Origin of the sequence: Salinibacter sp. 10B (assembly GCF_002954405.1) — a bacterium.
Lineage (GTDB): Bacteria > Bacteroidota > Rhodothermia > Rhodothermales > Salinibacteraceae > Salinibacter.
The window spans coordinates 3,315,472-3,373,142 of the sequence record NZ_MQWC01000004.1; the positions used below are offsets into that span (position 1 = coordinate 3,315,472).

A 57,671-nucleotide genomic window follows, 5' to 3' on the forward strand; every position below is an offset into this window, starting at 1 on the left:
CCGACGACCAGCAGGCTGCCTACGACGAGGTCTATGACCGTCTCGCACGCGGGGAGCGGTACACCGGCCTGCGGGGATACGCCGGCACAGGAAAAACGTATCTCGTGAGCCGTCTCGTCGAGCAACTCGTGGAGGAGGAATGCGCGGTTACGGTGTGTGCGCCCACCCACAAGGCCGTGCAGGTACTAACCGAGGAGCTTGGGGAGGCGCCCGTCCAGATGCAGACGCTTCACTCCTTCCTGGGCCTCCGCCTGCAACCCACGGAGGATGGGGAGTACGAGCTGGTGGCCGAGGAGACGCAGGACTACGCCGCCGGGGTTGTGATTGTCGACGAGGCGTCGATGATTGGACGGGAGGAATGGGCCCACATTGAAGACTCACCGTTTTGGCTACAGTGGCTCTTCGTGGGCGATCCTGCACAGTTGCCGCCCGTCAACGAGGAGCCGTCGCCGGCCCTCGACGTGCCCGGGCCCACGCTGGAAACGATTCACCGCCAGGCGGCCGACAACCCCATTCTAGAGCTTGCCACCCAGATCCGAACGGGAGAGAAGGGCCGGTTCAGCAGCACGTTCGAGGACGGCAAGGGCGTAGCCATTACGCATGACCGCGGGGAGTTTCTCGATAGTGTGCTGCGGGTCTTCGATACTGAGGCTTTTGCCGAAGACGCTACGCATGCTCGCGTCCTTGCCTATAGAAACAAGACGGTGCGTCGCTACAACCGCGAAATTCGGACGGAGCGGTACGGAACTGATGCCGACCGGTTTGTGGAGGGAGAGTGGCTTGTGGCCACAGAGACGTGGTATCACGACGGCGTGGCCCGCTTGACCAACAGCGAGGAGGTGCGTGTCAAAACCGCTACCGTTGATACCTTCGAGGCCGATGATCAGAGCGAGTGGAAGACGTGGAAGTTGAAGGTGCGTACGCCGGGGCGAGGGCTCACACGTACGGCCTTTGTACTGCACGAGGACGACTTCGAACGCTATGAGGAACGGCTGGAGCGCCGTCGCGAGGCCGCGAAAAAGGATGGCTCGAAATGGGAGCGGTACTACGAACTTCGCGAGCGCTTCGCGAGGGTCGACTACGCGTATGCGTCGACCGTCCATAAGGCGCAGGGCTCCACGTTCGATACCGTCTTCGTGGATCGCCGCGATCTGCGGGCGTGTCGGGGCGAGGAGCGGAACGCGCTTCTCTATGTGGCCGTCACTCGGCCTGCCCGGCGACTTGCGCTGTTAGTCTGAAGCCGGAATGGTGGGGGAGAAGCGGCGGACAGTTGCGCTCGTCATCTCGTCTGCGAGGAGGGGGCTGGGACCGGTAATCGGCGAGAACGTTATGGCGTTTTTGAGGGGGAAGAGGGGGGCAGCATTCTCCAGAGCGAATGGCCGAAGGAAATGGTGAGTGCCAGGGTCGCGAGGAGGGCCAGCGGACGAGCCAGGGGGGCGTAGGGGAGAAACGAGAAGAGGAGCGCGCCAATCATGCCGCTGTAGATGTAACGGGCAAGATCCGATCGCGCCTCGGTGGTCTCCGTGGTAAAGGGGAGAAAGAGCAGCAGGACAAAGCCATAGCGCAAGAGACCAGCAACGAGTATCCAAGCCGGCAGTCGGTCCTGAAACGCAGCGATTCCACACAGGAGAAGGAGAAATAAGGCATCCGTCTCCTTGTCGAAGAAGGCCCCGAAGGTAGACGACCGACCGGCACGACGGGCGAGCCATCCGTCGAGGCCGTCAGTCGCGAGGACGCAGATGCTCAGTCCGATGAGAAAAAGCGGACCGTGCGCCGCCGCGGACGGAAGAAAGCAGAGCAGCCCAGCGCGAAAAGCTGTAACCGTGTTGGCACTGCCGAAGTCCCCTTGCGGAGTCCACTGATGTCGGCCCACGAACACAAGAAGCGCCAGCAGCGCAATGCCGCTCACGAGAAACAGCTCCGAATGCCCGGCCCAGACCGCCGCGGCGGTTGTTCCCAGCATGCCGACGGCATTGGCGAGCGACCACCGCTCGAAGAGATTTGCGGTACGAAAAGCGGGCATGAGGAGGACAAATCAGACGTGAAGAAGGAGCGTCGAATCGACATCATTCGTGGGGAATGAGGGGCGGGACACGCCGGGACAGTAGAGCCAGGCGGCGTTCCGTTGTGCCCCTCCTCGCTAGGTTATGCGACACTATGTTCGTATCAGAGTGGGGCCGCGGACATCCGGTGCAGTTCCGAAACGTCCCGTCAGTTGTCCTTTAGGCGAGACAGGGGGAGGGATGACGGGCGCAATATGACGTAGGGGCAACGAAAAATCACAAGGAAAGGTCATGCCGGAAACATTAAGGGCGAGTGAACATCAGTATCGCCCGGTGTATCCAGTCCTTTGGGGGGCGAGCCGTGTGCTCCGAACCAGCCGTGGAGGTAACCGATGAATTGCTTTGATGCTGGTCGTCTATTTGATCGTTTGCTTGTCGCAGTCCTAGGAGGGAAGGTATGGGGACTTCTCGTACTGGTGTTGGCGGGAGGAGGAAGCCTGATGCCGGTGGAGGCTCAGTGGACGTCGGCGCGTCTCGAACCGCTGTCACCGGCGGCACAGGCAAAGGGGGGGATTGAACTCCTTCGGGCGGGGCGGATCGAAGAGGCACGATCGTTTTTGGAAGAGGCCTTTTCTGCGCGTCCATCCCTCATCCTCCCGGAGCGGGGCGCAGTGGCCTACTGGGCGGGCGAAGCGTACGCCCGAGCGGGCGATTCGGTACAGGCACGGGCGGCTTGGCAGAAGGGCGCGCGCCTGCTGCAGGAAAAAGAGGCATTCGACGTCCGGTTGGCCGACGCATATCTGCGTTCCCTAACCCGTGGACAACTACGCGATCAACGACTTCGGGCCGTTGAGGCCTACGCCGGCTTGATGGAGCAGGTCGGGCCCGATTCCGCGTCGGGAGTACAGGAGCTCTTTCGGCGGCGTGTGGCTCAGATCGTTCCGCTCATGACGGAGGAGGTGTTTGCACAGGTCGTGGGGGAGGGGGCGCGAGACGAGGATCCGGCCACCTGGACGTTTCGGGCAGGAGCAGGAGACAGCCTTCAAGCCTGGTGGCGCGGCCTGGATCCGTATCCGGACACACCCGAGAATGAACGACTGGAGGAGCACCTCACGCGTCTCGTTCATGCTCGTCAATCCTTTGCTTGCGAAGAGGCGGTAAGCGGATTCGATAGGCGGGGGACAGTCTATCTCCGGTTCGGAGCGCCGTACAAGCGGCGAGAACTGAGCTACAAGAACGGGGAGTTTTTCCGAGAGGTCTTTCGTTTTGGGGTTCCAGTTTCTTCGTCTTCATTTCCAGAGAGTGAGATCTGGCTCTATCCCGGGCTTTCGGATTTCGGCTACTACCTCTTTGCGGAGGGGGAGGGCACGGATTGCTACGAAGAGGTGCGGACCAACGACCTGATGCCCAATACCCTCACTCGGATGCGAAGCAATACGGAGCGGGGACTGAACATTGCATACTCGTCTCTCATGGCCATGCGCGCGATTTATCGAGAACTGGCACTCTATCACATTAGCTTTAGTACCCGGTACAGCGAGATTGCCGATTATGCCAACTACCAGGAGATGGAGGCGACGAAAGCGGAAATCGACCGCAGGATGGGCAGGGAGACGAACAGTGGGGGGGCACGACATGTGACGGTGGGGGCCGGCGTGGGAATGACACGGACAGTAACGATCAATCCAGTGATCGGGATGGAGGCACCCACGCAATTTGTTACGCAGATGGTCGCGCAGGCTCAACAGGCAGACCGATACGCCGAGAAGCGTCGCGAAGACGAGATGCCTCGCCAGTACACGGCACTGCACGACAACGTGCCGGAGTTGCCCGTGGCAATCCGAATGGCCCGGTTTCTGAACGAAGACGGAACCACTCGCACAGAGGTGTACTGGGGCATCTCTGCCGAGGCGGCTCGTCTGCAGCCCGATGCGGAAGACGAAGAGCCTGCCCCTTCGATGATCCGGTTCTCTGCCACTCAACACAACAAGGACCGAACGCAGGTACAGCGACGAAACCGTCGTCACGAACTCCAGGCACGACCGGACACCGATCGGGAGGCGTTTACGCCACCCCCCATCGCGTTCAAAAATATCACGTCGCTTCATCACCTTTCTCTGCAGTGGACTCAACACCGGCTCTGGCAAGAAGAGGACGGTGCGATTGCGGGATTGGGGCCGAAGCGCCGGTTTACAATTGTTCGAGCCGATTCCCTGTCGCCCCTCCGCGCTTCGGGACCGGAACCTGAGATGAGCGACCTGAAAGTGTTGTCGCTTCCGGACACGACGGCGAACATACTGGCCCAGCCGGAACAGTATTCATATCCGTATCCCTTTTCGTCTCTCACGGCTGACACGCCCCTTCTGCTGTCCTTCGAGGTGTACCACCTCTCGTTCGGGAACGACGACCGAACCCGGTACACGATTTCGTATGAGGTGAAGGGCGAGACGCAACGGGGATGGAGTCGTCTTTTCCGAGGGCAGGATACACAGCGGACGACGACCGAGACCACGCGGCAGGGCACGGAGCGTCGCGCCCGTGAGCGCATTCTCCTCGACCTCTCGCGTATTAGTCGGGACGAGGCACAGGACGTGCGGGTTACGGTTCGAGTGACGGATGAAGTGACGGGGGCCTCCGTCACGCGATCCCTCGATTTCATGCTCCGTCCCACCGATGCCTCGTAGCGCCTGCTTTTCCGCCCTCTGGGGATTCAAAGAGTCCTGGGTCTTCGACCGGATTGACCGACCCTTAGGGCTGTGGCTTCTCAACGCGAGGACATATACGACGAACAAGAGGGCCCTCTTCGATTGGGGACTGCTACCGGTCTGAGGTAGTTGCAGCGGACTGAATCCGGCCCACGAATTGAGCCACCGCTTCGAGGTACTCCTCCCGGACGCGGAGAAGGCTGTGGATGGAACCGACCTTTGTATGCTTTTCGGCCGCCGTCACTCCGGTGAGATCCACGACGGTGTCGAGGTAGCGTTTCCAGATCTCCGGATCGTAGCCACCGTCCTCCGAGATGGCGCCCAGCCAGCCGAGTTCGAAGGCCCCCTCCGTCCAGAGCACGATGACGGTCCAGTGCCGATCCAGGCCGCCGGGATCGGGCAAGCGAAGAGAGACGGAACTTGATCGCCATACCCGCACGGGACCGAGCGACGTGATGTCGTCAATGAGAGCACGCACCTCGTCCACGGTTTCTGAAGAGGTGTTGTCCGCAAGTTGCTCGAAAAAGGCCGTTTCCGTGAGCTGTTGCCGACTTGACGAGTCGTCTTCCTCTTCCTCCGGCAATTCCACCGTCACGTCCACGTCGTTCGGGGCCTGCACATCCACGACGGCACGGGTCACTTCGGACGTGCGCGCCACGACTCGTGGTTGTATCAGCAAGGGGCGGTCGTTGTCCGAGTGGAGGCGAAAGAGGGCCAGTTCGATGAGACGAAGAGAAAAGTGAAGATTGGGGGCGTCCTGCAGGTACGAGGAGAGGGCCTCCAGATTTTTTCGAATGCCGTCCCCCACGATGAGGAGCAAGACCTCCCCTCGCTGTAGCGTCCGGGTGACCGTGTCGATGAAGGATGCTGCGTCGACATCGTGGCCCCGTTGCCGGACCCGTTCCAAGAGTCCATTCGATGCGTCATCGGCTTGGCGCACGGCATTGTCAAGTTCTTCGAAGCCCCAGTGCGAGAGGTCCTTCGCGTACTCGACGATTTGGCCGACCACTTGGCGTCGGGCTTCGGGGCTGTCCCACAGTTTCGCTTCGACCAGTGTCAGGTAGCCTTTCGGAGAGACGTACAGCGCATCCAAGAATCCAGAAGGGATTGGGATTTCCCTTCCGAGATAGACGAGCGGGGCGTACGCCGGTTCGATTTCGGAGACGGGAAGCACCCGGGGGTGAGCGGCGAGCAACTCCTGGAGGCGTTCTTCCCGAAAGGGGGGATCTCCTAGTGGGATTCGCTCCAGCTGTTTTGCCGATGCGCCTGAGTTCGGCAGAATAAGGGGCGTCGCGTCCGGCTGTTGAGGGCGCTTCTCCATGGCAGGTATTCAGATGGAAGAACCAGATGTCGCTTTCGGGGGCGCGAGGCTGAGCCTTTTCAGCACCCAGGCTCCCATGTCCTCCCGCCCACACGCACATCTTGGCACAACGACGGACGGGAGCAACGGAGCCGGGATTCCCAGCCTCACCCCCGTCGGTCGCTCAGTAGCCAATCACGATTCCGTCCTTCCGCATCTCGGTGCCGCCCCAGTACACCTCTTCCGCCGGATCCCACATGATGGCCTGGTAGCCGCCGTAGCCCCCGGCGCCCACGTCCATCGCGTGTCCCCGTCCCCGGAGGGCGTTCACCACGTTCTCCGGCACGCCGCTTTCTACGCGGAGCGTGCCGCGTCCGTCCATTGCCTCGCCGGTGGGCGAGCTGCTGCCGTAGTGCCGGTAGCGCGCCGCGTCGCCCGCTGCTTGCACGTTGAGGCCGAAGTCGACCATGTTCATAAGCACCTGGGCGTGCCCCTGCGGCTGCATGCCGCCGCCCATGACGCCGAAGCTCAGGAAGGGCTCGCCGTCCTTCATCGCAAACGCTGGGATGATGGTGTGGAAAGGTCGCTTGCCGGGCTCGTAGGCATTGGGATGGTCCTGCTCCATGGTGAAGAGCGCGCCGCGGTCCTGCAGCATGAAGCCCAGGCCGTCCGGCACGAGGCCGCTGCCCATGCCCGCGTAGTTGCTCTGGATGAGCGAGACCATCATGCCCGTCGAGTCGGCCGTGGTGAGGTAGATCGTGTCGCCACTCTGGAGGCGCTTGCGCATCTCAGGGTCGAGCGACACGTCACTCGTGGCGGTACGCGGGCTGCCGGCGTCCGGCTCGGAGAGCACCTCGTCCATCTCGATGAGTTGGCGCCGCTTTTCAGCGTACTCGTCGGAGATGAGCTCCTGCACCGGCACGTCAGCAAAGTCCATGTCAGCGTAAAAGCGGGCGCGGTCCTCGAAGACGAGCTTCTTTGCCTCTGCCTGCACGTGAAGGTAGTCGGTGGAGTTGTGGCCCATGTCTTCCACGTCGAAGCCCTCCAGAATCTGAAGCATCTGGAGTGCCGCGATGCCCTGCCCGTTCGGCGGCAGCTCAAAGACTTCGACACTGCGGTAGTCGACAGAGACCGGGTCGACCCAGTTGGCCTCGTGCTGCCGGAGGTCCTCCATGCGGAGGTAGCCGTCGGTGCGCTCGGCGTAGTCGGCAATCGTCTGGGCAATCTCGCCCTCGTAGAACGCCTCGGTGCCGTTCTGGGCGATCGTTTCGAGGGTGTTGGCGAGGTCCGGGTTGCGGAAGATTTCGCCCTCCTCCGGTGCGCGCATTTCCCCGTCCTCGCCCTCAATCAGGTACGTCTCCTTCCAGTTTTGGCTCTCGGGCAGCAGGTCGCTGTTTTCGCGGAAGGCGTCCACGTTGCCCTGCCAGTAGTAAGCGATCACCTGCGAGAGGGGAAAGCCTTCTCGTGCGTACCGGATGGCAGGGGCGAGGTCCTGCTCCAGCGAGAGGCTGCCAAAGCGCTCATGCAGCTTGCCCCAGCCGCTGGCCGTGCCGGGCACGCTCACCGGCAGGTGGCCGAGGAGGGGAATCTGGTCGCGGTCGCCGAGCTCGTCCTGCATCTCGTCGTACGAGAGGCCGCGCGGGGAGCGGCCGCTGGCGTTGAGGCCGTAGAGCGAGTCGGTCTCCGGGTCGTACACAATCGCAAAGAGATCGCCGCCGAGGCCGTTGCCGGTGGGCTCCATGAGGCCGAGCGCCGCGTTCGCCGCGATGGCGGCGTCCACAGCACTGCCGCCCTTCTGCAGGACGTTGATCGCGATTTGCGAAGCGAGCGGCTGGCTGGTGGCGGCCATGCCGTTTTGGGCCACGACCGGGCTGCGGGCGTACTCGGGGCCGGTCAGCCGGTCGCCGCCGCCGTCGCCGTTTTGGGCAAAGGCGGGCGGGGCCGCGAGGGCGAAAAAGAGAACGAGGAGGGTACACGTGCGAAGGGGACGCATGATAGAGCGTGAAGGTGGGGCAAAGAGTGCGTTCGGTAACGTACAAACTGTAGACCGAAGGGAAAACCGAGGGGACCGCACGGTTACGTTCTGGTCAAATGAGGAGACGGAGGCGAGTGGGGAAGGGCGAAGGGCGTATGGACGAGAGGAGGCAGGGGCGTTCGGCGGTTGCTTTGAGCGGAAAGGTCTGGAACGCCGCTCTTCTTTTTGCACGAATCTGGGACGAAGCAGGTGTGGGTGGTGATGCGGGACGGTCAGGTCCGGTTCTTCGCGGAGGAGGAGCTGGATCAGTCGGCACTTGCGCCCGAGTTTCCGGGTCAGCTTTCGAACTGACGGTTCGGAAAGAGTCTTCTCCTCACTCTCGGCTCACGGTCTATCGCCGCTGCGTGGGTTTTTGCATGCTTAACGCTACCCGCAAAGTTTATTGCACGCCACCACCCGCACCATCTGACTGTATTCGTGCCTGTGCTTTGCCATACATATTACCGGCAATGGCACCCGATCCTCCATATACCAGAACACGTATAATCTCGAAGACTAGCCCCGTATGCCCAAGCCAAACTAGATAACTGAGGAATAGGACCGCAATGAGAATGATCACCAGCCCGTACCGCTGACTCCGCTGGTCTACCTTGTTCTGATACTCCCGAGCCCGTTCACGATCCTTTAATTGCGCCTCTACTGCGTGTTTGGCTTTTCGCTCTTCCGACTCAAGTTCCTGACGGCGCGTTTCCTGTTTCTCCTTCTCTACCTCAACCTGTTTCTGTTGAGTCTGAATAAGCTCCTGTATGTCCTCTCGGGTAAGATCGGGTTCCCCAGAAGAGCTCGGCGGGTCAGCAGACATGCCCAGTTCAAGCTATCGATAAATGGGGTTGCGATACTCAACCTCGAAGTAACCGAAATGGTTATCACCAAGGCGAGGCGGAATGAACGAACTGGACTTGATGTTGTCAGCATCTGACTCCAGAGTTGCAAGGAATCCAGTTGGGCTCATACGTTCACGCTCGACCGGATTCAACTGAATCGACTCTTCAGTCTCAGAGCTACCGAGAAATGGTATTGGCAAGCGGAAGGGAAACATAGCTACGGTAGGTAGTCAGGCTAGGTGTCTGACAGGAATACAAGGAAGCAGTTCAGCAGTCTGTTCCACGTCGCCCTTCCTAGATGAGAATGGGGGCTTCAAAACAATCACTACAGCTCTTGCCATGCTCGGTAGAGCGCGGGAAAGACGGCGACGATGAGGACTTATCCTTTCGTGGTTGAGAGACGTACTCGGCTCGTGGTCTATCGCCGCTGTTGGACGCGCTCGACTGTGCGGCGTCTCCCTACTACAAAATGTCGATCTCCAGTATGTAGGAGACGATAATCGGTTCTTCTCCACATGCCAATCAACACGTTCGCAGGCAATATCAAGGTCGCCGAAGGGGCTGCCTACGACCGGAGCGCGTCCCGCAGCTCCTGTGCCGCCTCCGCCGCCGCGTCGGCGTAGTTGTCGCCCTCCGAGGCATAGATGATGCTGCGGCTGGAGTTAACGAGAATGGGCCCGTCGTCCGTCTGCGCCGCGTCGACCACGGCGCTCGGCGAGCCGCCCTGCGCGCCCACGCCCGGGATGAGGAAGGGAAGTGTCGGGCAGTCGTCGCGGAGCTCCGCCAGTGCCTCAGGCGCCGTTGCGCCTACCACGAGCCCCGCCGTACCATCGGCGTCTCCGGACCAGTCGGCCACCTTCTGCGCCACGTGTCGATAGAGCGGCGTGCCGTCGCAGGTGCAGGCCTCCTGCAGGTCCGCCGCGCCGTCGTTGGAGGTGCGGGCGAGGACGAACGTGCACGTGTCCTCGTAGTCGAGAAACGGTGCGATGCTGTCGCGACCCAGGTAGGGCGAGACCGTGCAGGCATCGAAGCCCAGGTCCTCGTAGATGGACTGCGCGTAGAACTGGGCCGAGTTGCCGATGTCGCCACGCTTGGCGTCGCCGACGAGCAGGCAGTCGTCCGGGATGGCCTGCGTCACCTGATGGAGCACCGTGAGGCCGGCGGGGCCGAGTGCTTCGAAAAAGGCGAAGTTGGGCTTGTAAGCACAGGCGTAGGGGGCGGTGGCCTCTACGATTGTCGCACAGAACTCGCGCACGGCGTCGGTGAGGAGGCGCCCGTCCCGCAGCGGCGCGGGGAGCCGTTCGGGGTCGGGGTCGAGCCCCACGCAGACGACACTCTCTTTGTCGGATTGGAGGGAGCGAAGGCGGGAGGAAAACGAGTCGGACATGGACGACGGGCATTCGTGACACCATAGGGACGATGGGCCTCAACGTATCGGTGCCAGCGGGTAGCCGCAACCGAAAGATGCGTGTAGAGGGATCCAAGGAGGACGTCCCCTCCGATGAAGAGCAGGGGGATTTCAGGGAGGGAGAGGAGGGGAGAGGAACCGACGAGACGGTTGCACTTACCACATCCATGCCGCTGTTGGAAGCACTTCCAATTCCAGCAGATCCGGCTGCGCATCCGCTCACGGTGTCCGTCTCGCCGTGCCCGTCCAGCGGAATTGCCCGATTGCCATCGGGGCTATGGGTGCGTACGCGTCGTCCCCTGACACCAACAACTCTATCGTCATGTCAAATCCCAATCAGGGTCTCAGCAACATCAAGGGCGTCTCGGACGAGGATCAGCAAATGATCCAGAATATTGAGGCGATGATGGGGCCGGAACCCGAAGACATGGGCTTCATCAAGAACGTTTTCTGGGGCCGGTTTCGGGAGGATCTCCTCTTTCCGTATCCGGAAGAGGGGCAGCAGGAGCGGGAGCGCTGCGACGAGCTTCTGGAGGAACTGGAGGACTATCTGGAGAATGGACACCCTCGCGTCGAGATTGACCGTGAGCAGTACATTCCCCAGGACGTCATCGACCGGCTCTTCGACATGGGAGTGATGGGGATGATTATTCCCGAAGAGTACGGGGGACTCGGGCTCGGGGTGACCAGCTACAACCGAGTGCTGGAGATGATTGGTCGGTACTGCGCGTCCACCGCGGTGATGGTGAGCGCCCACCAGTCTATTGGGTGCAAGGCGCTCGTGATGTTTGGGTCCGACGACCAGAAAGAGGAGTACCTCCCGATGGTGGCGCGAGAGAAGCTGAGTGCCTTCTGCCTCTCGGAGCCGAACGTGGGGTCGGACGCGGCGGCACAGGAATCCTTTTCGGTGAAGACCGAGGACGGCGACTACATCCTAAACGGCGAGAAGAAGTGGTCGACCTCCGGGGCGTTTAGCGGGCTCCTCACGGTCATGTGCAAGAACATGGTGCCAGACCCGGAGACCGGGGAGCTGGAGCAGCAGGGCGTGAACGCTCTTATTGTGACGCCCGACATGGACGGGGTGGAGGTCTTTGAAAACAACCGGGCCAAGACGGGCATCCGAGGCACGTGGCAGGCCCGCTTCCGGTTCAACGACGTGCGGGTGCCGCAGGAAAACCTCCTTCACAAGGAGGGCGGGGGGCTCAAGGTGGCGCTCTCGTGTCTCAACTACGGCCGCTGTACGCTGAGTGCGGGCGTGACCGGCGCCGCCAAGCAGGCGATGGAGCAGGGCATCAAGTGGGCACAGACCCGCTACCAGTTCGAGCGTCCCCTGGCCGACTTTGAGCTCGTGCAGCAAAAGATTGCTCGCATGTCGGCGGTCACCTACGCGATGGACGCCATGCTCTACATGATGACGGGCATGCTGGATCGGGGCGACAAGGACATCATGGTAGAGACGGCAATGACCAAGGTGTTTTGCTCCCAGTTTGGGTGGGAGGTCATTGACGAAGTGATGCAGGTGATGGGCGGGGAAGGCTACATGACCGAGCACGAAGTGGAACGGGCTTGGCGAGACAACCGCATCCACTCGATCGTTGAGGGCTCGAACGAAGTCATGCAGTCCTTTATCTTCGCCTATGGGGGGAAGCAGCTCGCTGAGCAGATGGTCTCAGTGCAGGAGGCGCTGCTGTGGGACACCGACGAATCGATCGGGGACAACCTAAGCCGCATCGTGACGGCGGCCACAAACCCGACGGTGATGAGCAAGGCACTGCCGCTGGCGGGACAGCTCTTCCTTGGCCTCAAGCCAAGCGCACCGGAGATCCGAAACGTCCACCCGGCGGTGCGCGACCATGCAGATCGCCTGGCGAAGCTCGTGCAGAAGCACTCTCACTACTTCAAGCTCGTAAGCAAGTGGGAGCGCGAGGAGGTCGTGAAGCACCAGGCGCAGCAGGCTCGCGTGGCAAACAATGCCATCTACCTCTATGCCCTGTCGACCTCGCTGTCGAAGATGGACGATCAGCTCCGCACCGGCGAGTTTGGGCCGCAGTTTGAGCGGGACCGTGCGGCGTTCGAGTACCTGTTCGACTGGTTCGAGAATGAGATCCACCGTAACTTCGGCGAGATGCGCACCAATGCCGACGAGAGCATGCGCGAGGCGGCCGAGGCGGCACGATCCTACAACGACACGCTGCCCAACGACGATTACTATATCCACGAGGGCAGTCCACTGGGGCGCGACGCCGGCAAGACGCCGCCGTCTGAGCACATTCAGCAGTTCGACGGCGAGGGGCAGGATCCCCGCGAGGTGAACCGGGCGCCGGGGGAGACCGATGAGCTCGACGTGGAGGAGATCGCGGAGGAGGCGACGCCCCGTGGCGGAGACGGGGCGCCCGAAGAGGCGGCTCCGCCTTCGGAAGAGGAAGAGAGCTGAGGTCCGGCATTCCCTTTTTGATCGACGATAGAGGCGCAGCGGTCGTTCGGCCGCTGCGCTTTCTTGTTGGGGCCTATGGGAGACGGGGCCGGTCGGCGTCCGTTGGCAGGGATCTGGATCCCCGGTTGGACTGTTAACATGTCTTCCCTACCACACACTTCTCATCTACCTCCTTCTGCCTGTGTCCCCTCCGATGCAGGGTACACCCGATACCGACTCCGAGGCCGAGCGCGATCGACTGCGGGCCCTCCGCCGGTTTGAGATCATGGATACAGCCCCGGAACCAGAATTTGACCGGATTGCGGAGCTGGCGGCGTCGCTGGCGGATGCGTCGGTGGCGCTGGTGCTCTTCGTCGATGCGCATCGGCAGTGGCACAAGGCCGCCGTGGGGACCGAGTGCTCGGAAATTGCACGAGAACGGTCCCTCGGAGCTTTGACAATCGAAACCGAAGGACCGACGGTCATTGAGGATGTGGAGGAGACGGAGTGGGGACGGAAGACTCCGCTCGTGGAGGGCGCGTCGCAGGCGCATTTCTATGCCGGCGTACCCCTGGTGACGCCCGACGGGTACCGGATCGGGGCCGTTGCTGTATTGGGGCGTACGCATCGCGTGGTTGACACCGACACTCTTGGGCAACTTCAACACCTGGCCGACATTGCGTCGGAGGCCCTCGTGGAACGCCAGTATGCCCTCGGGGGGACGGAGGAGGTGAGTCAGACCGTTCTTGATCATCTGCCCGGCATTTTCTACGTGCTGGGCCCAAAGGGACGTTTGAAGCGATGGAACGCCCGATTCGAGCGCATCTCGGGGTACGAGCCCGGCGAACTGGCTGGCCTGAAGGCGACTCGTTTGTTTGAAGGGCAGGATCGCGAGCGGGTGGCGGAGGCCATCACTACGGTATTCGAAGAGGGGGCGGCGACTGTTGAGGCAGACTTCGTGTCGAAGGCGGGCGACTCCGTTCCCATCTTGTTTTCCGGTGTCCGAACCTACGTACAGGGCACCCCTCATCTCGCTGGTATGGGCATTGACGTGTCCGAGCAGCACCGCCAGGCCCGGGAGCTGCGCAAGGCGAAAGAAGAGGCCGAGGAAGCCAGTCGCATCAAGTCCGCCATGCTTCAGAATTTGAGCCACGAGATCCGCACGCCCCTCACCTCAATCATCGGCTTCTCGCGGGTGCTGGAGGAGAAGCTCTCGGGGGAGGAGGCGCGCATTGCCGGTCTGGTGCACGACGGCGGGAAACGGCTAAAGGGAACCATCGACTCCGTGCTTCAACTCTCAAAGCTGGAGACCGGTACGGAGGAGCTGTCTCGAGAGCATATCGATCTTACGGAGGTCGTCACGGAGGTGGCCGACCTTCTGCGTCCCCAGGCCGAAGAGAATCAACAGGAGTTCGTGACGGCTATGCCGACAGCACCGATAGAAGGGCACTGGAACAGAGGGGCCCTTCGTCGAATCACTGAGAACCTGTTGGAGAATGCCCTGAAGTTTACACCCGAGGGCGGACGCGTGACCCTACGAGTTCGAGGGACAGAGGCGGCGGCGATTCTGGAAGTAGAAGATACGGGGATTGGGATCAGCGAGGAGGCACTTCCCGGTATCTTTGAGGCGTTCAAGCAGGAGTCTGAAGGATTGGATCGGGAATACGAAGGGAGCGGGCTGGGCCTGTCGAACGTTCGCAAGCTTACCGACCTGCTGGGGGGGACCGTGGAGGTCGAAAGCGAAAAGGGAAGCGGGACCCGTTTCACTGTACGGTTGCCGATAGACGATTCCCGCTGACCGCAATTCTGATGGGATCAATCCTGTTTGTCTCTTCTGAAGTCTCGCGGGAGGTCAAGGAAGCCTCTGGGGGCGTATGCGAACGGAGGCGGATCACGAGCGCCTCCCGTAGGTGGGAGCCGTTGGGCGCGAGGGGGCGTTCTATCGAAACTCCATCCAGAAGAGGATGGTGACGATCAGCATCACGATGCTAATGAGAAAATTCGAGGCGGTAATCCACGCACTGCCGATACGGTCGAGCTTGTAGAGGCAGAGATCGTAGGCACGGTTGTAGGTGGCCTTAATCTGGGAGAGGGCCATGTCGGCATTTTCGGCTGCACCGCCTTCCATCACCTCAGCTCGGGTAAACACGTACGTTAGTTCTTCCACGTCGTACTCGTAGGCCCGGACCGCCGCGCGCGCCTCATGGAGCTCGGTGAGGAGCTCTTGCAGTCGGCGGCGTCCGGAGAGATTGTAAAACGAGGGTTCGCAGGCATAAATGCGGTCGAGCAACTCGTCCAGCTCCTGGTCGAGGTCACTTCCTTCATCGACCAGGGTCGTGAGCCACGCCCAGTACTCGTCCGTCGAGAGCTCGAACAGTTCAGCGGCTACCGTGAGCTCGTCGTCGGACGCAAGGGAAGCTACGTGGGGAGCAGACAGGGCCTCGTCGCGGGCGTCGCCACGCTCGTAGAGAACAGGGGCGGGCATAAGTGTGCGTCGTACAGGGCGAAAGAACTACGCAATTTGGGCGAAGCCAGTGTACGGGTGGAGCACCTCGGGCAGTTCGATGGTGCCGTCCGCCTGCTGGTTGTTTTCCAAAAGGGCTGCCACGATGCGGGGAAAGGCGAGGCCGCTGCCGTTCAGGGTGTGGACGAGCCGCGGTTTGGCCTCGGGCTCGGGGCGGTATCGGATCTGCATGCGGCGGGCCTGGAAGGCCTCAAAATTGGAAACGGACGATACCTCCAGCCAGCGCTCCTGACCGGCGCTCCACACCTCCAGATCGTATTTCTTCGCTTGGGTGAAGCCCATGTCGCCGGTGCACATGAGAAGGCGCCGGTAGGGAAGGCCGAGGGCATCGAGAGCGCTCTCGGCGTCTGACAGCAGCGATTCGAGGGCGCGGTAGCTCTCGTCCGGGTGCACGATATGGACGAGCTCTACCTTGTCGAACTGGTGCAGGCGGTTCAGGCCGCGCACGTCCGAGCCGTAGCTGCCGGCCTCGCGGCGCCAGCAGGGCGTGTAGCCGCAGTATTTGAGCGGGAGGTCGTCCCCGTCCAGGATCTCGTCGCGGTGGAAATTGGTGAGGGGGACCTCCGCCGTGGGGATGGGGAAAAAGTCGTCCCGGGGAATGCGGTACATCAGGTCGTCTTTGTCCGGCAGCTGGCCGGTGCCCTCGGCGCTTTCAGGGTTGACGAAGAGGGGCGCCTGAATTTCTCGATAACCACGATCGCGCGCTCGTTCGAGAAAGAAGTTTTGGAGGGCGCGCTGTAGCCGGGCACCACGGCCGGTATAGAATGGAAAGCCGCTGCCCGTCACCTTTGCTCCCCGCTCGAAGTCCACGAGGTCGTGCTGGTCGGTGAGCTCCCAGTGTGGGGCCGGCTCGAAGTCAAACTCGGGCTTGTCTCCGAGGGTCTCCTCCACCTCGTTGTCGTCCTCCGTGGCCCCCACGGGCACACTGGGATGCGGCACGTTCGGAATTTTGAGCAGCAGTTCGCGCTGCTTCGTTTCAGCCTCTTCCACCTCGTCCTTCAGCGCGTCGATTTCGTCCTTCAATCGGCCCGTCTCGTCGATGCGCTTCTGCGCCTCCTCGTCTTTGCCCTCGCGCTTCAGCGCCCCGATCTCAGACGAGAGGTCGTTCTTGCGGGCCTGGGCGTCTTCCTTCTTCGTTATGGCCGAGCGCCGTGCCTCGTCCACGTCCAGCAGCTCGTCCACCATGTCGGGCGAGCCAGTGTCCTTGGCCCGGATGGCCTCCTTTACGCGCTGAGGGTCGTTGCGGACAGTGTCGATGTCGAGCATGGGAAAAGTAGTCAATCAGGAGCAACACGTTACAGTAGGGCGCACGGCGGTGCGTCCCTGCGGGCACGAAAATGGGATGTCGTAGGACGGAGTCCTGTCGGTCACTTCAGCCCGTTCCGGGGAACGGAGATCCATTTTGTCGATGCATTCGGAAGGCTGCAGTGTACGGGTCCAAGATAGAAAGCAGCGGAGGGGCTCCCACCGTTCGACTCTGAACTCCATTCGAAGATCGGAGGCAGAGCGTCACGAATCGTGGACGACACCGAGGTCGCGGCCCAGGGCGCGCAGTCCCTCGTCCAGGGAATGCGGGTCGTAGTTCAATTCCGTCTCCGCCTTGAGAATGATAAAGCCCGTTTTGGCCGGGCGATCCACCGGGTCGTCAAAGTATTCGCTCGGCACTGGGTCGATGGGCTCAGGGGAGAAGCCGAACACATCGGCTACCGTCTCCGCCAACTCGTGGATCGTCACCATCTCCCGCCCGGAGAGGTGGAAGATTCCGTCCTTGTCGCGGTCGATCACACGTTCGATGCCGTCGGCTAGGTCCGGCACGTAGGTGGGCGTGCGCCACTGATCGTTCACCACGTGGATGGTGTTGCCCTTCGACAGCTCCTCGATCATCCAGAGGACCACATTTGAGCGAGACAGCTGTTGGGCGGTGCCGTAGAGCAGCACGGTGCGCACGATCGTCCAGTCTGAAAGGCCGACCGACCGGATTGCATTCTCGCCCGCGAGCTTTGTGCGACCATAGTAGTTGACGGGATCGGGACGGCCGTTTTCGTCGTAGGGCCCACGTTTTCCGTTGAATACGAAGTCCGTAGACACTTGAACGAGGCGGGCGCGGGCCGTTTTGCAGTGCTTCGCGAGGCGCTTCACGGCACGGGCGTTGGTGGCCCAGGCATCGTTTCGGTTCTCGTCGCAGGCCCCGACATCAGACATCGCCGCGCAGTTCACGACCACCTCGGGATCGAAGTCCTCGAAGACCGACGTGACCGCATCGGGCGCCGTCACATCCATGGGCCTGTAGTCGATGTCGTCTCCGTCGAACCGAGGCGCCTCGTCGCGCGCCGTGGCGAGCACGTCGTAGTCGGACGACGCGTGCAGGTGCTGCGTGAGCGTTTGCCCGAGGAGGCCGTTGGCACCGGTTACCAGCACTCGGCGGGAGAGGGGACGCTGCTGCTGGAAGGGAAGGTCGTCGAACGGAAGGTCCGGCATTGGAGGCGAGTCGATAGGGATCGTGAAGAGGGCAGGCCTGTTGCGCATAGGTGTGGCGCGCGCAGTAGTTTCGTCGCCAGCTCCCGTTTTGCCAACCCCAAGAGCGTTCAAGAACCGGTATGCCGGACCCGCTGTCCAATCGTCGCCGAAAAGCCATTGCCGCTCTCACCCGTCGCCGGGGACGTCGGCAACACAATCAGACGCTCATTGAGGGGCCTCGGGCCTTAGCGTCGGCCCTGGACGCCGGGGCCCCGCTCGTGGACTGCGTCGTAACGAAAGCGGCCCTGGACGATCCAGAGGTGCAGTCTCTTCTTGATCGTCTCTCCGTGCCGGTGTCGGTCACCGACGTGGAGACGATGGGGACCCTCACGGACGTGCAAACGCCGCAGGGCATTGTGGCGGTGGTGGAGCGACGGTTGATGGAGCCGGACGATCTGCTTCCTCAGCTCGGAGCGGAGTCTACGCTCCTGCTTCTGGACGGAGTGCAGGATCCGGGAAATGTAGGCACCCTGGTGCGGACGGCGGCGTGGTTCGGGGCGTCTGGCGTCGTGGCGGGGCCGGGCACGGCCGGGCTGTATGGACCGAAGGTCATGCGGGCGGCCACTGGGGGACACTGGAGTCTGGCCCTGGCCCGTACCGACGCCCCCGGCCCACTGTTGGACCGGTTACGTCGGACGGGATGGGGACTGTACGGGGCGGACCTCCAGGGAGTGCAGGCCGACGAGTGGACTCCGCGTCGACCGTCCGCTCTCGTGCTCGGCAGTGAGGCACACGGCCTCAGCCCGGCCGTGCTCGATCGCCTCGATACGCCCGTGTCCATTCCCGGCGCGCCCCATCGCCCTGCTGCCGAATCCCTCAACGTGGCCGTCGCGGGAGGAATTCTCATCTATGAATGGATGGGGGGATGACCGCTGATACAACTGACACCGAATCCGGCTGCAGACTTCAGGGAAGAGCTACGGCGGTGCAATACGCAAATCCCTCTCGTATCGTCGGCGCCAGCGAGGAGGGCACCAGAAGCGCCATTGGACTGTGACGTTACGAGCTTAACCGCAGGAGCGACACACCGTGGTACTGGGTTTTTCGTTTCCTGAAGGTCAATATCCGCTGTGTAGCGTCGTTTGAGTCCAACGACGCTACAACGGGACATCTCCCTCGTCCGACGGATAATTTTACAATCCTACACTCCAACGGCGCTACGGAATCCGGCTTCCTACCGGAATAGAGCCCCCGGAGTTGGTATGAGCGAGGCAAAGGCACGTAGACGGCGTTGGGGAAGATGGGAGGGGGTTAAGTTCCCATACAGTCTTATGATATATGCGTGAACGACGTTAGGTTTCGGGAGGGATTTATGTCTATAAAATCCATTTCTAACTTGGGCGCACTTCTTCCCAATGCCCGGTCTCTTGGTGGGGGTCCGGGCTTTTTCTATGTTTGAGTGGACCGTTTGCTTTCATTCGCGGATGTTGAGGGGAACAGTGGCAGAAGCCTTTCGCGATGAGGCCCACCATCTGTCGGGGGACGACGACATACAACGTTCGGGGGGCGTAAAGCGAGGGTATTGCTGGACGGGGAGAGAGGACACGCCGATCGGGGAAGACCAGAATGCGATCAGGCGGAGACTTCGTCTGATTTCCGTCGGCTCATTTGCCGGCGGGAGGAAACGGCTTCGCTCAGTGTGCATTGACGCCGGACGGAGTATGCGACGGTTCCTTCTATCAAGTTCTTGAGATTCAGTATGCCCACCTACACCGTGATTGGGTTCGAGAAGGATGGTTTCGATAGCTTCTCGAACGTCGCTACGGCCGATGGGCCGGCCCGGGCGGCAGAGAAGGCCATCCAGGATCACTTTATCAAGTCTCAGGGCCGTCGCCCGCCCGATTCCGAAGCCCTTGCCCAACTTGAAAACGAAACGGGCCTGTTTGTGATCGGCATTCTGGAAGGGGAGCACGACAACCTCGACGAAATCGTGGACCACTACGAACAGTGGTCCTAGGCAACGGGCGCCATTCCTTTACAGGGGAGGATTGGTGCGGGCCTCCTCAACAACTGTCGTGAGGGCGGCGGGATCAAGAGTGCGTCGGCGCTCCACTAGCGCGCCACCACTCTTTGTCCGGAAATGGGCCTCGTACACGAGAGTGTCCTCGCCCGACATGCGAAAGCGACAGGCTGGCATTCCCTCGTTGTACAGGCCCCAGACCTCGTAGACGAGGCCCTCTAGGGGCGTTTCTGAGGAGGTGCTTTCGTCGATGATCTGTTGCCCAAGGCTTTTGGCCACCAACCGCGCGCCATCGCGGTCTAGGCCCTCCTTGGCGAAGGTCGCTTTCGCCTCTTTTGTCAGGGTCATGGTCCGTGCTTGGCTGTGGGAGGAATCGTGGAAGAAGCCGTACACCCACCGTGACCCGCGGTTCATGTAAGCAAGTGTTAGGAACGCTATCGTTAGACCATCGAGGGTTCGTTACGGGTGCGGAACGAACGGATGCGTCTCATTCGGTTTTCTCGGAGAAGGACTTGCGTGTAGCAGTGGGGCGGTGCAGGACAAATTCGAGAATTCCCTCTGGATGGAACTCCACGCATTTGAGAATCCATTCGTCCGCGAGGGCTCGGGTCAAGATCCTGAGGTCTTCGTCTCGGGAAGAGGCTGTGGAGCGGATGCGGCGTGAAGGGGAAGACGTCTCCCCCGTTCTCGGAGACGGCGACTGTTGTGTCGTGGAGTCATCCGGTTCGGGGTCCTCCCGAATGTGGGGAGAGGCGAAGAGGTCGTTTTGTAAGAGCGGGTCGTTCTCGGGGGGACCGAAGAGACTCATTCTGAATGGGGCGTCGGGGAGGTGTTAGGGGGCTGAGGGCTCCTCCGTAGAGGGCACAGGGGATTCATTCCCTTCTCGAGACGATACGGAATCGTATACCGATCCGTAGCGCTGGAGCCGTTCTTCAATTTCGTTGACGAGACGGGCATAGTCTTCTGCTCCTTGGGAATCGGGGGCGTACCGAAAGATGTCGAGGTTGCGACTGGGAGCATCCGCGAGAACGGGATCTGCCCGAATCTCCGTGTCGAAGACCTTGCCGCCGTAGTGGTTGCGCAACTGGGTGATGGCGTCGTCGACCTGCGTCCCACTCCAGTCCACCATTGTAAGAGCGATACCGAGGATGGGAGCGGCCTCGCCGATGTTCTGTCGCACACGGCGCACGACTTCCCCGAGGCTGACTACGCCTTCGAGCGCCAGATAGGAGGGCGTAACGGGAATGAGGAAAGCATCGGCCGCCACGAGGGCGTTTACCGAGAGGATGGACGTGGAGGGAGCACAGTCGATGAGGATAGACTGGTACTGGTCATCCACCTCTCGGAGGACATCTGCCAGACGATACTGCCCCCGCTCGTGCTGATTCAGGCGCACGTCGGCATTGGCGAGTTCCAGTGCGCCCGTTAGCAGATCCAGGTTGTCGAGAGAGGTCGACCGGATGGCGTCCTCTATGGAATGCTCCCCAAAGAGCACATCGGCCACGGAAGGGGAGAGGTTGCTTTGAGGGACGCCAAGTGAAACCGACGCGGAGCCTTGGCTGTCAAGATCGACCAACAGAACGTTGCGGCCTCGGCGGGCTAATCCGGCCGCTACGTTGACGGAAGTGGTTGTTTTGCCGACACCGCCTTTGTTGTTGAGGACGGGAATCGTTTTGAGCATGTTCGCTGCAGTTCTGCTTGGAAAAACGTAGAATCCGCTGTTTCAGTGAGGCGTCCGGTACCGCGATTTCTGGCGTTGGTGTAGCATGTGCAATCCGTGTACCACGTCTCGGGCAGAAATGGCAATGCAGACCCTGAATTTACACGTCTGCCAAAATCGAAAGGAACCACGGACTGAGAGCCCGTAAGCAGGGGAATGGATGCGAGGAGGGGCACATCCGTTCCGAGCCCGTTACACTTCTCAGCCTTCCTCGAAACGCTGGAATGAGCGAACAGACTGCAGGAGCCCATTGGTCTTACGTTTCTTCCGCACACTCCTGTGCTGTTTCGATTCTTCGCATTTCAGAGAGCCCTCCTCGAACCTTGACCTGTGTTTGCGATTGAGGGTCCGAAGAGGAATTCGCATTAACAGCATTAACAGTTTGTGACAACACGACGATGACTGCCTCGCTTTTAGTTCTGAATGGCCCCAATCTCAATCTTCTGGGCACCCGTGATCCCGAGGCCTACGGCACGGCGTCGCTTGATGCCATCGAGACGGAACTCGACGCGTCGTTTTCGTCGGTAGAATTCGACTTTCGGCAGCACAACGGTGAAGGAGCACTGATCGACTCGCTTCACGATGCCCATGAGCAAAACCGCGACGGCATCGTGTTGAATCCGGGCGGGTACACGCACACGTCCGTTGCCCTGCGCGACGCCGTTGACGCTATTGCTCCTCCTACGGTGGAAGTGCATCTCTCCAACGTGCATGCACGGGAGGATTTTCGCCGCACCTCGCGCATTGCGCCGGTCTGTGTGGGACAGGTGAGTGGCTTCGGGGCGGCGGGGTATCACATGGCCGTACGGTATTTTTTGCAGTGGACGTGACGAAGAGCGCGTTCCCATGGCCTCTCGCGTCCCGCGTGCTCGCTGGAGGCTACTCGACCATTCTTACTTGTATATCGTCACCGCTTTCATGGCAGGCTATAAGGGACATCTTGCCGGTGCGACGCTCTTTGCCATCGGGTATCTCGCCGCGCTCGGATACGCATTTTCCATCGACATTGCCTACCGGCAGTACACAGCCCTGGAACAGGTGGGGTATCCCCTGGCCCTGGTGGTACTGACGTTGCTCTTCGGCCTGTGGCCGGATGTGGATACGAATTCGAAGGGACAGCAGATCTTCTACACGATCTTCTTTGTGACCGACGTATTTCTCATCGTGACGGAGCGGTTTCGGGCGGCAGCATACCTGGGCCTTGTGGCGCTGCTGCCCGTGCTGAGTCGTCACCGGGGATGGACGCACACCTGGTGGGCGATGCTACTGGTGCCATCGCCGTTTCTCATCCTCCCGTACCTGCACATGCCGGAGCGTCCCCTCATTGGGCTTCCCTTCTACGGGGCCGCCGTGACGGGCTATTTGAGTCACCTCGTAATCGATTGGATTACGTGAGTTGGATCCTTTCGTCGGCCCTTCGTTCATTGTGGTCGACCCACCGTATCTTTCTCCGTTTTGGATTCTCATATGTTTCAGTCTCAGACCGTAACTGTCCTCGCCGTCCTTAGTCTCGTTGGGGCATTCGGCCTCGCAGGATTTGCGTTTCAGGACGAGGAGGCTTCGGCCTCGGCCGATCCGACCGTCGACGTAGGGGTCGTGGTCAACGATCTCGAGGCCTCTCTTCAGTTTTACCGAGAGGTGTTAGGGATGGAGCAGCGCCGGACCATCGACATCACCGAGGATTTTGGGCGTCGCTCTGGTCTTACCGGTGGCGCTCCGACCGAGATTCGCGTTCTCACTCTGGGAGACGGTGACGCAGCCACCGAGTGGAAGCTCATGGCCTTTGAAGAGGACGCCGCGGCGGTGGACGAATCCGACATCACCGACGCGCAGGGCATGCAGTATATTACACTCCAGGTTGATCGGTTGGGGCCGTATCTGGAGCGAGCGCGAACACACGGAATCGAGCCCCGGGGGGAAACGCCGATTGCACTGGGCGACGAGAACCATTTCCTCCTTCTCCAGGCTCCGGAAGGGACGTTTGTCGAGCTCATTGGGCCACTCAAGCAGTAGCACGCACGAACGGATCTTTTCTGTACGAATCGGTTCGGTTTCATGGCTGACCCGGATACGTCTGCGTCCTCCTCGTCCTCCGTCGAGGCTGAGTCTGCCTCTGAAGCGTCGGCCTCCGGGGACGAGAGTGCAGCAGGCTCCGTGGCGGCCGGCATTCTGTCGAGTCGCATTCTGGGCCTGCTGCGGGAGCGGACGGTGGCGTATTTCTTTGGGCTCGGGGCCCACGCCGACGTGCTCCAGGTTGCCTTCAAATCCCCGAATCTCCTCCAGAATCTGCTGGGTGAAGGGACCATTTCGGCAGCGTTTATCCCGATCTACAGCCGAATGATTGAGGAGGAGCGGTACGAAGACGCCGGACGTTTTGCCGGGGCCATCTTTGGGTTGTTGCTTGCAGTGGCGGCTGGAGTGGCTGTGCTTGGGATCGTGCTGGCCGAGCCCATCGTGGGGATCCTTGCCCCGGGTTTCATTGATGACGCTGCGCGGGTGGCGGAGGGCGAGATTCTGGTGAATCGGTTTGCGTTGACCGTGCAGGCCGTCCGCATCATTTTTCCGATGGCCGCTGTGCTTGTGTTATCGGCCTGGGCGCTTGGGGTGCTCAATAGCCACCGACGCTTCTTCGTGCCGTACGTGGCCCCTGCTCTCTGGAACGTCGCAATCATAGCATTTCTGTTTGGAGGGGCGTACTGGGTCACCGGGACCCCCTGGGCTCCGAAGGCGCTGTCCGGCGATACCCTTACTGCGCTCCTGATAACGGCCTGCGTAGGGGCCTTTGTAGGGGGGGGGCTCCAGTTTCTGGTGCAGCTTCCGTTTGTGATGCGCGAGATGCCGGAATTCTCGTTCTCGATATCGACGCGCGTGGAGGGTGTACGGGAGGCCATTGACGCCTTTGGCCCGGTCGTGGCCGGGCGGGGCGTGGCCCAGTTGTCGGCCTATCTCGACATCTTTCTGGCGTCGTGGCTCACCGTGGGGGCTCCTGGGGTTCTTCGGTTTTCGCAGATGCTCTACATGCTCCCGATCAGTCTCTTCGGAATGTCGGTGGCGGCGTCGGAGCTCCCGGAGCTCTCGCGCCTTACGGAGGAGAAGGTGGCGGCGTTTACGGCGCGACTCCGCCGGTCGATGCGTCAGATTGCGTTTCTCACCGTGCCGACTGTGGTAGGCTATCTTACCTTTGGGGTATTGCTCGTCGGGGCGCTGTTTCGGACGGGGCGGTTTCGGGCGGGAGACACCTGGCTCGTCACGATTGTGCTGGGCGGGTACGCGCTTGGGATTCTTGCGACCACCTTCTCCCGGCTTCTCCAAAATGCCTTCTACGCGATCGGCGATACGAAGACGCCGGCCTGGATTGCTGTAACCCGAGTCACGGTGTCGACCGTCGTGGCGGTCCCGACGATGTTTTGGCTCGATACCATTCCGCTGAGCCGGATTGTTGGGCCACTGCCGGGATCGACGCTCTATTTGGGGGCGCTTGGGCTTGGCCTCGGGGCCAGCGTCGGGGCGTGGGTGGAGGTCTGGCGTCTGCGCCGGGCCCTGCGCGATCCGATGCCGAACATTGCGATTCCGTGGAGGGCCGTGCTCCGCATGGGGGGGCTTGCTCTCCTGGCGGTGCCTCCCGCAGCGGGCCTGTGGGGGCTTTTGCCGGACTGGCACGTGCTCATTGTAGCGCCGCTCGTCGTGGGAACGTACGGAGCTCTGTATCTCGGAGGCGCGGCCCTGCTCGGATTTGATGAGATCGAGTCTTGGACTCGCCGCTTCTTGTGAACTGGCGTATGCGAGGGATATGTCGGCGAGGGAGAGCGGAAATGTCAGAGCAGTATGCCTTCACATCGACACTTCGAGAGCAAATGAGGGCCTCGTCGAGCAAGGACGTTTCAATTCCGGATGTCTGTACTGGCACCTCTGCTCTCTCTTCTATCCACAACGCGGGGTTTGGGGAGGGAATCTCGGGCCGTATGGAAAGGAGTGTTGGTTAATATTGTGTGGGGAAAGGAAGGAGGGGAGGGAAAAGAAGAGGTATGAAATGTGATAATTTAGATTTGGAAGCGGTTGCGAAATATCGTAACCGCTTTTCCTGCACGATGAGTTCAATTACAGTTCTTGGTTTGTTCTCGTAAAGTGTTTGTCATTCTGTGCAAACATGAACATCACACTCTAGTGAGAACAACGTCGGTGGGGGAGAGGTAGATTGGGGTGGAGTTAAAGAAAGAGTATCAAACCAAAAAAGGGATATTCTAATATGGATACCTACCTTATACTCGCAAGCCTCTGGACTCTGTACATGGGTGTAGAGACCTATATATTTGCCCGGCCGCAGGCACGTCCTCACTTCGCAGGCTTTCTCATGATTCATCTTTTACTTGCCCCGTTGTCCTTCATCCTCTCGCTCACAAGTGGCATCCTAGGGGAGCGAATTGAGACGACCTATCGGGCGGCGTGGCGCTCGAAGGTAGCCTTTCAACGCAGCGGGCGCAAGAAGCTCATCGGATAGGATTCGTAAGGCCGATGGAGTGAGGCCGGGAGGGGGGAGCCTCCCTCCGTCGGCCGAGTCGGCCGCCGGTGCCAAGAGCACTGGAGAGGAGATGAGGGGGTTGAGGATTTCTCGTTCCAGTCCGCACGCTTCGTGAAAAGAGACGGTTTGCCCTGGCTTCGATTCTAGAATGGACATCTGAATGCAGAGCGCATCCAGACCGTCATGCGGCCAGCCTTTGCCTCCGAATTTTCGGCATTAGACTTCAATCTTGAGGGCCACATAGGGCACTAGGGGCAGTTGGTTGACCCGGCGCTGCGTGAAGAGGTCGAAGTAGAACAGATTCTGCCGGTCGTAGAGGTTGATGGCCCCGGCCTTGGCCGTGAGATTGGCAAAATTGCCCGTAAAGGTCCGTTCCAGGCTCACGTCGAGGCGGTGATAGGCAGGAAGACGAGAGTCGTAGGGCTTTTCGTAGAGGAGGCGGGGCGTGCCGAAGGCGCGAGGAGTCTGTTGAAGGTCTTCCTGATGGACGTATACGTCAAAGCCAAACGGCTTCGTATAGGGCAGGCCGGAGCCCATCTGCCACCGGAGGTCGATCGTGAACAGGCTGAGGGCGACACTGAGGACAGTGTTCAGTTCGTGTCGGCGGTCCTGCGGCGGGTGATAGGCCTGAATGTCGGTGCCAAACCACGTGCCGAAGTTGTCCTGCGAGGCCGTGTACCGGGTCCAACTTAGACCGTATCCGAGATAGGCGTACACCCGTCCGTGTTCGAACGTACCACGCAGATCGAGGCCCCAGGCAGTGCCCTCCGCACCGGTCAGCTCCGTCGTAAACCGCGCCCGGGCACTCCAGATGGGAACGGCCAAGTTGGCGAGGTCCTTGTAGTATCCCTCGGCAGTGAGTCCAAAATCACCAATCTGCTGGCGCCAGCCGAGAATGGCGTGCCAGGCCGCCGGGCGTCCCTGATCGAGCGGTGTTGGAGTCCAGGCCATAAACGACGATCCCAGGTCCCGCTCGTCTGAAAGGCCCACCACCGTCTGGCGATACAGGCCCATTGCCGCGTTCACCTCCTGGTTGTTGCTGCCGAAAGGCCGCCAGCTCGCCCGCAGTCGAGGTTCGATTGTAGGGCCGTAGTCGAACGGCACCGTAACGGCCACGCCCGGTCGAAGGTCGACGCGGTCCCCGAGGGACAGCGTGCCGCTCACGTATCCGTTCACCGAGATCACGTTCATGTCTGCCGTCTGGAGGCCCTGAAACTGCTCTCCGAGAGCATATTCCTGCTCGCTGTAATGAAGGTGGAACCCGCTCCGAATCGCGCTTCGCCCCGCAAACGGTTTCACGACGTTCACCTTCGTGGCGAAGTCCCAGAGGTTCGCCCATCGTTCGGGGGCGCTGTTCTCGCCGACAGCGTTTTTCACGTAGGACGAGCTCACGCTCACGTCTGCGAGGGCCGACGAGCCCGACCCGAAGGCCACGCACCGCCCGCCGAACACGGTGTTCGACCACCGAAAGATGTCGCTGCTTGCCGGGGCAAGGGAGCCGCGATCGTAGGTGTGGAATCCCGTCAGGGAGCAGCGTCCAGACTCGGTCGTGTTTTGCAGCTTGGCGAACTGATCGGTGAATTTGAGGGGCTGTGCTTGTCCGAGAAGAGGGGGGGCGGTGCGTTCAATCTGGGACACGCGGGCGGTCGCGAGGAGCGACAGGCCGTCGTTATTGAGCGGGCCTTCCGCCCGCACGCCCGTGAGGAAGGGGCTGGCCGTGACGGCGGCCGCCACGTGCTCCTGGTTGCCGCCGCGCATCTGCACGTCGATTACGGACGAGAGTCGTCCGCTGTACCGAGCTGGAAACCCGCCGGCGTAGACCTCGGCGTTGGAGATGAGCGCCTGCGGAAAGGCAGAGTAAAACCCGATGATGTGGAAGGGACGGTAGACCTGCATCCCATCCATGAGCACGAGGTTTTGGTCCGGCGTGCCCCCACGAACGTACAGCTGGCCGCCGCGGTCGCCCACCGATACGACGCCCGGCAACGACTGGAGGTAGCTCGCAAGATCGCCGCTGACGGACGGCGTGGGGATCCGGCCCACGTCTGCAGGAGCCACGCGCTGGCGGCCGGCCTCTTGGGTGGTGGCACCCCCGGCCGCGTCGGTCACGACAATTTCGCCAAGCGCCTGTTCCGTGGGCGAGAGCTCGAAGGTTCGGGTGACGGGATCCTCGGGGCCAGAGAGCTGGAGGGTGTCGCGAATGGGGCGGTATCCTACGAAGGTGGCGCGCAGAGTGTACCGATCAGGAGAGAGCCCGGCGAAGTGATAGTATCCGTTGTTGTCTGCGACGGTGCCCTGCGGGGACGCGTCCGTCGTTAGCGAGCGAACGACCACATGGGCGCCCGGGAGGGGCTGGCCGGTTTCGGCGTCAACGACGAAGCCCCGAAGGGCCACTGCCTGTGCCGAGGCCGAGGGGCACGACGCTAGGCCTCCAAGCAGAAGGGACGCGAGGGCAGCGAGGACAAATCGAACGGAAGGGCAAGTTGAAGACACGGAAGAGGACGACTCGTCAACAGACGACTCAATTCTCGGAATACGGATACACGGTGACCGTATCGGTCACGATGCCACCGACAAAGCCCACGCCGTTCGCTACGTTCGAGGCCACACCGGGCAGCAGTTCCGTTTCCCGATCCAGTCGAAGAAATTCAGGCCACTCCGGTGTGCCGGCCGCCACCATCACCTGAATGCTGTCGGGCACACGCGCGCCCGGAAGTCCACAGAGGTCGTCCAGATATTCGATTCGAGCCTCAACGGTCCCCGGTGTTGTGTGCAGCGTATCGGCCAGGTGTCCGTACGTCCACACCCGACCCAAATCGTAGAGAGCCCGTACCGAGACCACTCGCTCTGCTTCTCGGACGGCGATGGTCGTGGTTGGATGTGCCGGGTACGGATTGCGGCACTCCAACGCATTGAGGGTGGTCACAGGAGAAACGACGGACAGCGTGGGGCCGGAGGCGGGAATGGGAACGTCGGCGTAACTCGTGGTCCCGTCTGGTCCTCGCACCCGTAGCCGGTAGGTTGTGCCCGAGTCGATCGGAGCGGTCGTGTAGTAGTTGTGCGCGGTGGCCGGGTCGAGGTAACGAAACAGAGAATCCCGAAGGGAGAGGGTCCGGTCCGTGGATCGGTTCGTGAGCGTCACCGCCGCGTTCAGCGATTCAGGTCGCGGACCAGCAGGCCGTCGCGGAGCGGCTCGACGCGTACAAACTGGGTATCGGCCGAGGGATTGAGGACTCCGAAAAGAGAGTAGTGCCGCTCATTGTCGTGGAAGGACTCCACCGTCGGGTCGCACCCCGTTACGAGCACGAGAAAAATGGTCACCGTGATCGGGCGTCGGGGGGAAGTCATCGGGGAGGGGACGATTGTCACCGCAGTCGTGGGCCAGGGGCCGGAAAGGAGGGCACGCTTTAGGAAGTGCTGATGTCCTTTCAGTTAAGCAATATCACAGATGGTGTCAATGTAAAAGCGGCTCTAGTGGTCAGTGAAACTGAAGCTGTCGGAGTTCGAATTGAACACGCTGTGTTGAATGCGTCATTCTGCGGCCTGAAGACCGTCCACTGGTCCATCGTGCTCCCCGACATGGAAAACGTGACGCACCACTAGCTTTAGAAGCGTCCCCGTGCGGAAGATTCCGTTATTGACACCGTCGAGAACAGGCCCTTGATTGTATAATGTGGTCTTTCGAGAAAGACCTTCCGTTTTTGTCCTCTGCTGAGTTTCCTGCAGCGGGCCGTTCTCATCGATCTTTCCGGTCCCATGTCCGACGATACACCGACCAACGATCTCTCCCTCACGCTTCGAGAACTGCGCGACCATCTGCAGGCGTTTCAGGATGACTATCTGGCGGACAAGAGTGACGAGACGGTGGGTACGTATCGCCGTTCGCTCAACAGCTTCGAGAAGTGGTTCGTGCAGGAGAATAATTTCCGGTTTACAGAGGACGATGTGCGCGACTACAAGACGTATCTCATGGAGGAGCGGGAGCTGAGCCAGGTGTCCGTGTCGACGTATCTCACGGCCCTGCGTCGCTTCTGTCAGTACCTTACCGACATCGGCGAACTCACCGAGAATCCGGCAACGGGCGTGAAGGGCAATCGCCGTCCCGACTCCCATTCACGGTCCGTCCTCACCGAACAGGATATCGAGGCGCTGGAGGAGGTGTTGGGGACGACTACGGCCATCGACAAGCGCGACACGGCCATCGTCTACCTGATGCTCTACGCTGGGCTGAGTGAGATTGAAATCGTGCGGGCCAACGTGGAGGATCTTGAGCACACGCTGATGGGACCTGTGTTGCGCGTACAGGGAAAAGGGCGCACGGTGAAGGACCAGGAGGCCCCGCTTGATCCCCCAGTGCTGGAGGCCGTGGAGGCGTACTTGGACACGCGTGACGACGTACACCCCGAAGATCCGCTCTTCGTCTCGCATGGCCACCGCTCCGACGGCAAGCGCCTCAAGACGCGCTCCGTCCGCAGCCGCATCAACGGCTACCTCAAAAAGGCCGAAATCAAGCGGAAGGGCGTGACACCTCACAGTCTCACCCACACGGCGGCTCTCATCTGGCTCAATGATGGCATGCCGCTCGATGAGGTGAAGCAGCGAATGCGGCACGGCACGCTCGACACCACGATGATCTATTACAAAAAGCAGGGGCTTCTAAAGCGGGACCCGGACGAGCTGGACGAATTAACGTCGTGACCGTCGGCAGTTACTGGTACAGATCGCATTGTGCTGTGCCTGTCCGAGGCCGAGCCGCTTCGGGCGTCCTGGTGCGGCTTCGACCACTGCGTGAGGCAACGCCACGCCACCTACAAGATGCTGCACGGGTCATCCATCCGGCTGAAAGAGATCGTAGCGGAGGCCCACACTTCCCGCAAGGCGTGGGGTCAGCGACGGGTGGAGGCGAAGAATTGGGGTGGCGTGGAGAAAAACCTCGAACCGTTCGTTGTAAAAATTAAGGCCGATTTGACCGCTGACACCGGTTTCGACGGTGGGCGTGACGTCCAGCTGTTGGCCTCGTCCATAGAGGCCCGGTCCATAGTAGATATGGACGAGCGAATCGGACACAGGGCGCTCCCAGAGGCGGTGGAGATACAACGCCGCGAAGTCATCCCCGTCGGTGGTGAGGAGCGTGCTGTAGGAGACGCCGTCCGGGCGGTAGAGCTTTGCGGTCGCCCCGCCCAGGTGACCGATCTCAAATCCGATTGTGACTGAGCCGGGCTCACGCTGGGCATGGCTCTTCAGTGGAATCGCGGCCCCGAGTAAAAGCAAGACGAAGAGCACGACGCATTGAGCAGCCCCGCGCCAGAACCGGGGAAAGGGCGCATCACTCAGAGGCATCGGACGAACGCTGGAGGGCTGTGAGCATGTCTTCCTTGAAGTGGGAGGCGTCCTGCAACTCCTTTCGGCCGGCCAGCACGAGCCGAATGTCGCGGCGCTTGGCTGCCGAGACGTATCGTTCCCGCTCTTCATCGCTTTGCGGCTCGATCGAGGGGATATCCACGGTTGCGCCGTCCTCGTCAATCGCGACGAACGTGTAGAAGGCTCGGTTGCACTTTCGTTCCGTTTCGGCCTTTGGGTTTTCGGCCCACACGTTCAGCTCCACTTCCATTGACGTGTGAAACGCCCGGTTGACCCGACTCTTCACCACGACAATCTCCCCTTCCTCAATGGCGGATTGGAACTCGACATTGTCGACCGAAGCGGTCACGCAGACCCGGTTGGCGTGGCGCTGAGCAGAGATCGCCGCGCACTTGTCCATCAGGTGCAGGAGGCGCCCCCCCATCATGTTGCCGAGGCTATTGGTGTCGTTCGGCAGCACAATCTCGGTCATCATGCAGGTCGAGGCCGAGACCGGCTTGGACGAGGGCGAAGGGGCCATTGGAAGAGACGGGGGACTTTGTGATATGAGGGCGTGGGCAACAAGGCAACACGCAATCTTACGATCTCGGAGCCGGCCCCTTCCTCCATCCACACGAAACGCCTGTAAACAAGGCAAAACCGATCACGTTTTCTGCTTTTTCTTCTTGGCAGCCGGGAAGAGAATGTTGTTGAGGATGAGCCGGTAGCCGGGGGAGTTGGGATGGAGGGACAGATCGGTGGGGGGGTCGCCTACAAAGTGCTGATAATCTTCGGGGTCGTGGCCGGAATAGAAGGTGAAGGTTCCCTGCCCGAGCGTTCCGTGAAGATAGCGCACCTGGTCGCGCTCGGGCGGCTTGGCGAGGACCACGACGTCTTCCTTCACGAGGTCCTTTTTGAAGGCCGTCGTCTGCCCGACGAATCCCTTCACCGTGGCTACGTGGTTCTGCGTGAGCATAGTGGGCACGGGGTCCCACTTTGCGCTGAAATCGAAGAGGGTGAAGTAGTCGAGCGACGGGTCGCGGATCTGAGTGGGCGGGGGACCGACGTCGATGTTTGAGTGCGAGTACTCCTGCGCGTTTAGGTTGGGGCGGAAGTCGGTAAACGCCAGGGTGGGACCATAGTCCAGCTTGTCGAGCGCGTTCGGGTTCACCGGGTCGCCGTCGTACGCTTCCGGCACGATGTCGGTCTTGCGGGCAGCCAGGGCAATGTCGAAGGTCTCCGTGCCGGAGCACATCGAGAACATGAATCCCCCACGTCGGACGTAGTCGCGGATGCGCTGAGTGACAGCCAGCTTGAGTTGGCTTACTTTTCTATAGCCGTGCTTGCGGGCAAGCTCGCGTGCCGTCTTCTGCTTCTGGATGTACCAGGGTTCGTTTCGGTAGCGGATAAACTTGCCGAACTGGCCGGTGAAGTCCTCGTGGTGCAGGTGAAGCCAGTCGTACTGATCGAGCTTGCCGTTGAGCACCGCGTCGTCGTAGATGACATCGTGCGGCACGTCGGCGTAGTTGAGGGCAAGACGGACGGCATCGTCCCAGGGCACGGCCCCGCTGGGGGCGTACACGGCGATCTTGGGGGCCTTCTCCAGGGGCACGACGGCCATGTTGCTGCCGTCCGCCTCCACTTTGGCAATAATCTGCGAGGCCTGAGCGCCGCCCACTTCTTGAAACGAGACGCCCCGCGTGCGAAGCTCCTGCTTCACGGCAGTCGTCGCATTGGTGAGAAACGAGCCGCCGCGATAGTTGAGGAGCCAGTCCACCTTCTGTCCGGCGTTGAGGGTTCCGTAGACGGCCCCGTATGCTTTCAGGTGGTCGGACTGCTGATTGTCCATGGGAATGAGCACGTCCTGCGCTTGCCCGACAGGCGCACCCACGCTCCAGGCGAGCAGAAGGAGCAGAACGGTATAGAAAAGAGGGCGAACAGACATTGGCAGTGGGGGATGGATGGCGAAGTTAGCCCTGGGGGCGGCGCAGGGCACGCAAGCGGGTACGCACGTCACTCGCGAGGAGCGAGCTGGGATACTCGGTGAGCAGGCGGTCGTACAGCTTGGCGGCCTGCTCGGGATTGCCCTGAGCCTCGTAGAGGGTGCCGAGACGGAAGAGGCTCCGGTCGGCAAAGGGACTGCGAGGGTGGCGCTGCGGAAGTGTGCGGTAGTGCTGCAGGGCCGTTGTGGTGTCGCCTTGAGCGAGGGCGACCTCGGCCTGACGGAAGCGGGCGTCGTCAGCGAGCGAGTGCCGCCCGTAGTGTTGGAGGAGGGAGTCGAGCCGGGCGTCTGCTTTCTGGTAGTGGTGCTGTCGAATGTCGAGTTGGGCGCGTGCATATTGCCGGAGCGGCGTGTTCAGTGAATCCGGCCCTTTGTTTTCCTGAATGAGGACGCTGAGGTCGATGGCGTCGTTGGTTACATCTGCGGACGTATTGGCACTTGTGGCTTCGGCTTGGGTGCGGGCCGCTTCGAACGAGCCTTGGTAGTATTGGAGCAGGGCAAGCTCAAAGCGGGCCTGATCGGCCAGGTCGCCACTTCGGAGCCGTTCACTCAGGCGGGAAAAGAGGAGGCGCGCCCGGTCGAGATTGTCCCGGAGCAGGGCGACCCGGCCCAGGTCGTACCGGGCCTCGTTCGCGGCTGCGTGTTCGGGATGAGAAGACACCACGTCTTTCAGCGTGCGCTGGGCCGCATCCAGATGTCGATAGACGTCCAGTTGAAGGTTTCCGAGCGTGGCCCGCACTGAGGGGGAGGCGTTGTGCGTCGGGTAGTTCTCCAAGAACGTCTTGTAGGCGGCACGGGCGGCATCGTAACGGGCGGTGGAGTCGGGGGCAGCGCCGTCGCCTTCAGACTCGGCCCACCGTTCGTAAGTGGCGCCGAGGGCGCGTTGGGCGTCGGGGGCAATGGGGGCGTCCGAGTGACGCTCCAAAATGGCTTCGAATGCGGTCGTGGCCACGTCAAACGCATCGGCGTCCGCCGCCTTCTGGGCGAAGCGGTAGAGAGATTCGCCTTGCTGCTGCTGGAGTCGGTCGAGCGCACGATACACGTCGTATGCAGCCGCGTAGTTGTCTTCTTTCATGTAGAACCAGGCCAGCAGCTCGCGGTAGGCGGGATTGAGCGGGTGCTCCTCCACGGCGTCCTGAAGCACATCCACACTCGACGAGATGCCTTCGCCCTGCTCGACGAATGTTTGCAGTCGGTTGCGCACGAGGGCGAGCCGGTTGGGCGACTCGGCAAGAAGGGTCACGTATTCCTTCATGGCCTTGCCGTGTTGGCCATCGAGGCCATAGAGGTACGCAAGCTCCGTGCGGAAGAGACCGTTGTCGTCAAGGCGCTCGCGCGCCCGTTGCAACACCTCAATGGCACGACGGAAGCGGCGAATGTCGACGAGTGCCTGGTAGACGATCCGATACGTGGACGCCCGTTCGGGAGCACTCTCGATGGCCGCCGTCCATGCCTGTTCCGCCCCCTGCTCGTCTCCCTTCTGATACAGCAAACGGCCTTTCTCGGCAATGAGATGGGGAGAGGGATTGGCCTCGATCCGATCCTCCACGAGCCGGACGGCGTCCTCGTAGCGCTTGACGCTCTCGTAGGCGTCTTTCAGTTTTCGGTAGAACGATGCGTTGTCCGGCGACTGTGCGTAGAGCGATTCCAGGAGGCCGATGGCTTTTTCGTGCTCGCCGGCCCGGAGGTAGGAATCCGCCATGCGGAACCGCCGAAGCTGTGTGCTGTCCTGTGGTTGGGCCTGCACCACCCGATCGAGGGGACCGACCGCCAGGAGGACGACCAGGAGGGAAGCTCCGTAGCGGAAGAGGCCAGGAGTAGGAATGGAGAAGAAAGAAAGAAGGCCCAGGTTCTGCACCACGAGAGCGTCCGATGAAAGAAATCGCCGTCAGAAATCCAATAGAACCCGTCAAATGAGAAGAGACGGGAATCATGTTGGGTAGGCTCCGTACGAAGCATCAGAGGTTTGCGTTTCCACCGGTTGCCGGCCGCAACACCGGGGACGTCCCTGATCGTTGACTCTTTTGACAAGTCCGTCCGTTCATGTCTGATTCTACGTCGTCAACGGAGGCGCCTCGGGGCCTTGCTGTGCTGGGAGCCACTGGGTCCATCGGCACACAAACGCTTGAGGTGGTGCGTCTCTTTCCGGATCGCTTCGACGTGCGGGTGCTGACGTGTGACGGCAACGTTGAGCTGCTGGCCGAGCAGGTGCAGGAGTTTCATCCCGAGGTGGCGGTGGTAGGAACGGAGGAGCGTGCCCGAGAGTTGAAGCGTCTTCTGTCGGGTGAGGCGGTCGACGTGCGGGTGGGGACGGACGGATTGTGTGCGGTCGTTGCGCGAACGGACGTAGATGTCGTGATGGCAGCCGTCGTCGGCTTTGCAGGGCTTGCGCCGGTGCTCGCGGCACTTCGGGCCGAGAAGACGGTGGCCCTGGCGAATAAGGAAACGATGGTGGTGGGGGGAACGCTGGTGAACGAGGTCCTCGACCGGAATGACGCTCAGCTGCTTCCGGTCGATAGCGAGCATTCGGCCATCTTCCAGTGTCTGGCGGGCGAGTCGGAGCGGACGGTGGAGACGCTCATCCTGACGGCGTCCGGTGGGCCGTTTCGGACGCGTGATGCTGAGACGTTCGACGACATTACGGTCGAGGAGGCCCTTGACCACCCCAACTGGTCCATGGGGGCGAAAATCACGATCGACTCCGCCACAATGATGAATAAGGGCCTGGAAGTCATCGAGGCGCAGCGGCTCTTTAACGTGGACGTCGAGCAGATTCAGGTGCTGGTCCATCCACAGTCAATCGTGCACTCGATGGTGGCGTTTTCGGACGGGGCCATCAAGGCCGAGTTGGGCGTCCCGGACATGAAGGTGCCCATCCAATACGCACTCAGCTATCCCTCCCGCTGGCCAGCCCCTCACGAGCGGCTGGAGATGACCGAACGTACACGACTAGATTTCGAGCCGCCCGATACGAACAAATTCCCCTGCCTCCGTCTGGCCTACGACGCGCTTGAAGCGGGCGGCACCGCGCCCGCCATCCTGAACGCGGCCAATGAGGCGGCGGTTGAACTCTTCCTCGACGAACAGATCTCGTTCCTCGACATTCCCCGCCTTATCGAGCAGGTACTCGATCGGATGTCGGTGACGTCTGCGTCGACCCTTGAAGAGCTGGTGGCAACAGACGCGGAGGCCCGCCAACGCGTTGAGGAACGTGCCGCCGCACCCTCGAATTGAAGAGTCGGTGTCTCTGCTGGTTCTGGACTCCCAACTGCGAGTCCCTCATTGCTGACTGTCTCTGCGCTGTATGGATCTTCTGATCAGCATTCTTTCGTCCACCCTGTGGTTCCTCGTGGCGATCACCATCCTGGTGTTCGTCCACGAGCTCGGCCACTTCTTGACGGCCAAGTATTTCGGGATGCGGGTGGAGCGCTTTTCCGTGGGGTTTCCGCCGACCATCTTCGGACGAACCTACGGCGATACCGAGTACGCCATCGGGGCCACGCCGATGGGGGGATACGTCAAAATCAGTGGCATGATTGATGAAAGCCTCGACACCGACCACGTGGAAGAAGAGCCGGATCCCTGGGAGTTCCGGGCCAAGCCGGTGTGGCAACGCATCATCGTCATCAGTGCCGGGGTGATCTTCAACATTATTTTGGGGGTTCTCATCTTTGCCGGCATCCAGTGGGCAGAGGGGGAAACCTACATTCCGGCTCAGAACGTGGAGCAGGTGTACGTGGAAGAGGGCTCGGTGGCCTACGATATCGGCCTGCGTACGGGCGACCGGATCCTGGAGGTCAACGATCGGACGTTCGAGCGCTTCGACCAGATTTCGCCTTCTGCGCTCGTTGCGGCCGACTCCCTTACCTTCACCGTGCGGCGCGACGGAAAGGAGGAGCGGCTCGTGGGCCCGGCCAATATTATTACGCGCCTGAGCCGGGCACAGAATAACAATCAGGGCTTTGGGCTCGGGTACCAGCCGCCCCTCATCGGAGGGGTGCAGAAGGGCGGTCCCGCCGACTCCGTCGGGATTCAATCCGGCGACCGGATCCTCTCGATCGGGGGAGATACTGTTCGTTTCTGGCAGGAGATGAGCACATACATTCAGGAGACCGAAGGGCAACCGGTGACCTTTCGGTGGCGGCGGCCAGACTCACTGGCAACGGCCGACACGTCGGCCGGCCCTGCTGTACTCGTCCGGCAGACGCCGAAGGGACACGTGTTCGAAGCCTCCGTCGCCCCGATGTATCACGACGAGCAGGAGCGGTATTTGCTCGGCGTACGAGGGCCCGGGGCAAGCCCCCTCACGCAACAGATGATTTATTCGGAACTCGGGGTGAAAACGGTCGACTTCGGGCCGGGAGAAGCAATCGTAGCGGGGGCCCGGTCGGTGTGGGAGAATACCCGCAACATTGTGGTCACGCTGAAACGTGTTGTGATTGGGCGAGACAGCTTTCGGGAAAGCTTGGGGGGGCCTGTTATGATCGCGAAGGTAACGAGTGAAGCCGCCGAGCGCGGCCCGGTCATGTTCTGGCGCCTCGTGGCCATTTTGTCCGTGACCCTTGCAGTGATGAACATCCTCCCGATCCCGGCGCTGGACGGAGGGCAGTTGATGTTTCTGCTCTACGAGGCGGTCACGCGTCGGCGCCCGTCGGTGCGAGTGCGACTTGTGGCTCAACAGGTGGGCATGATTCTCCTGCTCGGCTTCATGGCGTTTCTGATCTTCAATGACATCCTTCGGCTATAGATGAATTGTTGCGAAGGATTGCCGATGGGCGGCTCAGAGGGGCGTATGGACGAGATAGGGATCCAGTGCCGTTGACCTTCGGACGGAGGCGCTCGTATGTTACGTTGTCGTCAGAAATGGAGGAGCTGCGGCTCAGAAGTTACGAAGTTTCTCAGGGAGGAACGGTGGGGCCACGGTCTCCTGCTCGGAAGTTGAGGGGGAGACGCCGACGCCTGAGGTTGGTGCCGTGCCCTCTGCTCGTCTTTGCCTGGTCGGATCCAAACACGTTATGGAATCTTCCCGACACCCGTCGAATGGTTCATCAAACAACGGAGCGTCCCTGTCCGAGGAACAGCGACAGCGTGCGTTGAAGGAGCGCGGTGAGCTTCCGGCGCACATTGCCTGCATCATGGATGGGAACGGTCGCTGGGCGCAACGTCGCGAAAAGGCCCGGTTTCTGGGGCATCACGAAGGGGTGACGTCCGTGCGCGAGGTGACGGAGGCCTGCGCAGAAATTGGCATCGACTACCTCACGCTCTATACCTTCAGTGCCGAAAACTGGGAGCGCCCTGATCCCGAAGTCAATGCCCTCATGGAGCTCCTCATCCATACGATTCAGGAGGAGCGCGCAACCCTGATGGAGAACAACATTCGCCTTCGGACGATTGGGGATCTCTCCGAGATGCCTTCACCCTGTCAGGAGGCGCTCGACCAAACGAAGGCGGACACGGCGGGCAATACCCGGATGACGCTGACACTGGCCCTCTCGTACAGCGGTCGAAATGAAATTGCGGAGGCCATGCGGGCGCTTGCCGAACGCGTGCAGGAGGGGGAGCTCCAGCCCGACGAAATCGACGAAGCCCTGATTGATACTCAGCTGGACACAGCCGAACTTCCGGATCCAGACCTTCTGATCCGCACCGGGGGAGAGTATCGCCTCTCCAATTTTTTGCTTTGGCAGTGTGCCTACACAGAGCTCTTCATCACGGAAGACTACTGGCCCGACTTCCGGCGCGACCAGCTTTATGAGGCCCTTCGCAGCTATCAGGATCGCGACCGTCGCTTCGGGCGGGTTGCCCAGGCTGCCTACGAGGAGTCCTCCAGCGACGCGTAGCGCTTGGGAGGGCGAACACACCCAAAAAAGAAACGAAGACGGACATTCCGGTCGGTCCCCCCACCGCGTTCGTTGAGGCGGATCCATTGGGTCAATCGGTTCCGTGGGTCCGGTGTACGTCATCGCGACCGACGGAGAGAGCCTTGTGGGACGAGACAACAGTGCCTTCGGGGAGATTTCACGATTGGTTGGGCAAACCGCCCTGTGTTCGAAGAATAATTCTCAGGGAAGCCCCGTTATGTCCATGAATGGACAGGCGATAGTGAAACTGCCCGTCGAAGGGGCGGTTTGACCCGCGCATTCGCGCCTCCGGAGCGTCTGCTGCCAGATTCTTCATCAAGTGGTTCATCGGTATGCGCTCAACGCTTTCGGTCTTTCTGCTAGCGCTCTTTGTCGGAGCCTCTCCGCTTTTTGCCCAGACGCCGGGAACGGCGACGGGGAGGAGTGGGCCTCCGAGCTACATGATCAAGAACATTCGTGTGGACGGGATCGAGAATCAGCGAACACGTCAGTTCGTGATTCAGTCGAGTGGGCTGTCTACCGGACAGACCATTACCCTTCCGTCGGGAGACACAATTGCTGAGGCCATCCGGTCGATCTACGAAATCGGCATGTTTTCGGATGTTGCCATTTATCAGGAAAACCGAGAGGGGAATCGGGTGGACCTCGTGATCGAGGTGACCCCGGAGCCGACCCTCATCAACTACAAGCTGACGGGCATCAAGGGGCGGCACGAGGACGACCTCAAGGAGAAGATTCCTCTTGTGCAGGGACGGCCCGTTCGTCCCTCGGACGTCGAGCGCACGAAGCAGATCATCACGGACTTCTACGGAGAGAAGGGGTATTTGCGTACCGACGTGCAGGTGGAAAAGCAGACGCGAGAGACCGGCAATGTGGCCCTCACCTTCGACGTGAAGCGGAAAAAGAAGGTTGAGGTGGAGCGCATTCGGTTTACCGGCAATGAGCGCTTTGATGATGGGGATCTGCGCGGGGCCATGGAGAAGACGAGGGAAAACCGCTGGTGGCGCTTCTGGAAGGGAGAGAAGTTTAAGCGGAATGCCTATGAGGAGGACCTACAGAAGGTCATCGATCACTACCGCGAGCACGGGTACTACGATGCACAGATTGTCGCCGACTCGGTGTATTACATCAGCGATGAAGGCATCGGCATCAACGTGACCGTCCGGGAAGGGGACCAGTACTATGTGCGTGACGTGGAGTGGCAAGGGAATACCGTGCTGTCCGACCAGCGGCTCACCAATAGTTTGGGGCTCCGAGAGGGCGAGGTGTACAATGCCGTAGCCATGGAAAAAAACCTCTACGGGAACCAGAAGGGGACTGACGTTCTGGGCATGTACATGGACCGCGGCTACATGCGGGCCGACGTGCAACCAACCGTACGGGTGGCGGAGGGAGATTCGCTCGACATCACATTCGATGTGCGGGAGGGGGACGTGTACGAGTTTGGAGACATCCAAATTAGTGGAAACACGAAGACCAACGACTACGTCATCCGGCGCGAGCTGTACACGGTGCCGGGCGAGCGCTTCAGTCGAAGTGCGATTCAGGAGTCGATCCGGCGCCTGAGTCAGCTGAGCTACTTCAGTAAGCAGTCGTTGAAGGGCGGTCCGTCGGTCAGTGTTGATGAGGAGGAAAAAGAAGCGAACCTTACCTACGATGTGGAAGAGGTGGGGAGTGACCAGTTGGAGCTGTCGGGGACCTTTGGGCAGTTTGGCATCGTGCTCCAGCTTGGGTTTCAATTCAACAACTTCTCGGCCCAGAATTTCTTCGACGGCAGTGCCTGGAAGCCCCTTCCCTCCGGCGACGGACAGAAGCTTTCGATGAACGTCCGAACCAACGGGCGCTATTATCAAAATTACTCGCTCTCGTTTACGGAGCCGTGGTTTCGAGGGCGGCCCACGCCCATCGGGGGCTCCATCTCGTATTCGAAGTACACCCGCGGCTTCTATTCGAGCCGAAGCAGTGTACAGGACGGTCGGTTCCAAAACTTCTCGACCAACTTCTTTGTCCGGCAGCGCCTCGGCTGGCCCGACGACAACTTCCAGACGGGGACGACCGTGAGCTATCGGCTCTACGACAATAGAGGGTTTATCTTCGACTCCACGGCGACGAACAACCGGAAGAATGTGGGGCTTTTCGGAAGTATTCCGACGGGGCGAAGCCAGTCGATGAGTATACAGCAGTCCCTCACCCGCAATTCGCTCGACAATCCACGCTTCCCAAGTTCGGGGTCGAATGTGCGGCTCTCGGTGGAGGTGGCGCCGCCGCTGGGAGACTTCGAGCAGTACCACAAGTGGAAGCTTACGACCAACTGGAACGTGCCGCTCGGGGAGCACTTCTCGTTCGGCGTGGCGACGAACTTTGGGTACATTGGATCGATTACCGGCGATCCGGTGCGGTTTGAGCGGTTCGAGGTGGGAGGCACGGCCTTCGACTACCAGGGACGGAATTTCGGAACCGAACCGGTCTTTATGCGAGGATATCCGCGCGGGGTGATCGGGCCAAAAGTGCAGCGGGCGACGGGGCTGGAGCCGGCTGGCGGGCGCGTGCTCAACAAGTATACGTCTGAGTTCCGCTGGATGGCCGTACAGTCGCGCCAGTTGCAGGCCCGGCCCTATCTGTTTCTCGATGCTGCAGGGGCCTGGAGCAGTCTCGATACCTACAACCCGTCGAATCTCTACCGGTCGGCGGGCGTGGGGGTCAAGCTCTTCCTGCCGATTGTAGGGATGCTCGAATTCAACTATGGGTACAACTTCGATCGGTTTGTCCCGATTGGGGGAAGCGAGGGGACGCCGAACTGGACGTTCCAGTTCTCACTGGGACAGGGCGGCCGATAAGCCAGGGAGGGTGAGCGATCGATTGACCACTTCGTGTCCTCTTTCGTCGACAGCACTGGACTGTTGCTTCACCTTCGGTTCTCTCGCTGGATGCACGTGCCTGCGCTGGGGACGTGGCTGCTATGGGCCGTACTCGCATGGTGCGTCGTCGGAATTGGAGGGGCGGCACCGGCCGCTGCTCAGCAAAAAATTGGGTATGTCGATACCGAGTATGTGCTGAACAACATGCCCGAATACGCCACGATTCAACAGAAGCTCGACAAGCTGGAGCAGAAGTGGCGGAAGGAGATCGAGCAGGGACGGCAGAAGGTGGAGACACTCGAGCAAGAATTTGAGGCCCGAGAGCTACTGTACACCGAAGAAGAGCGGAAACGGCGACAACAGGCCATTCAGCAGGCCCGCACGAAGGTTGAACAACTCCGACAGCAATACTTTGGGCCGGAAGGAGAGCTCTATACCCGACAGAAGGAGCTTATGCGTCCCCTCCAAGAGCGCATTCTCGAAGCGACCGAACGTGTTGCCACGGCCGACGGATACGACTACGTGGTCGACCAGAAGGGCGATGCGCTCTTCCTGTATGCCCGAGACGAACACGACTTGAGCGATCGAGTGCTTCTCGAACTTGGCATCAATGTTGACCAGCAGAGCGGAGGGCGGCAGTAGGCCCGATGATCGAAGTGCTTTTTCTACTGCAGACATAACGCTTTTCCTGAGAACGTCTTCTACCACTATGGCTAATCGAGTTTCTACTTTCGTCGTTGCACTGGTTCTTTCATCGTTCCTCCTGCTGCCGACCGCACAGGGGCAAAAGATTGGATACGCCAATCAGGAGGCCCTGCTGGCGAACATGCCGGAGATGAGCGAGGTGCAGCGCCAGCTTCAGCAGGAGGCGCGACAGCAGCAGCAAGAGCTCCAGAAGGAGCAGAAGCAGCTGCAGCGAAAGATGCAGCAGTACCAGCAGCAGCAGTCGCTTCTTTCCGACTCGGCGCGGGCCCAGCGCGAGCGTGAACTGCGCCAGCTGCAGCAGCAGCTTCAGAAGTCTTCGCAGCAGCGGCAGCAGGAGCTCCGACAGCGGGAGCGGGAACTGATGCAACCGTTGCTCGAGGACCTGCAGAGTGCAATTGAGTCGGTGGCATCGGAGCAGAACTTGGACGTGGTGCTTCGGAGCCAGGCGCTGCTCGACGTTGACGAGAACAGTAGTTCGGTTGTCAACATCTCGCCGGACGTGGCCCAGCAGTTGGGGATTCAACTTCAGCAGGCTCCGGCGGAACCGTCGCCCACGGTGCAGCCGAACGGTACGCCGACCACACAGGGCGGAGGGCAATAAGACGTCCTTCTTCTTTGCCGCAACATGATGGGTGGAGGCCGGATCCGGGACTGGGTCCGGCCCTCCGTATTTGGGGGAGGAGCGGAGGCTCTTTGAAAGGGGAACGCACGCGGCCGATTTCTGGAAGACGAAGGGGCTGCATTTGGAGAGCGCACTCCTCCTTTCTATGTTAAGGGGTCCCACTGGGCGTATTTCTCGCCCGCATTCGTCGCTCCCTCAAGGGGGGCGGTCTCTTTTTTTTGATTACAGCTTCCGATATGGGTTCTGATTCGTCTCTTCCCGACGTTGCCGACGTGACCCGCGTGACGACGAAAACCGTTCAGGAGATGAAGGAGGCCGGCGTGCCGATTGCTGTCCTCACTGCCTACGACTACACCTCGGCGCGCCTATACGACCAGGCTGGAATCGATGTCCTGCTCGTGGGCGATTCGGCCTCGAACGTGATGGCCGGCAACGAAACGACCCTGCCGATGACGCTCGAGCACATGATTTACCACGCGCAGTGTGTGGTGCGGGGCATCAGCCGGTCGTTGGTGGTGGTCGATCTTCCGTTTGGGTCGTATCAAGGCAATGAAAAAGAGGGATTGCATTCTGCTATCCGAATGATGAAAGAGGCGGGGGCCCACGCCGTGAAATTGGAAGGAGGCAAGCCGGTGGTGAATACTGTGAAGCGAATCGTGGAGGCGGGCGTCCCCGTAATGGGCCATCTTGGGCTCACGCCGCAGAGCATCTACGATTTTGGCACCTATCAGGTGCGGGCGCAAGAGGAGGAAGAAGCGCAGCAGCTCCGGGAAGATGCCAAACGGCTGGAGGAGGCAGGCTGCTTTGCAATCGTGCTCGAAAAGATTCCGGCGGAGCTTGCTGCGGAGGTGACCGAGTCGCTCTCCATTCCGACCATTGGGATCGGGGCCGGAGCAAGCACGGACGGGCAGGTGCTCGTGTCCCACGATGCCCTGGGGCTCTCCACGGACTTTAATCCCCGCTTCGTCCGTCGCTACGCGGAGCTTGAGGACACCATCACCGAAGCCATCGGGGACTATGTGGCCGACGTGCGAAGTCGCTCGTTTCCCTCCGAAGAGGAAAGCTACTGAGACTGAGGGGTCGGGTCACCGTTTCTCTATCTGACGCTTACTTGTTGATGAATCAGTCGTCCTCAGAAGACGTCCCGCGCATTCTCTTATGCAACGACGATGGGATTACCGCACCGGGCATTCAGGCCCTGGCCGACGCCCTTGATTCCGTTGGAGACCTCTACGTCGTGGCGCCGGAATCAGAGCAAAGTGCGGTGGGACACGCCATTACCGTGCGCGACCCTGTGCGGGCGCACGAGGTCGAATTTTCGACGTCGTCGGGGCCCATTCCGGCGTGGGCCGTGTCCGGCACGCCCACCGATTCGGTGAAGTTGGCCTGCCACGAGCTGCTCGACGAGAAGCCGGACCTGGTGGTGAGCGGCATCAACCATGGCCCCAATACCGCCGTGAACGTGCTGTATTCCGGCACGGTAAGTGCCGCAACGGAGGGCTCCATCCTTGGGGTCGACGCGATTGCGTTCTCCCTTTGTGACTGGTCGTCCGACGACTTCCGGGCGGCGCGCCAGTGGGCGCGACGCATCACCCGGCTCGTGTTGCGCACAGGGCTCCCCTCCGGCATTCTGCTAAACGTAAACGTGCCGGCTGTGTCTCCGGAAGAGATTGAAGGCGTGGCGGTTACGCGACAGGCACGCTCCCGCTGGGAGGAAGGATTCGATGAGCGCACCGATCCGGCCGACCGGCAGTATTTCTGGCTGGCCGGCACGTTCGTCGATCTGGACAACGGGCAAAAGACGGACACGACGGCGGTGGAGCGAGGATACGTGTCGGTGACGCCCATCCAGCACGACCTCACGGCCTACGACGCTCTCGACGCGCTTCGCGATTGGGACTGGGGGCAGGGAGAGGAGTCCAAGCCGTAGGAGGGGCTCGAATGTCGGTACGTGAGGGTGGGCGTATGTGGGAGGCGAGTCCGTGAGGGGCGAGTTCTGAATTGGGAGATCGTCCGTTTCCCCCTCCAGCAACAGGAACGCGATCCTGAACAACTGTCTCCTGCGTTCGGACCCGGTGTCGGCGTCGTTCTGGGCACGGCGTTCATGTGCCCACATTCCCAAGCGTGGATACGGGGTAGATCACGAGCCGTCGGGGTTCCATTGCGTTCTCGAATACTCCATTTCCAATTGCCAGAGAAATGAGCAGTTATCAGGACCGCATCGAGATTTCCACCTCGGGCCATCGCGATATGCACGACCTCACGGAGGCCGTGACGCAGATTGTGCGGGCCTCGGGCATCGAGACAGGACTCGCACACGTCCACAACGTGGGCAGTACAGGGGCAGTGGGCACTATTGAGTTCGAGCCGGGACTCCAGCAGGACCTCCCGGATTTGCTCGACGAGATTATTCCGCCGGACCGCACCTATGCCCACGAGCAACGTTGGCACGACGGCAACGGGCACTCGCACGTGCAGGCCACCACGCTTGGGCCGTCCGTGACGGTACCAGTGGGCGACGGCGAGCCCATCCTAGGCACGTGGCAGCAGATCTTCCATCTCGAATGCGACGTAAAGCCCCGTGAGCGAACCGTCGTTGTAACCGTGCAGGACTGATCCAATTCGTGGGAGAACGGGACGGCTTCCCGTCAGGCATCCGTACGCCGATATCGAGTCTATCTCCCAGGAGGCGGACCTACTCCTCCGACGTCCCAGTCCCGCTCCGGACCGGTGACAGGAGCTTGGTCCCTTCAAACGCCTTCGCCTCGTCGAGGAACAGCTGACGGTGCGGGAACGGAATCTCAATGTCGGCTTCGCGCAGTGCCTCGCGCACCTTTTCGGTATAGTCCCACCGGATGGCCACCTCCTCGCTTGGGTTTCGGATGTAGAAGCGAAGGGCCATGTCGACGCTGGAGTCCCCCATGCCCGTCACCACCACTGTGGGGGACGGCTCCGAGAGCACACGGTCATCGTCCTCGGTGAGCGGCAGCAGTACCTCGCGGGCCTCCTCCGGATACTCCTTATAGGCAATACCGAACGCAATATCGACGCGCAGAACGTTGCGCTTCGTATGGTTTACGACCCGCTGTGTGATCATCTGCGAATTGGGACGCACGATGATTTCGTTGCGAACGGTACGGATGCGGGTGGAGCGGAGCGTAATCTCGTCCACCTGTCCATACTCGTCCTCCACCTCGATGTAGTCCCCCACCCGGAATGGCTTGTCGACGAGGATGGTGACGCCGGAAATGAAATTCTCCAGCGAGTCGCGCGCGGCAAAACCGGCAATAATACCGGCAATACTCAAACCGCCAATGAGGACAGCGACGTTGAGGCCCAGCTGGTCGAGCACGACCGTGCCGATGAATACCAGCATGACCACCCGGAACGTTTTGAGCAGAACGCTCTGGAGGCCGGGCTCGATGCTCTCGGCCTGGTCGAGGCCGCGGTGGAGAGCCGTATCGAGGCCGCGGTAAATGATGTATAACAGTAAAAACGCCGCTAGGGCCAACAGGCCGCGCTCCAGGAAGAGGCCCGTAAGATACACGAGTCCTGAGGACAGGTGCTCGTAGAGTGCTTCCCATTGCCCTTCCGTCAGCAGTCGCAGGGCCTCGCTGAAGGCGTTGCTGAACTCGTTGACGGCTCCGTTGATCACTGTCGTGTCAGCGGGGGCCGTCTGACTCTGCTGAGAGGATTGGACGATGGACTGCGGGGCCTCGGAACCGTCGGACATGGCGAAACGAGAGGCTTGGAGCATCTACGCAGAAGCGTGCAACCGGGCGGCCGTCATGGTATTCTTAAGCAACATGGCCCGCGTCATCAGTCCGACGCCGCCGGGGACCGGGGTGATCCAGGAGGCCTTCTCCTTCACGGCGTCGAAGTCCACGTCGCCCACGAGCCGGTAGCCCCGCTCCTTCGAGGCGTCCTCAACTCGGTTAATGCCAACGTCGATGACGACGGCCCCCTCTTTTACCATGTCGGCCGTAATGAATTCGGCCTGCCCGAGCGCCGCCACCACGAGGTCGGCCTGGCGGACGTGTTCGGCCAGATCCTTCGTACGGCTGTGGCACACGGTCACCGTTGCGTTTTGGTCGCGCTGCATGAGAAGGTTGGCCAGCGGCTTGCCCACGATGTTCGAGCGGCCTACAATGGTTGCGTCCATGCCCTCGGGGTCGAGGTCGCAGCGATCCAGCATTTCCACGATGCCGTAGGGGGTGGCGGGGATGAACGACGGACTGCCGAGCAGGAGTCGTCCTAGATTCTCCGGATGAAAGCCGTCCACGTCCTTCTGCGGGTCGATGGCGTCAATCACGCTGCGGTCGTCGATGTGGTCGGGGAGGGGGAGTTGGACCAGAATGCCATCGACCGATGCGTCTTCGTTGAGCTCGTGTACAGTGTTGAGAAGCTCCTCTTCCGGCAGGTCGGCGTCGAAGTGGTGGGTGTCGGTTTCAATGCCCACCTCGGCGGCGTCTTTTTCCTTCCCGCGCACGTACGCCTTCGACGCCGGGTTGTCGCCCACGAGGACGGCGGAGAGAAAGGGGGGACGGTGCGTCTCGGTCCAGTCGTTGATTGCGGATTTGACCTCGTCGCGGACGGATTGGGCAATTTCGCGTCCGTCAATGAGCGTAGCGGGGTCGGAAGCAGGCATGGACGTGCAGCGTTGATGAATGCAAATGCGTGGGTATCTTACAAGCTACAAAAGCGACGCCGAAGGCCAAACGATGCCCGGCAAAGCTTTGATGGGGAATGATCGAGGGCGGGTTCCTTTGGATTTTCCTTCACGAAGGAACGTCGCTCGGGAGAGCCGGTCTGCTGAAGAAGGAACGTTGTGGGGGGATTTCGTATTCCGTAGTGCGCGAGCCTTAAAGTGGGCAACCGCATCCCGAGCACAGCAAGGACGTTGTTTGGGACTGAAATACGCAAGAGAACCGCAGCCGACGCCTTGGATACTCGTTGGGACCGAGACGGGGCATCTCGTCCGTTGGATCGGCGACGGTAAAGGCGTCTCGGAGCGTGAGTGCTTATTTTACTGAGACCCACATTCGAAGACCAACCGAGCAGAGTCATGGACAACTTTCGTGTCGGAATCCTTGGCGCCACCGGCGCCGTGGGACAAACCTTCATCCGCCGCCTCTCCGATCACCCGTGGTTCGATGTCGTCGAAGTGGCGGCGTCAGAGCGGTCGGCTGGGAAATCGTACCGTGAGGCGGCGAACTGGCTGAGCGGGAAGCCGATTCCGTCCGACGTAGCGGCGCTGGAGGTAAAACCGACCGAGCCAGACGCACTGGACTGCGACTTCGTGTTTTCGGGGCTCAGTTCCTCGGTGGCCGGCGAGGTGGAGAAAGACTTTGCTGAGGCAGGGTTTCCGGTAATCTCGAACGCGAAGAACTACCGTCTTCAGGAGGACGTCCCGCTTCTTCTGCCGGAGGTGAACCATGAGCATGCGGCGCTGATCGAACAGCAGGACTGGGGGAGCGACGGGTTCATCGTGACGAATCCGAACTGTTCGACCGTGGGGCTCGTCTGCGGCCTGCGTCCATTGATGGATGCCTTCGAGGTAGAGGCCGTGCAGGTGACGATGCTTCAGGCCCTTTCTGGGGCCGGGTATCCGGGGGTCCCGTCGCTCGACGCCGTGGGCAACGTCGTACCCTACATCGGGGGAGAGGAGGACAAGATGGCCACCGAGCCCCTGAAGATTTTGGGCACGCTAACCGGCTCTGCCGTTGAGCCGGCCGACCTTACGGTGAGTGCCCAATGCACGCGCGTGCCGGTGCGGAACGGGCACCTTGCCTGCACGTCGGTTCGCTTCCGCGAGGACGTGACGGCCGCGGAGGTGGAGCAGACGCTCAAAGACTACCGGTCGCCGCTTGCCGGGCGGTCGCTGCCGAGCTTGCCGGATCCCTTTCTTCAGGTGCTCGACGCCCCCGACGCCCCGCAGCCCCAGCGCCACGTCGACGCGGGCGACGGCATGACGGTCTCCGTGGGGCGCATCCAGGACTGCCCAGTCAACGACGTGAAATTCGTCTTGCTCTCGCACAATACCGTGCGCGGCGCCGCGGGAGGGGCCATCCTGAATGCGGAGCTGCTTGCCGAGGACGGCCGACTGCACCCTGCGTCCGCTGTCGCGGCCGCAAAGGACGCGTAACCGCCGTTCGTACTGGGCCTCCTTCCGTTCTGGAGGGGCCTCGTGTTCACAGCATTCTCGACAACTGGAGATCGATATGGATCATCCCGACGTGCGACAGGCCCGAATGTCCGATCAGGACGCGGTGGCTGACCTCTGGATGACACTTCTCACTGCCCAGTCGGAGATGGACGATCGGGTAGGGGCTTCCGACGACGCGCGCGAGCGCTGGGAGAACGACTTCCCCATGTGGCTCGACGACGAAACCGCTCGGCTCTACGTGGTGGAGAATGAAGAAGGCAGTATCGTCGGATTCGCGTCGGCGCGACGGTGGGGGCCCGCCCCGATCTACGAGGAGAGCTCAGAGGTGTACCTGGACGAGTTGTACGTGCGTCCCGAGAGCCGGCGTCAGGGATACGGCACCCAGCTGGTGCGTGCCGTGCGGCACTGGGCCGACCAGATTGGAGCGCAACGGGTGCGGCTGCGCGTGCTCACCTCCAACGCCGACGGGCGGGCATTTTGGGCGTCGCAGGACGCCATTCCGCTTAGCATGACGCTCACCATTGAGGGCGAGGCATCCGATAATCCCGACCGGGACGAAGGATCTGAAAAGATCGGGTTTTCTTCGGAACGGAACGCATAATGTCCCGTCCAACCTCGTGCTTCTTCTAATGGAGAAGAGAATGAACTTTCCAATGCGGGTGTAGCTCAGCGGCTAGAGCATCTGCTTGCCATGCAGAAGGTCGTGGGTTCGACTCCCATCACCCGCTCTTCAGAGCGAGACGGACCGGCAGGTTCGTCTCGCTTTTTTTATTTCAGATGGGGCGAAGGCCGACACTCCGAATCTCATCCAAAGGATGACGCGGAGGAGGGGAATTTCTCCTTTTATTTTGAAAACAGCGGTCGGAGGGTTACCTTTCTCGTATCCTCTGCTATTTTAGGAGCAACGCGGATTGTAGCCGCCGAGTCTTCCTCCAAACATCCACTCCGTTTACCACAAGTCCCTTCTACACTATGTCGTCGAATGACCGCTCCACAGACCATATTCGTGTCTACCTCGTCGACGATCACCCCGCCATCCGCGAGGCCATCCGCGACACCATTGAAGGCACGATCGACATGGAGATCTGCGGGGAAACCAGTTCGTCCGATGAGGCCTTTCGCGAGATTGAGGAAATTCAGCCTGACGTTGCCATCGTCGACATCTCGTTGAATGATGCGCACGGGCTTGATCTCGTCCAAAATGTGCGTTCTCAGTATCCGGAGGTGCGGATGATTGTCTTCTCCATGTACGATGAGAACGTCTACGCCGAGCGGGCCATTCGGGCCGGGGCGGCGGGGTATCTCATGAAAAGTGAGCCGACGAAGAATATTATCGAGGCCGTTCGATCCGCCCATGATGGAGAGGTCTACCTGAGCCGCAAAATGTCGTCGCGGATTCTCAACAAGGTGGCCATGGGGCGCACGGCAGAGCCGAGCTTTGCGATCGACGAGCTGACCGATCGGGAAATGGCGGTCTTCCAGATGCTCGGACAGGGCTACAGCGTTCAGGAAATCCAGGATCGGCTAAGCCTGAGCCGAAAGACCATTGAAACGTACCGTCGGCGAGCCAAGGAAAAGCTCGGGTTCGACACCGTCTCGGAGCTGCTGCAGTATGCCGTGCAGTGGACGTACGGACAGGGCACGCACGGGGAAGGCGAAGCTTCTGCCCAGCAATCCTCCTAGGGGCAAGGCATGGTTCCCTGATGATTCCGTTCATCTCTCTCGTAACCAGGGGAACGACGGACGGTGCGGGTAAGCAACGCATATCTGCCGTACGTCTTTTCGGTCCCGTTCAATGAAGGAGTGCGCGCGGGGAATTCTTCGTGCAGGCGTTCGAATAAGGGAGTGTCCTTTCTCCTTGACGACGCCGATGGATTTTGCTTCGTGGAACGCGCTGTGATATCTGTGGGGGCATATGTACCCGTCTTCAGCTCCCACCATTCCTCGTCGGCTCCTGGGCATCTGTGTGCCTTTGCGAGATTAATCCCAGGACCGACACGTCGGAGTGCCGTTGGAGTCCAGCGGCGCCCTGAACGAAGTGAGGAAGTAGTTTTGGGCTGCGCCCTGAGCGAAGTGAGGAAGTAGTTTTGGGCTGCGCCCTGAACGAAGTGAGGACGTGCTTTCAGGGTGCGCTGCACAAGGAGGATCCACCATGTCCGAGGGACAATCTCGATAACCCCACAGAAATGTCTCGAGCGCCGACGGTGCTTTTTGGGAAGGAGCGTCCTTTTGAAGCGCTGACATACTGTGCACGATAGCACGAGCCGGGTATAGGGGGCGTTTGGGTCTCAAACAGTGGCGTGTCTGGCAGAGCGAGTCGAGTGCCGATCGTTCAATTCTGACGTTGGACTGGTTTCCGAGCAGGGGACGCCGGTGCTGAAGCATCGTCCTCAGTCGCATGGGCAACGATCAACTCCGTCTCTTCGCCTGAGTGTGGGCGTGCGCGATCAAGAGCGATCAAGAGAGAGTCATGAACGTAGGTGATCCACTTTTTCTCAAGAGGCCCAGTGGAGTCAAAAGCACAGGAGAAGTGTGCCGAGAGACTCTAGGCGTATGCGCCGGAACGCGTTCAGGCGAGTAGTCAGAGTCATCCATTTTCGTATTCCCGATCGGGACAGCTTCGTCGCCGTTCTTCTGCAAATCGGAAAGGAATACCCGGTAGACGGTGAGATGCGCTTAATCTACCGCTCGGGTGGGGGGAGAAGGTGCGACGGAAGATGATACGCCCATTGTAGGTTGGAGCACGTGCCGGTTTCGGAGGGACGCCTTGTAGCTGTTCGGAGACGTATAGGAACGCGGACGAAAGATTGAACGGCGACGATGGGCAGAGGGCCGAGGGGAGGAGCATCACACATTTTCTCACAAACAGACGCCTGGCTTACGTCTTTCGTGTTCGCACTACTTGCTCGAATCGGCGCCCGCAGTGCGAGGGGGATAAGTCATGCATGCAAACTGGGCCTAATCGAATGAACGAGGAAGAAAAGGTTGAATCGACATCGCAAGTGGATTCTTCAAACAATGAAGACACGCGAACGCAAGTCTTTATTGTCGACGATCATCCGGCCATTCGAGAGGCGCTTACAGCCTCCATTAACAGCAAGATCGACATGCGGGTGGTCGGGGAGAGTGGCACGGCGAAGAAGGCGCTAAGGCAGATGGGGCGCCACGAGCCAGACGTTGTTGTCGTCGACATCTCCCTGGAAGATGCGCATGGGCTTGATCTCGTGGAGGAGATTCGATCGCGATTCCCAGACATTCGCGTCGTTGTCTTTTCGATGTACGACGAAAGCGTGTATGCGGAGCGGGCCATTCGGGCCGGGGCCTCCGGCTACGTCATGAAGAGCGAGCCGACTGAGCGCGTCGTGAGTGCCATTCAAGCGGTGGGCGAAGGCGACGTCTATCTGAGTCAACGGATGTCCTCCCGGATCCTCAGCAAAGTGATCCGACAGCAGGACTACGCCTTTAGTTCGGCCACCGAGCAGCTGACCGATCGGGAAATGACGGTCTTTCAAAAGCTCGGGAAGGGCGAGAGCGTACGAGACATTGCGGATGAGCTCGACCTCAGTCGAAAGACGGTGGAAACGTATCGGCGGCGGGCAAAAGAGAAGTTGGGGTTTGATACGGTCGATGAGCTTCTCCAGTATGCGGTACAGTGGACCTACGGTCGAGAGCAGGATCGATGGGATGATGATGACGAGGAGGACGTGTCCGAAGAGGAAGGATGAGCGAGGAGGAGCAGTGGGAGCGGGAGATTCGGCGCAATTGGGGGGGTACCATTGAATGGGAGCGTTGCATTTTCGTACGTCAAAGTGCTCGTCCCATATGCGCTTCAATAGAACGGTGTGAGAGGATTTGCACCGTATCCTGAGGTGACTTCAATCCCCATCTCTACTGGATGCGCCCAATGTCTCCTCTGTTGAACAACGTTAAGTTTCGCGTCACCGATCTTGATCAGTCCGGGACTATTGCGGGGGATGGAAGCGGGCCGGAGACGCTGCTTCGTCCCGATCGCGTAGGACTTGTGCATGACTGGTTGCCCGTTTATGCGGGGGCGGAGCGGGTCCTGGAGCAAATGATTCGTGTCTTTCCGGAATCGGCGCTCTATAGCCTCATCGATTTCCTTCCCGATGACCAGCGCGGATTTCTGCAGGGACGGCCCGTGGAGACGTCCTTTATCCAACAGCTGCCGTTTGCTCGTCAGCACTACCGAAAGTATTTGCCGCTAGCCCCCTTGGCCATCGAGCAGTTCGATCTTTGCGACCACGACGTGGTGGTGTCGTCCAGTTATGCGGTGGCCAAAGGAGTGCTCACCCGGGCCGACCAGTTGCACATCAGCTACGTCCATAGCCCCATCCGGTATGCGTGGGATCTCTACCACGAGTACATGACCCAGGGAGGGCTCGGGCGGGTTCGGAGCCTGTTGGCTCGCCTTGTGCTGCACTACATGCGCCTCTACGACATGAGCACGGCGTCGCGGGTAGATCTCTACGTGGCGAATTCCAAGCACGTTGCCCGGCGCATCTGGAAGACGTACCGGCGACCGGCCCAGGTCATTTACCCCCCGGTCGACGTCGAACGGTTTACCCTTCAGCCCAAGAAAGATAACTACTACCTGACGATGTCGCGCCTGGTCCCCTACAAGCGCGTCGACTTAATCGTCAAAGCCTTCACGGAGATGCCCGACAAAGAGCTCGTCGTGATTGGAGACGGGCCGGAGTTTGAGACCATCAAGCGACAGGCAGGGTGCAACGTGACGATGCTTGGGTATCAGCCGGACGACGCGGTGAAGTATTACATGGAGCATGCGCGCGCCTTTGTGTTTGCCGCCGAAGAAGACTTCGGAATCGTGCCGGTGGAGGCGCAGGCCTGCGGGACACCCGTGATCGCGTATGGGCGAGGCGGTGTCCAGGAGACGGTCGTGCCCGGGACAACAGGGGTCTTTTTTCCCGAGCAGACCGTGGAGCATTTGAAAGAGGCGGTCGATGAGTTTGAAAAAATTCGGGGACGTCTATCCCCGGAAGACATTCGCGCGCAGGCCGAGCGATTCGCCATTCCGGTCTTTCGAGCGGCCTTTGACCGGCTCGTCCACACGGCCTACGCGGAGTTTGTGGACGGATTTTCGGCACTCGACGGGTCGTCGGCTTCTGTAGGGGCCCCCATCCAGCAGCAATATCCTAATTTGAGTCTCCACTCGTGATCGGTTCATCGTCCACGTCTACATTCGAGCAGCAGGCCCGTCCCTACGAGACGTTGGCCTCCGCCCCTTCTCAAGTTCGGGATACGGTTGCGTCTCTACAGGTTGCGCCCTCCCAGTGGAAAACGATTCTCACGTTTCTCTTCGGAGACGTCATCGGCGTGCTGTCGGTGCTGGGATTCGTATATCTGGGGGCCAGTACGTTCATTCCTGCGTACGCGCCGCGGGCATATGAGGTCGGCCTACTGGTACTGCCCGGTGTTCTTCTGGCGTACGCCGTGGCGGGGCTCTACCAGCGTCGTTTCACGCATCCGGCCCTCGAGATGCAACGCATTGGGGCGCTGACCCTGCTGATGGGGGCGGTGGCCGGGGGGGTAGCCTACGGGGCTACGGGAGACGAGACGGGAGCTGTGCTTTTTCTGGCGGGGGGAGGACTCGGGGCGATCATCATGCCGATCTGCCGAAGTCTCTTCCGGGTTGTCTTTGCGCGGGCCGACTGGTGGGGGGTGCCCGCCGTCATCGTTAGTTCAGGGACGAGCGGGGCCGCTATTCTCGACACGTTGAATCGCTGGCCGGAAATTGGGGTGCGCCCCGTGGCCCTTCTCAGTGACACGCCCGGCGAGGACGATCTACAGGTCCCAATTCGAGGAGGCTATGAGCTGGCTCCGTATTTGGCTCGCCACCTTGGGATTCCCTACGCGCTTTTGGCCATGCCCTCCCTCACCCATACGGGCCGAGCCAACCTTCTCGCGCAGTACAGCAAGTTTTTCGATCACGTCTTCGTGATGCCGGACCCAGCGGGGGCGCCGGCCCTCTGGACGACGGGACGGTCCGGCGACGGCCTCTTTGGCTACGGGGTGCGAAACGTGGCTCTCCGTCCCGGGGCCCGGCTCATAAAGCGGGCCGTGGACATCGTCGGGGCCCTCATTGGACTCCTCCTCCTGGCGCCCCTTTTGGCAGGCATTGCCCTGTGGATCCGACTCGACGCCCCAGGCGCAGTCTTCTATCGCCAGGAGCGCATGGGGCGCGAAGGCCGAATCGTTACCATTCTGAAGTTTCGCACCATGTACGAGGATGCGGACCAAAAGCTGGCGGAGATCCTGGAACAGGATCCTACGCTCCGCCGGGAGTACGAACGGTACCATAAGCTTCAGAATGATCCCCGTGTGACACGCATCGGACGATTCCTCCGCCGCTATAGCCTGGACGAACTTCCCCAGATCCTCAATGTCCTTCGAGGAGATATGAGCCTGGTGGGACCTCGGGCCTACATGCCGTCTGAGCTTGAGAAAATGAACGGGCTGGCACGGGCCGTTCTCCAATGTCCGCCGGGCATGACGGGACTTTGGCAGGTCTCCGGTCGAAATCGACTGAGCTTTTCCGACCGCGTGAACCTAGACGTACACTACATCCAGAACTGGTCCCTCTGGTTGGACCTCTACCTGTTGGTGCGCACCGGCCCCGTGGTGTTTTCCGGAGACGGTGCCTCGTAGAATCGAGGTCGTGCTTTATCCCCCTTAGGTTTCCCCCTTAGTTTGGTGTTTTCCCATGAACGACACGTCGCAAAATCTTACCCCTTATCGGAAGCAAGCCGAGAAGATCGGGCTTCAGTCATCCAATTCCGGATCCGATGATAACACCCTCGATCTTGGGGCCCTCTGGGAGGCGGTAAAGCGGAGCAAATGGGTTATTCTCGGGACGTGTGTTTTCGTCACGGCCCTCACCGCCGCGGTTACGATGATGATGCCTCAGGTGTACGAGGCCGGTGCTGTCGTTTCGGTCGAGCGGGAGGCAGCTCCAGCGCGCATGATGGTCGGCCTGAACGAGCAGCGGGACCTCAGCTCTGAAATTGGTCTGCTGAAAAACTCAGGAGAGCTTGCCCGTCGGGTCGTTTCGACGATCGAAGACGTGGCCGACACCACGCAGGGAGTGCAGTTTACCCTTCTTGCCCCCGTTTCCGAAGAGGAGCCGTACACGCAGTACGCCGCAATTCTCCGTCTGCAGGAAATGGTCTCGTTCGTCCCCGACCAACAGCAGGGACTGATCAATATTCGGGTCGAGAGTCAGGATCCGGCCGAGGCGGCGCTCATCGCGAACAGCTTTGCGCAGCAGTATCGTCTGTTCAGCCGAGAGATGGCACGAGCAGGCGTGGTAGCGGCTCGCGAATTCCTGGAGACACAACTTGAAAAGCGGAAAGACGACATTCGCGCCATTGAAAACGAATGGGAGGCATTCGCGCGCAGTAACGCCATTGTCACGGAAGGCCTCGATGGGCAGAATGTGGCCGCGGAGTACGCGGAGCTTCAGTCGCAACGAGATGCTCTTACGTTTCAGTTGGAGCAGGAGAAGCGCACCCTGTCTATTCTTGAGGACCAGATGGAACGGGCGCAGCCAAGCCTGCGATCGGCGGTGCTCAAAGAGCAGGAGGTGCAGAGCCTTCGGACACAGATCCAGGCCTTGGAAGATCAAATTGCAGAATTGAAGGCCCGGGCTGAGCAGTACTACATCAACGATCCCACCCTCCGAGGCGATGAGTCTCGGGTACGGGAGTTGGCCGAGATTAAGCGTCGCATTGACGGGTTTGAGGATCGGAAAATGGACTTGACGGAGGACCTCGTGGAGGCCTCTCGAGAGGCCAGCGGCACGGCAGGCGGAGTGGCCACTGCCGAGGGAGGAGGCATTGCTTCGATCGGACAGCTCGGGACCCTTCAGGGGCGCATTGAGGAGCAAACGATCAAAATTGAGCAGACCGAGGCACAGATTCAGGCCCTGGAAGATCGGATTTCCGGCTATCAAGGACGTTTAGAGAGCATTCCGCGACAGACGATCCAACGAGAACAGCTCGACCGGCGTCTCACGCAGGCTGAGCAATTCTACAAAGACATTGCAATGGAATTGCAGCGCACCATTGTGACCGAGGAGTCCGAGCTTGGCTACGTGAAGATTATGCGGTCGGCCGTCATTCCCATGCTGCCCGTTCGTCCCAACATGAAGC

The 57,671-nt window shown here is 60.7% G+C and carries 48 protein-coding genes and 1 tRNA gene (2 of these 49 only partly in view); 30 read left to right on the forward strand and 19 right to left on the reverse strand.

All coding sequences use genetic code 11. The features are described from left to right. Positions 1 to 1,238 carry the 3' portion of an AAA family ATPase gene (locus BSZ35_RS13505; protein ID WP_105012939.1) on the forward strand. 28 nt of this gene lie to the left of the window's left edge, so the window shows 1,238 of its 1,266 coding nt (coding positions 29-1,266); the start codon falls outside the window, past its left edge; the stop codon is at positions 1,236 to 1,238. Positions 1,239 to 1,327: 89 nt separating this feature from the next. Here BSZ35_RS13505 and BSZ35_RS13510 read toward each other — a convergent pair whose 3' ends face one another. Beyond that, positions 1,328 to 2,023: a CDP-alcohol phosphatidyltransferase family protein gene (locus BSZ35_RS13510; protein WP_105012940.1), complete on the reverse strand. Its 696-nt coding sequence runs from the start codon at positions 2,021 to 2,023 to the stop codon at positions 1,328 to 1,330. Positions 2,024 to 2,395: 372 nt separating this feature from the next. Here BSZ35_RS13510 and BSZ35_RS13515 point away from each other — a divergent pair, with 372 nt between their 5' ends. Continuing rightward, positions 2,396 to 4,687 carry a GWxTD domain-containing protein gene (locus BSZ35_RS13515; RefSeq protein WP_105012941.1) on the forward strand — a complete coding sequence of 764 codons (2,292 nt, stop codon included), beginning with the start codon at positions 2,396 to 2,398 and terminating at the stop codon, positions 4,685 to 4,687. Between the two features lie 133 nt (positions 4,688 to 4,820). Here BSZ35_RS13515 and BSZ35_RS13520 read toward each other — a convergent pair whose 3' ends face one another. Next, complete coding sequence (locus BSZ35_RS13520) at positions 4,821 to 6,029, reverse strand: hypothetical protein (protein WP_105012942.1); 1,209 nt, start codon at positions 6,027 to 6,029, stop codon at positions 4,821 to 4,823. Positions 6,030 to 6,192: 163 nt separating this feature from the next. After that, positions 6,193 to 8,001 carry a gamma-glutamyltransferase gene (ggt, locus tag BSZ35_RS13525; protein WP_105012943.1) on the reverse strand — a complete coding sequence of 603 codons (1,809 nt, stop codon included), beginning with the start codon at positions 7,999 to 8,001 and terminating at the stop codon, positions 6,193 to 6,195. Positions 8,002 to 8,208: 207 nt separating this feature from the next. On the opposite strand from ggt, the gene BSZ35_RS19925 reads away from it, so the two are divergent. Next, a complete protein-coding gene (locus tag BSZ35_RS19925) occupies positions 8,209 to 8,334 on the forward strand; it encodes a hypothetical protein (RefSeq protein WP_258096402.1) in 126 nt (41 codons plus the stop codon). 88 nt (positions 8,335 to 8,422) lie between these two features. Here the strand turns inward: BSZ35_RS19925 and BSZ35_RS13530 are convergent, their stop codons facing one another. Next, the gene (locus BSZ35_RS13530) at positions 8,423 to 8,845 is read right to left on the reverse strand and encodes a hypothetical protein (RefSeq protein WP_105012944.1); all 423 of its coding nucleotides are present in this window, start codon (positions 8,843 to 8,845) and stop codon (positions 8,423 to 8,425) included. Positions 8,846 to 9,432: 587 nt separating this feature from the next. Continuing rightward, positions 9,433 to 10,254, reverse strand: a complete 822-nt coding sequence (gene pyrF / locus BSZ35_RS13535; RefSeq protein ID WP_105012945.1) for an orotidine-5'-phosphate decarboxylase — start codon at positions 10,252 to 10,254, stop codon at positions 9,433 to 9,435. A gap of 343 nt (positions 10,255 to 10,597) precedes the next feature. On the opposite strand from pyrF, the gene BSZ35_RS13540 reads away from it, so the two are divergent. Both BSZ35_RS13540 and BSZ35_RS13545 read left to right on the forward strand, forming a co-directional pair. After that, positions 10,598 to 12,709, forward strand: a complete 2,112-nt coding sequence (locus BSZ35_RS13540) for an acyl-CoA dehydrogenase family protein (RefSeq protein ID WP_105013843.1) — start codon at positions 10,598 to 10,600, stop codon at positions 12,707 to 12,709. Between the two features lie 193 nt (positions 12,710 to 12,902). Continuing rightward, complete coding sequence (locus tag BSZ35_RS13545) at positions 12,903 to 14,486, forward strand: ATP-binding protein (protein WP_105012946.1); 1,584 nt, start codon at positions 12,903 to 12,905, stop codon at positions 14,484 to 14,486. Positions 14,487 to 14,627: 141 nt separating this feature from the next. Here BSZ35_RS13545 and BSZ35_RS13550 read toward each other — a convergent pair whose 3' ends face one another. From BSZ35_RS13550 to BSZ35_RS13560, 3 genes are all read right to left on the reverse strand, one after another. Beyond that, a complete protein-coding gene (locus tag BSZ35_RS13550; protein WP_105012947.1) occupies positions 14,628 to 15,173 on the reverse strand; it encodes a hypothetical protein in 546 nt (181 codons plus the stop codon). 27 nt (positions 15,174 to 15,200) lie between these two features. Continuing rightward, positions 15,201 to 16,478, reverse strand: a complete 1,278-nt coding sequence (gene serS / locus BSZ35_RS13555) for a serine--tRNA ligase (protein ID WP_105012948.1) — start codon at positions 16,476 to 16,478, stop codon at positions 15,201 to 15,203. Positions 16,479 to 16,721: 243 nt separating this feature from the next. Continuing rightward, on the reverse strand, positions 16,722 to 17,738 hold the full coding sequence (locus tag BSZ35_RS13560; protein WP_258096412.1) for an SDR family oxidoreductase: 1,017 nt from the start codon (positions 17,736 to 17,738) through the stop codon (positions 16,722 to 16,724). Between the two features lie 71 nt (positions 17,739 to 17,809). Between BSZ35_RS13560 and BSZ35_RS13565 the strand changes: the two genes are divergently transcribed. Further along, positions 17,810 to 18,598 carry an RNA methyltransferase gene (locus tag BSZ35_RS13565; protein ID WP_105012950.1) on the forward strand — a complete coding sequence of 263 codons (789 nt, stop codon included), beginning with the start codon at positions 17,810 to 17,812 and terminating at the stop codon, positions 18,596 to 18,598. 830 nt (positions 18,599 to 19,428) lie between these two features. After that, positions 19,429 to 19,686, forward strand: coding sequence for a hypothetical protein (locus tag BSZ35_RS13570; protein WP_258096415.1), 258 nt, complete (start codon positions 19,429 to 19,431; stop codon positions 19,684 to 19,686). An 18-nt stretch (positions 19,687 to 19,704) separates the two neighbouring features. Here BSZ35_RS13570 and BSZ35_RS13575 read toward each other — a convergent pair whose 3' ends face one another. Continuing rightward, positions 19,705 to 20,037, reverse strand: coding sequence for a hypothetical protein (locus BSZ35_RS13575; RefSeq protein WP_105012951.1), 333 nt, complete (start codon positions 20,035 to 20,037; stop codon positions 19,705 to 19,707). A 484-nt stretch (positions 20,038 to 20,521) separates the two neighbouring features. Next, positions 20,522 to 21,370 (reverse strand): AAA family ATPase, encoded by an 849-nt coding sequence (locus BSZ35_RS13585; RefSeq protein ID WP_105012953.1) that lies wholly within the window; start codon positions 21,368 to 21,370, stop codon positions 20,522 to 20,524. 437 nt (positions 21,371 to 21,807) lie between these two features. Between BSZ35_RS13585 and aroQ the strand changes: the two genes are divergently transcribed. The 5 genes from aroQ to BSZ35_RS13610 all read left to right on the forward strand — a co-directional run bounded on the left by aroQ (position 21,808) and on the right by BSZ35_RS13610 (position 25,907). Further along, positions 21,808 to 22,239 (forward strand): type II 3-dehydroquinate dehydratase, encoded by a 432-nt coding sequence (aroQ, locus tag BSZ35_RS13590; protein ID WP_105012954.1) that lies wholly within the window; start codon positions 21,808 to 21,810, stop codon positions 22,237 to 22,239. Between the two features lie 16 nt (positions 22,240 to 22,255). Beyond that, positions 22,256 to 22,804, forward strand: coding sequence for a metal-dependent hydrolase (locus tag BSZ35_RS13595; RefSeq protein ID WP_258096421.1), 549 nt, complete (start codon positions 22,256 to 22,258; stop codon positions 22,802 to 22,804). Between the two features lie 72 nt (positions 22,805 to 22,876). Then, positions 22,877 to 23,422, forward strand: coding sequence for a VOC family protein (locus BSZ35_RS13600; protein ID WP_105012956.1), 546 nt, complete (start codon positions 22,877 to 22,879; stop codon positions 23,420 to 23,422). A 42-nt stretch (positions 23,423 to 23,464) separates the two neighbouring features. Further along, the gene (gene murJ / locus BSZ35_RS13605) at positions 23,465 to 25,180 is read left to right on the forward strand and encodes a murein biosynthesis integral membrane protein MurJ (protein WP_105012957.1); all 1,716 of its coding nucleotides are present in this window, start codon (positions 23,465 to 23,467) and stop codon (positions 25,178 to 25,180) included. 475 nt (positions 25,181 to 25,655) lie between these two features. After that, a complete protein-coding gene (locus BSZ35_RS13610; RefSeq protein ID WP_105012958.1) occupies positions 25,656 to 25,907 on the forward strand; it encodes a hypothetical protein in 252 nt (83 codons plus the stop codon). Between the two features lie 237 nt (positions 25,908 to 26,144). Here the strand turns inward: BSZ35_RS13610 and BSZ35_RS13615 are convergent, their stop codons facing one another. Genes BSZ35_RS13615 through BSZ35_RS13625 form a run of 3 tightly spaced genes read right to left on the reverse strand, consistent with a single transcriptional unit; the run spans position 26,145 to position 29,276 of the window. Continuing rightward, positions 26,145 to 28,421, reverse strand: coding sequence for a TonB-dependent receptor (locus tag BSZ35_RS13615; protein ID WP_105012959.1), 2,277 nt, complete (start codon positions 28,419 to 28,421; stop codon positions 26,145 to 26,147). 28 nt (positions 28,422 to 28,449) lie between these two features. Then, positions 28,450 to 29,070 (reverse strand): hypothetical protein, encoded by a 621-nt coding sequence (locus BSZ35_RS13620; RefSeq protein WP_105012960.1) that lies wholly within the window; start codon positions 29,068 to 29,070, stop codon positions 28,450 to 28,452. An 8-nt stretch (positions 29,071 to 29,078) separates the two neighbouring features. Then, positions 29,079 to 29,276, reverse strand: a complete 198-nt coding sequence (locus BSZ35_RS13625; protein ID WP_105012961.1) for a hypothetical protein — start codon at positions 29,274 to 29,276, stop codon at positions 29,079 to 29,081. Positions 29,277 to 29,684: 408 nt separating this feature from the next. On the opposite strand from BSZ35_RS13625, the gene BSZ35_RS13635 reads away from it, so the two are divergent. After that, positions 29,685 to 30,626 carry a tyrosine-type recombinase/integrase gene (locus tag BSZ35_RS13635; protein WP_105012963.1) on the forward strand — a complete coding sequence of 314 codons (942 nt, stop codon included), beginning with the start codon at positions 29,685 to 29,687 and terminating at the stop codon, positions 30,624 to 30,626. A 129-nt stretch (positions 30,627 to 30,755) separates the two neighbouring features. Here BSZ35_RS13635 and BSZ35_RS13640 read toward each other — a convergent pair whose 3' ends face one another. From BSZ35_RS13640 to BSZ35_RS13655, 4 genes are all read right to left on the reverse strand, one after another. Beyond that, positions 30,756 to 31,268, reverse strand: coding sequence for an RNA polymerase subunit sigma-54 (locus tag BSZ35_RS13640; protein WP_105012964.1), 513 nt, complete (start codon positions 31,266 to 31,268; stop codon positions 30,756 to 30,758). Continuing rightward, complete coding sequence (locus tag BSZ35_RS13645; protein WP_105012965.1) at positions 31,255 to 31,809, reverse strand: acyl-CoA thioesterase; 555 nt, start codon at positions 31,807 to 31,809, stop codon at positions 31,255 to 31,257. The genes BSZ35_RS13640 and BSZ35_RS13645 overlap by 14 nt, the downstream gene beginning before the upstream one ends. A 123-nt stretch (positions 31,810 to 31,932) precedes the next feature. After that, positions 31,933 to 33,213, reverse strand: a complete 1,281-nt coding sequence (locus BSZ35_RS13650) for an asparagine synthetase B (protein ID WP_258096432.1) — start codon at positions 33,211 to 33,213, stop codon at positions 31,933 to 31,935. A gap of 25 nt (positions 33,214 to 33,238) precedes the next feature. After that, positions 33,239 to 35,131 carry a tetratricopeptide repeat protein gene (locus tag BSZ35_RS13655; RefSeq protein ID WP_105012966.1) on the reverse strand — a complete coding sequence of 631 codons (1,893 nt, stop codon included), beginning with the start codon at positions 35,129 to 35,131 and terminating at the stop codon, positions 33,239 to 33,241. A 182-nt stretch (positions 35,132 to 35,313) separates the two neighbouring features. Here BSZ35_RS13655 and BSZ35_RS13660 point away from each other — a divergent pair, with 182 nt between their 5' ends. The 9 genes from BSZ35_RS13660 (at position 35,314) to BSZ35_RS13700 (ending at position 45,932) form a co-directional block, all read left to right on the forward strand. Then, the gene (locus BSZ35_RS13660) at positions 35,314 to 36,504 is read left to right on the forward strand and encodes a 1-deoxy-D-xylulose-5-phosphate reductoisomerase (RefSeq protein WP_105012967.1); all 1,191 of its coding nucleotides are present in this window, start codon (positions 35,314 to 35,316) and stop codon (positions 36,502 to 36,504) included. Between the two features lie 70 nt (positions 36,505 to 36,574). Further along, positions 36,575 to 38,017, forward strand: coding sequence for an RIP metalloprotease RseP (rseP, locus tag BSZ35_RS13665; RefSeq protein WP_105012968.1), 1,443 nt, complete (start codon positions 36,575 to 36,577; stop codon positions 38,015 to 38,017). A gap of 268 nt (positions 38,018 to 38,285) precedes the next feature. Beyond that, complete coding sequence (locus tag BSZ35_RS13670) at positions 38,286 to 39,110, forward strand: isoprenyl transferase (protein ID WP_105012969.1); 825 nt, start codon at positions 38,286 to 38,288, stop codon at positions 39,108 to 39,110. A 353-nt stretch (positions 39,111 to 39,463) separates the two neighbouring features. Beyond that, complete coding sequence (gene bamA / locus BSZ35_RS13675; RefSeq protein WP_105012970.1) at positions 39,464 to 41,968, forward strand: outer membrane protein assembly factor BamA; 2,505 nt, start codon at positions 39,464 to 39,466, stop codon at positions 41,966 to 41,968. Positions 41,969 to 42,001: 33 nt separating this feature from the next. Beyond that, positions 42,002 to 42,631 (forward strand): OmpH family outer membrane protein, encoded by a 630-nt coding sequence (locus BSZ35_RS13680; RefSeq protein WP_258096438.1) that lies wholly within the window; start codon positions 42,002 to 42,004, stop codon positions 42,629 to 42,631. 67 nt (positions 42,632 to 42,698) lie between these two features. After that, on the forward strand, positions 42,699 to 43,295 hold the full coding sequence (locus BSZ35_RS13685; RefSeq protein WP_105012971.1) for an OmpH family outer membrane protein: 597 nt from the start codon (positions 42,699 to 42,701) through the stop codon (positions 43,293 to 43,295). A 257-nt stretch (positions 43,296 to 43,552) separates the two neighbouring features. Continuing rightward, on the forward strand, positions 43,553 to 44,386 hold the full coding sequence (gene panB / locus BSZ35_RS13690) for a 3-methyl-2-oxobutanoate hydroxymethyltransferase (protein WP_105012972.1): 834 nt from the start codon (positions 43,553 to 43,555) through the stop codon (positions 44,384 to 44,386). A gap of 47 nt (positions 44,387 to 44,433) precedes the next feature. Next, on the forward strand, positions 44,434 to 45,246 hold the full coding sequence (gene surE, locus BSZ35_RS13695; protein WP_105012973.1) for a 5'/3'-nucleotidase SurE: 813 nt from the start codon (positions 44,434 to 44,436) through the stop codon (positions 45,244 to 45,246). A 269-nt stretch (positions 45,247 to 45,515) separates the two neighbouring features. Continuing rightward, complete coding sequence (locus BSZ35_RS13700; protein WP_105012974.1) at positions 45,516 to 45,932, forward strand: secondary thiamine-phosphate synthase enzyme YjbQ; 417 nt, start codon at positions 45,516 to 45,518, stop codon at positions 45,930 to 45,932. Between the two features lie 79 nt (positions 45,933 to 46,011). Here BSZ35_RS13700 and BSZ35_RS13705 read toward each other — a convergent pair whose 3' ends face one another. Together BSZ35_RS13705 and folD are read right to left on the reverse strand one after the other, a co-directional pair. Next, positions 46,012 to 47,049 carry a mechanosensitive ion channel family protein gene (locus tag BSZ35_RS13705; protein ID WP_105013846.1) on the reverse strand — a complete coding sequence of 346 codons (1,038 nt, stop codon included), beginning with the start codon at positions 47,047 to 47,049 and terminating at the stop codon, positions 46,012 to 46,014. A gap of 24 nt (positions 47,050 to 47,073) precedes the next feature. Further along, entirely contained in the window at positions 47,074 to 47,964 is an 891-nt protein-coding gene (folD, locus tag BSZ35_RS13710; RefSeq protein ID WP_105012975.1) for a bifunctional methylenetetrahydrofolate dehydrogenase/methenyltetrahydrofolate cyclohydrolase FolD, read from the reverse strand. A 417-nt stretch (positions 47,965 to 48,381) separates the two neighbouring features. Here folD and asd point away from each other — a divergent pair, with 417 nt between their 5' ends. The 8 genes from asd to BSZ35_RS13750 form a co-directional block, all read left to right on the forward strand. Then, positions 48,382 to 49,461 (forward strand): aspartate-semialdehyde dehydrogenase, encoded by a 1,080-nt coding sequence (asd, locus tag BSZ35_RS13715; protein WP_105012976.1) that lies wholly within the window; start codon positions 48,382 to 48,384, stop codon positions 49,459 to 49,461. A gap of 76 nt (positions 49,462 to 49,537) precedes the next feature. Beyond that, on the forward strand, positions 49,538 to 50,083 hold the full coding sequence (locus tag BSZ35_RS13720; protein WP_146110102.1) for a GNAT family N-acetyltransferase: 546 nt from the start codon (positions 49,538 to 49,540) through the stop codon (positions 50,081 to 50,083). 54 nt (positions 50,084 to 50,137) lie between these two features. Continuing rightward, a tRNA-Gly gene (locus BSZ35_RS13725) sits at positions 50,138 to 50,210 on the forward strand. Positions 50,211 to 50,454: 244 nt separating this feature from the next. After that, on the forward strand, positions 50,455 to 51,165 hold the full coding sequence (locus BSZ35_RS13730; protein WP_105012977.1) for a response regulator transcription factor: 711 nt from the start codon (positions 50,455 to 50,457) through the stop codon (positions 51,163 to 51,165). 1,319 nt (positions 51,166 to 52,484) lie between these two features. After that, positions 52,485 to 53,207 (forward strand): response regulator transcription factor, encoded by a 723-nt coding sequence (locus BSZ35_RS13735; RefSeq protein WP_258096442.1) that lies wholly within the window; start codon positions 52,485 to 52,487, stop codon positions 53,205 to 53,207. A gap of 179 nt (positions 53,208 to 53,386) precedes the next feature. Continuing rightward, positions 53,387 to 54,679 (forward strand): glycosyltransferase family 4 protein, encoded by a 1,293-nt coding sequence (locus BSZ35_RS13740; protein WP_181149342.1) that lies wholly within the window; start codon positions 53,387 to 53,389, stop codon positions 54,677 to 54,679. Then, positions 54,676 to 56,169, forward strand: a complete 1,494-nt coding sequence (wbaP, locus tag BSZ35_RS13745; RefSeq protein ID WP_105012980.1) for an undecaprenyl-phosphate galactose phosphotransferase WbaP — start codon at positions 54,676 to 54,678, stop codon at positions 56,167 to 56,169. The genes BSZ35_RS13740 and wbaP overlap by 4 nt, the downstream gene beginning before the upstream one ends. 55 nt (positions 56,170 to 56,224) lie before the next feature. Next, positions 56,225 to 57,671, forward strand: the 5' portion of a protein-coding gene (locus BSZ35_RS13750; RefSeq protein WP_105012981.1) for a polysaccharide biosynthesis tyrosine autokinase. It continues 920 nt past the right edge of the window; 1,447 of the gene's 2,367 nt are visible here — the first part of the coding sequence; its start codon is at positions 56,225 to 56,227; its stop codon lies off the right edge, out of view.

Excerpts from the sequence above, each read along its gene's own strand:
- BSZ35_RS13510 (WP_105012940.1), bottom strand. The coding sequence starts at position 2,023 with ATGCCCGCTTTTCGTACCGCAAATCTCTTCGAGCGGTGGTCGCTCGCC.
- BSZ35_RS13515 (WP_105012941.1), top strand. The coding sequence starts at position 2,396 with ATGAATTGCTTTGATGCTGGTCGTCTATTTGATCGTTTGCTTGTCGCA.
- BSZ35_RS13520 (WP_105012942.1), bottom strand. The coding sequence starts at position 6,029 with ATGGAGAAGCGCCCTCAACAGCCGGACGCGACGCCCCTTATTCTGCCG.
- ggt (WP_105012943.1), bottom strand. The coding sequence starts at position 8,001 with ATGCGTCCCCTTCGCACGTGTACCCTCCTCGTTCTCTTTTTCGCCCTC.
- BSZ35_RS13530 (WP_105012944.1), bottom strand. The coding sequence starts at position 8,845 with ATGTCTGCTGACCCGCCGAGCTCTTCTGGGGAACCCGATCTTACCCGA.
- pyrF (WP_105012945.1), bottom strand. The coding sequence starts at position 10,254 with ATGTCCGACTCGTTTTCCTCCCGCCTTCGCTCCCTCCAATCCGACAAA.
- BSZ35_RS13540 (WP_105013843.1), top strand. The coding sequence starts at position 10,598 with ATGTCAAATCCCAATCAGGGTCTCAGCAACATCAAGGGCGTCTCGGAC.
- BSZ35_RS13545 (WP_105012946.1), top strand. The coding sequence starts at position 12,903 with ATGCAGGGTACACCCGATACCGACTCCGAGGCCGAGCGCGATCGACTG.
- BSZ35_RS13550 (WP_105012947.1), bottom strand. The coding sequence starts at position 15,173 with ATGCCCGCCCCTGTTCTCTACGAGCGTGGCGACGCCCGCGACGAGGCC.
- serS (WP_105012948.1), bottom strand. The coding sequence starts at position 16,478 with ATGCTCGACATCGACACTGTCCGCAACGACCCTCAGCGCGTAAAGGAG.
- BSZ35_RS13560 (WP_258096412.1), bottom strand. The coding sequence starts at position 17,738 with ATGCGCAACAGGCCTGCCCTCTTCACGATCCCTATCGACTCGCCTCCA.
- BSZ35_RS13565 (WP_105012950.1), top strand. The coding sequence starts at position 17,810 with ATGCCGGACCCGCTGTCCAATCGTCGCCGAAAAGCCATTGCCGCTCTC.
- BSZ35_RS13570 (WP_258096415.1), top strand. The coding sequence starts at position 19,429 with ATGCCCACCTACACCGTGATTGGGTTCGAGAAGGATGGTTTCGATAGC.
- BSZ35_RS13575 (WP_105012951.1), bottom strand. The coding sequence starts at position 20,037 with ATGACCCTGACAAAAGAGGCGAAAGCGACCTTCGCCAAGGAGGGCCTA.
- BSZ35_RS13585 (WP_105012953.1), bottom strand. The coding sequence starts at position 21,370 with ATGCTCAAAACGATTCCCGTCCTCAACAACAAAGGCGGTGTCGGCAAA.
- aroQ (WP_105012954.1), top strand. The coding sequence starts at position 21,808 with ATGACTGCCTCGCTTTTAGTTCTGAATGGCCCCAATCTCAATCTTCTG.
- BSZ35_RS13595 (WP_258096421.1), top strand. The coding sequence starts at position 22,256 with ATGGCCTCTCGCGTCCCGCGTGCTCGCTGGAGGCTACTCGACCATTCT.
- BSZ35_RS13600 (WP_105012956.1), top strand. The coding sequence starts at position 22,877 with ATGTTTCAGTCTCAGACCGTAACTGTCCTCGCCGTCCTTAGTCTCGTT.
- murJ (WP_105012957.1), top strand. The coding sequence starts at position 23,465 with ATGGCTGACCCGGATACGTCTGCGTCCTCCTCGTCCTCCGTCGAGGCT.
- BSZ35_RS13610 (WP_105012958.1), top strand. The coding sequence starts at position 25,656 with ATGGATACCTACCTTATACTCGCAAGCCTCTGGACTCTGTACATGGGT.
- BSZ35_RS13625 (WP_105012961.1), bottom strand. The coding sequence starts at position 29,276 with ATGACTTCCCCCCGACGCCCGATCACGGTGACCATTTTTCTCGTGCTC.
- BSZ35_RS13635 (WP_105012963.1), top strand. The coding sequence starts at position 29,685 with ATGTCCGACGATACACCGACCAACGATCTCTCCCTCACGCTTCGAGAA.
- BSZ35_RS13640 (WP_105012964.1), bottom strand. The coding sequence starts at position 31,268 with ATGCCTCTGAGTGATGCGCCCTTTCCCCGGTTCTGGCGCGGGGCTGCT.
- BSZ35_RS13645 (WP_105012965.1), bottom strand. The coding sequence starts at position 31,809 with ATGGCCCCTTCGCCCTCGTCCAAGCCGGTCTCGGCCTCGACCTGCATG.
- BSZ35_RS13650 (WP_258096432.1), bottom strand. The coding sequence starts at position 33,213 with ATGTCTGTTCGCCCTCTTTTCTATACCGTTCTGCTCCTTCTGCTCGCC.
- BSZ35_RS13660 (WP_105012967.1), top strand. The coding sequence starts at position 35,314 with ATGTCTGATTCTACGTCGTCAACGGAGGCGCCTCGGGGCCTTGCTGTG.
- rseP (WP_105012968.1), top strand. The coding sequence starts at position 36,575 with ATGGATCTTCTGATCAGCATTCTTTCGTCCACCCTGTGGTTCCTCGTG.
- BSZ35_RS13670 (WP_105012969.1), top strand. The coding sequence starts at position 38,286 with ATGGAATCTTCCCGACACCCGTCGAATGGTTCATCAAACAACGGAGCG.
- bamA (WP_105012970.1), top strand. The coding sequence starts at position 39,464 with ATGCGCTCAACGCTTTCGGTCTTTCTGCTAGCGCTCTTTGTCGGAGCC.
- BSZ35_RS13685 (WP_105012971.1), top strand. The coding sequence starts at position 42,699 with ATGGCTAATCGAGTTTCTACTTTCGTCGTTGCACTGGTTCTTTCATCG.
- panB (WP_105012972.1), top strand. The coding sequence starts at position 43,553 with ATGGGTTCTGATTCGTCTCTTCCCGACGTTGCCGACGTGACCCGCGTG.
- surE (WP_105012973.1), top strand. The coding sequence starts at position 44,434 with ATGAATCAGTCGTCCTCAGAAGACGTCCCGCGCATTCTCTTATGCAAC.
- BSZ35_RS13700 (WP_105012974.1), top strand. The coding sequence starts at position 45,516 with ATGAGCAGTTATCAGGACCGCATCGAGATTTCCACCTCGGGCCATCGC.
- BSZ35_RS13705 (WP_105013846.1), bottom strand. The coding sequence starts at position 47,049 with ATGTCCGACGGTTCCGAGGCCCCGCAGTCCATCGTCCAATCCTCTCAG.
- folD (WP_105012975.1), bottom strand. The coding sequence starts at position 47,964 with ATGCCTGCTTCCGACCCCGCTACGCTCATTGACGGACGCGAAATTGCC.
- asd (WP_105012976.1), top strand. The coding sequence starts at position 48,382 with ATGGACAACTTTCGTGTCGGAATCCTTGGCGCCACCGGCGCCGTGGGA.
- BSZ35_RS13720 (WP_146110102.1), top strand. The coding sequence starts at position 49,538 with ATGGATCATCCCGACGTGCGACAGGCCCGAATGTCCGATCAGGACGCG.
- BSZ35_RS13730 (WP_105012977.1), top strand. The coding sequence starts at position 50,455 with ATGTCGTCGAATGACCGCTCCACAGACCATATTCGTGTCTACCTCGTC.
- BSZ35_RS13740 (WP_181149342.1), top strand. The coding sequence starts at position 53,387 with ATGTCTCCTCTGTTGAACAACGTTAAGTTTCGCGTCACCGATCTTGAT.